Below are 55,887 nucleotides of genomic sequence, written 5' to 3' on the forward strand. Positions count from 1 at the left end.
AGCCAAGTCACGAAGCCCATCATGATGCGCCTTGCAAGCGGATTCGACGCCGCCGGGGTCTGACCCACAGGGACCGGCAACGCTGGCAGTTCACCACCCACCCATTTGCAACGCCCTGATGATGCAGAAATATTGCTGGGGATGGGCGCCAGGCGGGAGCGACGCCGGAAGAGGGGTAACAAGAAAGCCGGCCCCGAGGGGCCGGCTTCTGTGTACTGCTTGCAGCGGATTCGCTACTTCAAGCGGGTAGCCGCTTAGAAGTGGTAGCGAGCACCCACCAGCCAGAACAGGCTGTCGTCGTTCTCTTCGACATCAACACCATCGGCGGTGCTGATGGTGATGTCGCCCTGGTCTTTACGGTTCAGCTCGGCGAAGACATCGAAGTTGCTGGACACCTTGTAGTAGGCGCCGGCGGCCCAGGCGGTGCGCTTCTCTTCGTTGTCCGGATCGACACGGTAGACGTCGGCGTTGAAGGCCCACTGGCCGATGGCGTAGGAGGCACCCAGGCCCCAGACGTCATAGCCGGAATAGCGCTGTGCTTCAGCCGCAGTGGTAGCACCTTCGAGGGCGCCGTCGTTGGTGTCCTGGGTCTCGTAGCCGAGGCGGGCGGAGAAGCCGTTGCCGAAGTCGTAGGCCGCGGTGGCACCGTAGATGTTCTCGTCGGCGCCACGCAGGTCGCGGCCGTCATAACGACGCTCGGTCAGCTGGTCGTCGTCACGATCCTGGACGAAGCCGGCGGCCAGGCGCAGGCCTTCCCACTCGTACTTCACGCCGCCCTGGGCGTTCAGCTTGGAGGAGTTGCTGCCCTCGGAACCAGCCTCCTGGCCGTTGCCGGTGTAGTGCTTGGCCATGATGAAGGCCTGGAAGCCGCTCAGGTCGGGCGTGTAGTAACCCAGGGAGTCGCCGCGGGCCTGCAGGTCGCCGCCGGCGCCGCCCTTGGAGAGCTCGAAGCCGCGATCGATGTAGACATCGAAGGGCGCGGCGACGAAGGAGTTGTAGTAGCTGTCGAAGTTACCGGCCTGGAAGGTACCGAACTGGTTGCTGCGCAGGCCCAGGTAGCTGTGCCGCACTTCGGCGAAGCCGGTGGACTGGTCACGCTCGTCGCCCTTGAAGCGCCACTCGACGCCGGCGAAGGCGCTCAGGTCGGAGGTGATCTCGTGGCTGCCGGTGAGGCGCAGGCGGGAGTAGACGTCACGGAATTCAGTGCCGTCGATCTTCTCACCATCGTCATTGGTCTCGGGACCGCCGCCGGAGATACCCATGGCGATACGGGCGTACAGGTCGACCTTGGTGCCGTCCTGGTCGTAGACGGTGGCGGCCTGAGCGGCAGCGGAGACGCCCAGGGCGCCGGCGATAGCAGTCGCTAACAGTGTCTTTTTCATCGCGATAGTTCCTTTGACTAGCTTACTGTTTCGATCGTTACTGCACGATTCACTCGGTGAATGCAGCCGGCTTGCCGGGCATGCTCTTTTGCCTTTCCTGCTCGACTCCCTCCCGGGAGGAATGGCAGGTGGCGCGGCACCACCTCAGCGAAGCCTTGTTATAGTCCAATGCTCGCAAGGGGAACTCTATACCGGGATTTTCGGGAACGCAACTAGAAAAAACACTGTTTTCCTTCGAGGCAGACCCCACCCACGGAACTTTCCCTTGCGCTGGCGGTCGGCGAGCCCTCCCGGCTGGCCGGCCGCCGCTGCCGGCTGGCCGACGCGAGTCGACCGAATACAGCCCAGGCAGCGATGAGCGGGTTCATGATGCCCCGCGAATATGCGGATGGCAAGCCAGGGGAGAATCAACGCTGGGCAGTGCCGCTCAACGTCCGTTGTGCTTGGCCAGCAGGGCGGAGAGTTTCTCCTCCAGGGTGGCCGGAGCGCTGGCCGTCTCGCCCGGCCGGGGCGGCGGCGGCCCGGCCGGGGGCTTCCTGTCAGGACTCTCCCCGCCGACGGTCCGCCCCTTCTGCCGCTGCGGCTTGGCCCGGGGCTTGCGGCGGTTGGCCTGCAGCCGCTCGAGCTTCCTGCGGGCGTGGTCGGCGGCCTCGCCATCGACGCGTCCGGCGGGCCGTCCGTCGAGGTCGATGCGCTCGGCATCCTCGCGTACCGACTTGAGGTAGCGCGGCAGGTTGACGTAGCAGGCCAGCGCCCGGCGCACCAGCTTCTCGGGCCAGGGTTCACGGGCGGTGAGCTCCTCGTGGATGCCCACCTTGAGCGGCCGGGTATGCCCCTTGAAGAAGGTCGAGCCGTAGCGCTGGTACCACTCGCCGAGCAGCGCCTGGGGCGACGGCGCCTCGCCGATCGGCAGGTCGCTCTGGGGATCGGATGCCGGTTCGGCGCCCGCCGGCGGGTCGGCGACGGGCGCCGCCCGATCCGCCCCCCTGGGGCGATGGCCGATCAGCGCCGAGAGCCCCTGGGCGCGGCGCGCCGGCATCGGGAAGGCGGCACCCGGTTCGCCGGCGGCGAGCTTGTCGTGCAGATGGCGGTTGTGCTCTTCCAGCTCGCGATTCTGCTCGTCGAGCTCGCGGTTCTCTTCCACCAGCTCCAGGCGGTTCGCCTCCAGTTCGGCCACGCGGCGCTCGAGCGCCTCGCAGTGCCGCGTCACCCCGCGCCGGTCGGCCAGTGCCTCCTCGGCCCGGGCGGCCAGTTCGGCATTGTGCGCCTCGAGCTCGCTGCGGCGGCGCTCCAGCTCGGCCAGCCGGGCCTGCATGGCCGACTGCTGCACACGGGCCTCGTGCAGCGCATCCAGCAAGGTCTCGGCGCGACCCTCCAGTGCCTCCAGCAGGCGGTATGGGCGTTCCTCGATCAAACCCTGACCCTCCAGGCAAACTCGTCGTCACGCGGTGTGGTGCATTCAGCTGCAAGTCTGTGCCAGATACCGCAGCATGACAAATGTCGCCGGATGGCGACCCTCGACGCCGCCCGACCCGCCTGGCCGGGCGACTAGCCGCCAGGGCGCCGGCGGTAGTGCACGAAGCTGTAGTGCGGCTGCCCTTCGGCGGGCTCGCCGGGCACGCGCTGCACCTCTTCCCATTCGGCCATGTCCAGCTCGGGGAAGCGGGCGTCGCCCTCCACCTCGATGTCGACCTCGGTGAGATAGAGTCGCGAGGCCAGCGGCAGCGCCTGGGCATAGATCTGGGCACCGCCCATCACCATGATCTCGTCGGCCGCGTCGATGGTGGCCTGCTGGTCGGCCAGGGCCAGGGCGGAGGCGAGGTCATGGCAGACCCGCACGCCCTCGGGGTGGAAGCCGGGGTCGCGGGTCACCACGATGTTGAGCCGCCCGGGCAGGGGGCGGCCGATGGACTCGAAGGTCCTGCGCCCCATCACCAGCGGCTTGGCCTGGGTCATGCGCTTGAAGAACCGGAGGTCCTCGGGCAGGTACCAGGGCAGCTGGTTGTCCACGCCGATCACCCGGTTCCTGGCCAGGGCGGCGATCATGGCGATGGGGACCAGGGTCTCGTCGTTCATGCCATCGGCCTCGCTCATACGGCCACCTCGGCCTTGATATGGGGATGCGCCTGGTAGTCCAGGATCTCGATGTCCTCGAAGCGGAACGCGAAGAGGTCGTCCACCTCCGGGTTGAGTCGCAGCCCGGGTGGCGCCAGCGGCCTGCGCGACAGCTGCAGCTCGGCCTGCTCCAGATGGTTCAGGTAGAGGTGCGCATCGCCCAGGGTGTGGATGAAGTCGCCGGGTTCGAGCCCGCTGACCCGGGCGATCATCTGCGTCAGCAGCGCATAGCTGGCGATATTGAAGGGCACGCCGAGGAAGATGTCGGCACTGCGCTGGTAGAGCTGGCAGGAGAGCCGCCCCTCGGCCACGTGGAACTGGAACAGGCAGTGGCACGGGGGCAGGGCCATCTCGTCCACCAGCGCCGGGTTCCAGGCCGAGACGATCAGGCGCCGGGAAGCGGGATTGTCGCGCAGCTGCTCGAGCAGCCGGGCGATCTGGTCGACGTGGCCGCCCCGCGGATCGGGCCAGCTGCGCCACTGGTAGCCGTACACCGGGCCCAGATCACCGTTCGCGTCGGCCCACTCGTCCCAGATGCGCACGCCATGCTCCCTGAGGTAGGCGATGTTGGTATCGCCGCGCAGGAACCACAGGAGCTCGTGGATGATCGAGCGCAGGTGCAGCTTCTTGGTGGTCAGCAGCGGGAAGCCCCGCGCCAGGTCGAAGCGCATCTGGTGGCCGAACAGCGAGCGGGTGCCCACCCCGGTGCGGTCGGCGCGCTCCGTGCCGCGCTCCAGCACGGCACGCATCAGGTCGAGGTAGGGCTGTTCGAGAGCGGGAAGCGTCTGGTCGGTCACGGCGTCGCCTGGGCTGGGTGAATGGGCTCGCTATTCTACATGCTGGCTTCGGCGGGCTACACCCTGGCATCCACCGGCTGGCGGCGCGACCAGAGGATCAGCAGGATGCCGAAGGCGATCATCGGCAGGGTGAGCAGCATGCCCATGGTCACCCAGCCGAAGGCGATGAAGCCGATATGGGCATCGGGCAGGCGCACGAACTCCACCGCGAAGCGGAACAGGCCGTAGAGCAGCAGGAAGAGCCCGGAGACCAGGCCGCGGCGCTGCGGCCTGGCCGAGACCCACCACAGCACCGCGAACAGCACCGCCCCTTCCAGCAGGGCCTCGTAGAGCGCCGAGGGGTGGCGAGGCTCGGGGCCCATGCCGGGAAACGGCATGCCCCAGGGAAGCTCGGTGACCCGGCCGGGCAGCTCGCGATTGATGAAGTTGCCGATGCGCCCGGCCCCCAGGCCGATCGGCACCAGGGGAGCGACGAAATCGGTGAGGGTGAAGAAGGCCAGGCGCTTGCGGCGGGCGAACCACAAGGCCGCCAGCAGCACGCCGACCAGCCCGCCGTGGAAACTCATGCCGCCGTCCCAGATGCGGAAGATCCACAGGGGGTCGGCCAGCCACTGCGGCATGCCGTAGAAGAGCGCATAGCCGAGCCGCCCGCCCAGCACCACCCCGAGGGCGGCATAGAACAGCAGGTCCCCCACGTCGTCATGGGTCAGCCCGATGCGGGCCGCCCGCCGCCGCCCGAGCCACCAGGCGGCCGCGAAGCCGATCACGTACATCAGCCCGTACCAGTGGATCTGCAAGGGCCCCAGGGAGATGGCGACAGGGTCGATATCGGGATAGTCGATCATGACAGCTTCCGGGTCGTCGGGAGAGAGTGTTCGGCCCCGCCGGCGACGGCAGGGTGGTAACGCTGAGAGGCCATCGGCCCCGGGCCGAGGGCACGCTGGCCGGCGCGATGGCGGGCTGGGCCGCGGGCAGGACTCATGGCGCCTCGGGCTTGTCGAAGCTGTCCGGCAGCCAGCGCCGCACCCTGTCGACCAGCGCCTGGGGGCGGTAGGGCTTGGCCAGGTAGTCGTCCATCCCCGCCTGGCGGAAGCGTCGCCGGTCGGCCTCGCTGGCGTTGGCGGTCAGGGCCACCAGCACGCTGCGTCGGCCATCGCCGCGTTCGGCCTCCTGCCCGCGCCAGCGGCGGCTGGTCTCCACCCCGTCCATGCCGGGCATGAAGATGTCCATCAGCACCAGGTCGAAGGCTTCCCGGCCGAACCACTCGAGCGCCTCGGCCCCGGAAGTGGCGGTCTCCACGGAGAGCCCCTGCCCTTCCAGCACCTGCCGGGCCAGCATCAGGTTGACCGGCCCGTCATCGACGATGAGTACCCGCGTCGCGCGGCTCCCCGGCACCCCGCCGAGCGGGGTCGGCGACTCGCCCGCCAGGTTGGCCAGCAGCACCGAGATGTCAGCCAGCCGTTCCCGCAGTTCGAGGAGCGCCGGATGCCTGGCATCGTCGCCGGGAACCGGGGCGGCCTCCTGGTCCAGCACCTCATCCAGCGAGGCCATCAGCGGCTTCAGTTCCCGGCGCAGGTGCGTCAGGTAGCCGGACTTGAGCCGCGACTCCTCCTGGGCCCGCTGGCGCCCGACCCGCAGCTGATCGAGATGGCGCTCGCGACTCGCCAGGTCCTCGAGCAGCACCAGTGCATGCCCCAGCCTGTCCTCGAGCTGCACCCGCAACCAGCGGGCCGACGGATGGCTGGCGCCGGCGGCACGCACCACGACCCGTTCGCCATCGCTCTCGGCCTCGTCGACGGGCAGCAGCTGGCCCAGCGACAGCCCACGCAGTTCGCCCTGCCCCAGCAACTCCTCCATGGCCGCATTGGCGGCCAGCACCCGGCCATGCCTGGCCAGCAGCACCGGCCGGCTGGTGCTCCCCAGCATGCGTTCGATGCGCGGCACCCGGCCCTGCGCCTCGACCAGCGCGCCCAGGCCGGCGACCAGTCGCGCCAGGCATGCCGACGGGTCGGCTTCGGGCGCATCGGGCCGGGGCAGCGCGGGCCTCTCCGACAGGGCCGGTTGCAGCTGGTCGAGATGGCGCTCCGCGGTGCCCAGGTGGTCGTCGAATGCCGCCTCGCAGGCGGCCAGGCGCTGTCGCAGCAGGGTCAGGAAGACCAGCACGTTCATGCTGCTGCCCAGCAGCAGGACCAGCGTCAGCCAGAAGGTCGTGCTCCAGGAGGCGTGGGTAGGCATCATCCACCACAGCAGCAACGCGACGATCAGGCACAGCACCACCAGGGCCGCCTGTGCCAGCAGCACGGGCCAGAGGATGGGCCGGACCAGTCGCGACCAGAGGCGTTCCCTGCTTGAGTCGATGCGCATCGTCTTCCCTGCGGGGCGAAGATGGCCAGAGTGTACGCCGCCCGACCGCCACTGTCATGGCGCCGGCCCAACGCAAGGACCTTCCCCCCCGGGCCGCACAACGCTAAGCTGCCGCCATGTGCCTGATCGCCTTCGACCATCGCCCCGGCAGCGCCTGCCCGCTGCGCCTGGTGGCCAACCGTGACGAGTTCCACGCCCGCCCGGCCGCGCCACTGGCGGCGTGGCGCGATGCCCCGGGCATCGTCGGCGGGCGCGACCTGGAGGCCGGCGGCACCTGGCTGGCGGTGCATCACCGTGGCCGCTTCGCCGCCGTCACCAATGTCCGCGACCCGCGCCTCAAGCTGCCGGCCGGCGCCCCCAGCCGTGGCAGCCTGGTCCGCGAGGCGCTCGAGTGCGACGACCTGCCGGCATGGCTCGACCGCCTGGCTTCCGGGGAGGCCCGGCACTATGCGGGCTTCAATCTCGTGGCCGGCGACGGCGAACGGCTCTGGCACCTGCACCGTGGCCTCGACGGCATCGCCCTGAAGGTCGTGCCCCCGGGGCTGCACGGTCTCTCCAACGCCAGCCTGAACACCCCCTGGCCCAAGCTGATCGCGGCTCGCCAGGGTCTCGCCACCAGCCTGCGCCACGGGCGATGGCCCCGGGACGCCCTGAGCGTGATGGGCGACCCGCGGCCCGCCGATGACGACCAGTTGCCGGAAACCGGCGTGGGGCTCGAACTGGAGCGCCGCCTCTCCTCCCCCTTCATCCTCGGCCAGGACTACGGCACCCGGGCCATGACCTGGCTGGGCTGGCATGCCGATGGCCACATCGAGATCGGCGAGCGACGCTTCGGACCGGAGGGGGTGGCACTGGGGGAGACCCAGCTTCGCTGGGAGCTAGAAGCTAGAAGCTAACATCCCCCACCTGCAGCAGGATCAAGGGTTTGCTTCCGGCTTCCAGGCGCGAAGCGCCGCTCTTCCAGCTTATGGCTTGAAGCTCCGGGCGAAGCCCGGGTCAATCCCTCGGCGGCAGCAGGTGGGCCAGCTGCCACTCGCCCAGCCGCTCGTTGAGGTGGCGACGCACCGCGACGGGGCTGTCCAGGCGCAGGGTCTCCTCGACCAGCTGCCGGGCGGCCTTCAGCGAGACCCGGCGAATGGCGGCCCTCACCCGGGGCAGGCTGGGCGCGTTCATGGAGAGCGAGCCGAAGCCCATGCCCATCAGCAGCAGGGCGCCGGCCGGGTCACCGGCCAGTTCGCCGCACACCGAGGTCGGCATCTGCAGGGCCTCCGACTCCCTGGCCAGACGCGCCATGGCCGAGAGCACCGCGGGATGGCAGGCATCGTAGAGCTCGGCGACCCGGGGATTGTTGCGGTCCACCGCCAGCAGGTACTGGGTCAGGTCGTTGCTGCCCACCGAGAAGAAATCGACACGCTCGGCCAGGGCATCGAGCTGGTAGAGGGTCGCCGGCACCTCCAGCATCACCCCGACCCTGGGGCGGTTGACCACGACGTCCTCCTCGCCCAGTTCGATGATGGCGCGATCGAGCAGCCGCAGGGCATCGTCGACCTCGTCGACATTGGTCACCATGGGCAGCAGCACCTGGAGGTTGTCGAGCCCCTGGGAAGCGCGCAGCATGGCGCGCAGCTGCACCATCAGCACCTCGGGGTGATCGAGGGTGACGCGGATGCCCCGCCAGCCGAGAAAGGGGTTGGCCTCGTCGATGGGAAAATAGGGCAGGTCCTTGTCGCCGCCGATGTCCAGGGTGCGCATCACCACCGGCAGGGGAGCGAAGCTCTCGAGCTGGTCACGGTAGAGTCGGGTCTGCTCCTGCTCGCCGGGGAAGCGCTCGGTGATCATGAACGGCACTTCGGTGCGATAGAGCCCCACCCCGCTGATGCGGCTCTTCAGCGACGCCACGGCGTCCACCGCCAGGCCGGTGTTGACCATCAGGGGCATGTCGTGGCCGTCGGGCGTGCGGCTCGGCAGGTCCTGCTCGTGCTCGAGCACCTCGGCCAGCGCCAGCTCCTCGTCGATCAGGTTCTGGTAGTGGCTTTCCAGGTCGGCCCCGGGGCGCACGAAGAGCCGGCCGCGGTGGCCGTCGAGCACCACCGGGGCGCCACTCAGGCGCGGCAGGGGCAGGTCGACCATGCCCAGCACCGTGGGAATCCCCATGGCCCTGGCGACGATCGCCACATGCGAGGTACTGGAACCGCGCACCGAGACCAGCCCGGCCAGCCTGTCCCTCGGCACCTCGCCGAGCATCGCCACGCTGATCTCGTCACCCACCAGGATGGTGCGGTCGGGGTAGACGTCGGGGGTCTGGGGGCTCTCCTCCTGGAGGTGGGCCAGCACCCGGCGGCCCAGGTCGCGCACGTCGGCGGCCCGTTCCCTGAGATAGTCGTCGTCGACCCGTTCCAGGTACTGCACGTGGCGGCGCACCACGTCGGCCAGCGCCCCGGGGGCCCACTGCCCCTCGCGGATGCGCTTCACCACCTCCTGGGAGAGCGCCGCCTCGCCCAGCATCTGCTGGTAGACCTCGAACAGCGCCAGCTCCTGGGCCGAGATGCGGCTGGCCAGGCGTTCGCCGGCGGAGCGGATCTCCTCGCGGACCTTGCCGATGGCCTCCCGGAGCCGGGTGATCTCGTAGTCGACATCGGTGGGAATCAGGTCAGGCACGCTGTTCAGGTCGGCAGGCGGGGCGATCACCACCGCCTCGCCGATGGCCATGCCGGGCGAGGCGGCCACCCCGGTGAACATCGCCTGGCCATCGAGGCTGGGCCGGGTCAGGCTGCCGGTGGCCAGGGCGTGGGCCAGCACGCCGGCCAGCTGCGCCGCCATGGTGACCAGGAAGGCCTCGTCCTCCTCGTCGTAGCGGCGCTTCTCGGCCTGCTGCACCACCAGCACGCCGAGGGTGCGGCGCTGGTGGATGATGGGCACGCCGAGGAAGCTGGAGTAGCGCTCCTCGCCGGTGGCCTCGAAGTAGCGGAATTGCGGGTGCGCCTGGGCATCCTCCAGGTTGAGCGGCTCCTCGCGGCTCGCCACCAGGCCCACCAGCCCCTCGCCCCGGGGGAGCGCCACCTGCCCCACCGCCTGGGTACGCAGGCCGATGGTCTCCATCAGCACCAGCTGGTCGAGCTCCGCCTCGTAGAGATAGAAGGAGCAGACGTCGGTACGCATCGCCTTGCGGATGCGGCGCACCATGGTGGACAAGGCCACGTCCAGGTTGCGAGCCCCGTTGACCTCCTGGATGATGCGGCGCAAAACCTCGAGCATTGGCGTCCTGCTGTCCATTCGTTGTTCTCTCTTGCCTCGCCGGGGCGTTGACTGACCTTGTCAGACCCCGGCCCCGGCCGCGGTGTTCCTGCCGCGCCTAGCCGTGGCCGAGCGCCAGCCGCTGGGCCCGGGGGGAAAGCTCCCGCAAGGCACGCCGGTAGACTTCCCGCTTGAAGGGCACCACCTGTCCCAGGGGGTACCAGTAACTGACCCAGCGCCAGCCATCGAACTCCGGCTTGGGCGAGCCATCCATGCAGATGCGGCTCTCCTGACAGCGAATCCGCAGCAGGAACCACTTCTGCTTCTGGCCGATGCAGACCGGCCGTGAGTTGGTGCGAATCATGCGTCGCGGCAGGCGGTAGCGCAGCCAGCCCCGGGTGCAGGCAAGAATCTCGACGTCATCGGCGGTGAGGCCGATTTCCTCGTGCAACTCGCGAAAAAGTGCCTGTTGCGGTGTCTCGTTCGCCTTGATGCCTCCCTGGGGAAACTGCCACGCATTCTGCCCTACCCGACGCGCCCAAAGCAGCTGCCCCCGTTCGTTGACGATGATGATCCCAACGTTGGGGCGAAAGCCGTCTGCGTCGATCACGGGCTTCACCTTATGAATCCAGATTGAAGCCATTCTTCCACAAGGCCACGAAGCGCATCAACAAGGCATCGGTCGCACGACGTCGCGGCTCGCAGCCGGAAGCCGCTTCTGCGATAATCGCCGGCCTTCGAACCTGACCGATACCTAGCCGATAACCAATGGGAGTTGCCGTGAGCCTGGCCATCTTCGACCTGGACAATACGCTACTGTCGATCGACAGCGATCATGCCTGGGGCGAGTTCCTTCTGGAGCAGGGCGCCGTGGACCCGGTGGCCTACAAGGAAGCCAACGACCGTTTCCTGGCCGACTACGAGGCCGGCACCCTGGACATCCATGCCTTCCTCGAGGTGGCCCTGAAGCCCCTGGCGGAGAACAGCCCCGAGCAGCTCGCCGCCTGGCACCAGCAGTTCATGGCCAGCAAGATCGAGCCGCACATCCTGCCCCGGGGCGAGGAACTGGTGGCCCGCCATCGCACCCGCGGCGACACCCTGCTGATCGTCACCGCCACCAACCGCTTCATCACCGGCCCCATCGCCGAGCGCCTGGGGGTGGACGAGCTGATCGCCGTGGAGCCCGAGGTGGTCGACGGCCGCTACACCGGCCGGGTCGAGGGCATCCCCAGCTACCGCGAGGGCAAGGTCAAGCGCCTCGAGGCCTGGCTGGCCGACAAGGAGATCACCCTGGACGACGCCTGGTTCTACAGCGACTCCCACAATGACCTGGCGCTGCTGGAACTGGTGGACCACCCGGTGGCGGTGGACCCGGACCCCACCCTGCGCGAGGTGGCCGAGCGGAAAGGCTGGAAGATCATCAGCCTGCGCGACTGATCCGGCCGAAGGCCGGATCAGAGCCGTAAGCCCTAAGCCATAAGAAAACCCCGCCAGGCGTCGCCTGAGCGGGGTTTTCTCTTCCAGGCGCGAAGCGCCGTCCTTATAGCTGACAGCTGGCGCTAGCCAAGCAGGTGCTCGACGGCGGCGCGCTCTTCGCGCAGCTCGTCTTCGGTGGCCTTCATCTTCTGCTTGCTGAAGTCGTCGAGCTCGAGGCCCTGGACGATCTCGTAGGCGCCGTTCTTGCACACCACCGGGTAGGAGTAGATGATGCCCGGCTCCACGCCGTAGCTGCCGTCGGCCGGGATCGCCATGCTGACGATGCCGTCGCTGCCCAGCGCCCAGTCGCGCATGTGGTCGATCGCGGAGGAGGCCGCCGAGGCCGCGGAGGAAGCACCGCGCGCCTTGATGATGGCGGCACCGCGCTGCTGCACGTCGGGGATGAAGGTGTGCTCGTACCAGTCACGCTCGACCAGCTCGGCCGCCGGCGTGCCGGCCACCTTGCAGTGGGCGATGTCGGGATACTGAGTGGCGCTGTGGTTGCCCCAGATGATCATGCCTTCCACGTCGGTGACGTGCTTGCCGGTCTTCTGGGCCAGCTGCGTCAGGGCGCGGTTGTGGTCCAGGCGGGTCATGGCGGTGAACTGGCCCGGGTCCAGGTCCGGCGCGTTGCAGGAGGCGATCAGCGCGTTGGTGTTGGCCGGGTTGCCTACCACCAGCACCTTCACGTCGCGGCTGGCATTGTCGTTGAGCGCCTTGCCCTGGACGGAGAAGATCGCCGCGTTGGCTTCCAGCAGGTCCTTGCGCTCCATGCCCGGACCGCGCGGACGGGCGCCGACCAGCAGGGCGTAGTCGGCGTCCTTGAAGGCGACGTTGGCGTCATCGGTGGCGACGATCTCCTGCACCAGCGGGAAGGCGCAGTCGTTGAGCTCCATCACCACCCCCTTCAGGGCCTCCATCGCCGGCGTGATCTCGAGCAGTTGCAGGATGACCGGCTGGTCCTTGCCCAGCATGTCGCCGGAGGCAATGCGGAAGGCGAGCGAGTAGCTGATCTGGCCGGCAGCACCGGTAATGGCAATACGGACGGGATCTTTCATGGTGGCTCCTTGGGTTGTCAACGCGCGGGTTGTCGCCGTGAGGATGGGCCAGGGCAGGCAGGCCACCTGCCCCGGCCGGAATTCGGACCGCCAAGATGGTATGCCTGCAGTGCACAAAACTCAATTCGACGTGCGGCTAGTGGCGGCAGCCACACGCCTCGAGACACCCCTGCCGGCCCTGAGCTATCCTGAGCCGGTTGACGCCCTCGCTGCACGAACATCGTACCGAACCAGGGAAGGTCCGAATGCCTCGCCGCCACCCCCCGCTCTCCGTACTGCTGGCCATCGGCCTGGTACTGCTGTTGCTGCTATGGCTCGCCCTGGGTGACCTGGAGCGCTTTCGCGACACCGCACCACCGGGGGCCGATGCCGAGGCATCCGAGCCACCGCGGGTGGAGGTGCGTGAGCGCCGGGCGGAGGACCATGCCCCGCGGCTGCTGGTACAGGGCCAGCTCGAGGCCCACCGCGAACTGGAGCTGCGGGCCCGCCAGGCCGGGCGGGTCGCGGCGCTGCCCGTGCCCCTGGGCAGCCCGGTCGAACACGGCGAGGTGCTGCTGGAGATCGCCAGGGACGAGTTGCCCGAGCGACTCGAGCAGGCCGAGGCGGAACTCGCCCTGGCCCGGGCCGAGCTGGCCGGGGCCGATGACCTGCGCCGACGCGAGCTGATCTCCAACCCGGACTACCTGCGCCTGCAAAGCGGCGTCAGCCGGGCCGTGGCCGAGGTCGCCGCACTGCGCCGCCAGCTCGACGAGACCCGCCCCACCGCACCCTTCGACGGCGTCCTCGACCGCCTCGACGTGGAGCCCGGCGATCTGCTGCAGGTCGGCGAGAGCTGGGGGCGCCTGGTGGACGCCAGCCGCCTCATCGCCAGCGGCTGGGCCCCGCAGCGGGAGGCCCTGGGCCTGGCGCCGGGCCTGGCCGCCGAGGTGCGCCTGCTCGATGGCTCGCGGCTTGACGGGGAACTGACCCATGTGGCCAGCCGTGCCGACGAGAGCACCCGCAGCTTCCGTATCGAGGTGGCCGCGGACAACCCCGAGGGGCGCCGCCTGGCCGGCGCCAGCGCCACCCTGGTCGTCACCCTGCCCGAGCGCCAGGTCCACCGTCTCTCCCCCGCCCTGCTCGAGCTCGACGACCAGGGTCGGCTGGCCGTCAAGCACCTGGATGACGACGATCGCGTGGTGCTCGAGCGGGTCGAGCTGGTCGATGCCGACGCCCGCGAGGCCCGGGTGGCCGGCCTTCCCGAGCGGGTGCGGTTGATCACCCTGGGGGGCGGCTTCGTCGCACCCGGGGAGCGGGTCACGGCGGTAGCCGCCGAGGCCATGCCGGAAGCCCGGAGCGCCCTCGCACCGCCGGAGCCGCGCTGACATGCGCGCCCTCATCGAGGCGGCGCTGGAGCGTTCGCGCACCACCCTGCTGCTGCTGGCCGCGCTGCTGCTCGCCGGCCTGGCGGCCTGGCAGGCGGTGCCCAAGGAGGCCAATCCCGACGTCACCATTCCCCTCATCTATGTCTCCCTGTCGCTGGAGGGCGTGAGCCCCGAGGATGGCGAACGCCTGCTGGTGCGCCCCATGGAGCAGGAGCTGCGCACCATCGAGGGCCTGCGCAAGCTGACCTCGCAGTCGAGCGAGGGCCATGCCGCGGTGATGCTGGAGTTCGACGCCGGCTTCGACCCCGACCAGGCCCTCACGGATGTGCGCGAGGGAGTCGACATCGCCAGCGCCGAACTGCCCGGCGAGGCCGACGAGCCGCGTGTCATGGAGGTCAATGTGGGGCTCTTCCCGGTGCTCACCATCGGCCTCTCGGGTCCGCTGGACGAGACCCGGCGGCTGGCCGTGGCGCGCCAGCTCGAGGAGGAGATCGAGGGGATCGCCGGGGTGCTGGAGGTCGATATCGGCGGCGATCGCGAGGACCTGCTCGAGATCGTCGTCGACCCGCTGGTGCTCGACAGCTACGGCGTCGATTTCGACAGCCTGTTCAGCCTGGTCAGCCGCAACAACCGCCTGGTGGCCGCGGGCAGCCTCGACACCGGCGCCGGCCGCATGGCGCTGAAGGTGCCCGGGGTGATCGAGGATCTCGAGGACGTGATGGGCATGCCGGTGAAGGTCGATGGCGAGCGGGTGGTGACCTTCGGCGACGTGGCCTGGATCCGTCCCACCTTCAAGGACCCGGAGGGCTTCGCGCGCATCGACGACCAGCCGGCGCTGGTGCTGGAGATCTCGAAGCGCGCCGGGGCCAACATCATCGCCACCATCGAGCAGGTGCACGGCCTGCTGAAGGAGGCCGCCGGACTGATCCCCGAGGAGCTCGAGGTCACCACCATCATGGACCAGTCCGAGACCGTCGAGGAGATGCTCTCGGAGCTGCTCAACAACGTGCTCACCGCGGTGGCGCTGGTGCTGGTGGTGATCCTGGCCGCCATGGGGGTGCGCTCGGCGCTGATGGTGGGGCTGACCATCCCCGGCGCCTTCCTCACCGGCATCCTGCTGATCTGGGTGATCGGCTACACCCTGAACATCGTGGTGCTCTTCTCGTTGATCCTGGTCGCCGGGATGCTCGTCGACGGCGCCATCGTGGTCAGCGAGCTGGCCGACCGCCACCTGCGCCAGGGCCAGTCGCCCCGCGAGGCCTGGGTCAATGCCGCCGCACGCATGAGCTGGCCGGTGATCGCGTCCACCGCCACGACGCTGGCGGTGTTCATCCCCCTGCTGTTCTGGCCCGGCGTGGTGGGCGAGTTCATGAAGTACCTGCCGGCCACGGTGATCCTCTGCCTGCTCGCCTCCCTGGCCATGGCACTGGTGTTCCTGCCCACCCTGGGCGGGGTCTTCGGCGCCCGTGCCACCCGCGTCCGCAACGACCGGGAGCTGATCACCGCCGGCGGCCGCCTCTACCGCGCCCTGCTCGCCCGGCTGCTGGCCTGGCCGGGGTTGACCCTGGTGATCGCCCTGCTGCTGATGGCGCTGATCTACACCGCCTATGCCCGCTTCAATCACGGGGTCGAGTTCTTTCCCAGCGTGGAGCCCGACAACGCCCAGGTGCTGGTGCGCTCCCGGGGCGACTTCTCGGCCGAGGAGAAGGACGCCGTGGTGCGCAGGGTCGAGGCCAGGCTCGCCGGCATGAGCGAGGTCGAGGCCCTCTATGCCCGCTCCTTCACGGCGCCCGACGAGCAGCTCGGTGCCGACGTGATCGGGGTGCTGCAGTTCCAGCTGATCGACTGGCAACAGCGCCGCCCCGCCGGCACCATCCTCGCCGAGATGGCCGAGCGTACCCGCGAGCTGCCCGGGGTGATGCTGGAGTTCCGTGAACAGGAGATGGGGCCGGCGGGGGGCAAGCCCATCGTGCTGGAGCTCAGCGCCCATGATCCGGCCCTGACGGACCAGGCGGTGACCGCGCTGCGCAGGACCATGCTCGACCTGGGCGGTTTCCGTGACATCGAGGACAACCGCAGCCTGCCCGGGGTGGAGTGGCGCGTGCGGGTCGACCGCGAGGCGGCCGCCCGCTTCGGCACCGACGTGACCGCCATCGGCAGTGCCGTGCAGCTGATCACCACCGGGCTGCAGGTGGCCAGCTACCGCCCCGCCGGGGTCAATGACGAGGTGGACATCCGGGTGCGCCTGCCGGAGGACGCGCGGTCGCTGGACCAGCTCGGCCGGCTGACGCTGAACACTCGCCGGGGGCAGGTACCGATCTCCCACTTCGTGACCCTGGAGCCGGCACCCAAGGTGGGCACCCTGCACCGCATCGACGGGCGTCGCGCCATCACCCTGGAGGCCGACGTGGAAGATGGATACCGTCCCGACGAGCGCCTGCGCACCCTGCTCGATGCCATGGAACCGCTTCCCGAGGGGGTGATCGTCAATGTCGCCGGCGAGCAGGAGGACCAGCAGGAAGCGATGCAGTTCCTGGTCACCGCCTTCCTGGTGGCGATCTGCCTGATGGCCCTGATCCTGGTCACCCAGTTCAACAGCCTCTACCAGGCGGCACTGGTGCTCTCGGCGATCGTCTTCTCCACCGCCGGAGTGCTGCTGGGGCTGCTGGCCAACGCCCAGCCCTTCGGTATCGTCATGGTGGGAATGGGCATCATCGCCCTGGCGGGAATCGTGGTGAACAACAACATCGTGCTGATCGATACCTACAACCAGCTGCGCCGCGAGGGACTCGGCGCCAGCGAGGCGGCGCTGGAGGCCGGCGGGCTGCGCCTGCGGCCGGTCCTGCTCACCGCCCTCACCACGGTGCTCGGGCTAACCCCCATGGTGCTCGGGGTCAACGTCAACCTGTTCGCCCCGAGCCTGGGGATCGGCGCCCCATCGACCCAGTGGTGGACCCAGCTCTCCAGCGCCATCGCCGGCGGCCTGACCTTCGCCACCGGGCTGACGCTGCTGCTCACCCCCTGCATGCTGGTGCTGGGCGCCCGGTTTCACCGGTAGCTGGAAGCGGGAAGCGGGAAGCGGGAAGCGGGAAGCGGGAAGCGGGAAGCGGGAAGCGGGAAGCGGGAAGCGGGAAGCGGGAAGCGGGAAGGCAGCATAAGCTTGCCGCATCCCATGGCAAACACCCCCGCAGCACTGCCAAGGGGGTGTTTCTTCTTCGAGCTCATGGCTTGCAGCTCCCGGAGGAGCCGGGTCAGACGCGGGTCTGCGCCCTCGCCTCGGCCCGGGAGGTGTCCGGGGCATGGGCCGCATGCAGGCGGGCAATCAGCTGGTCTTCCAGGGCAAAGCGTTCGGTCAGCCCCTTGGCCAGGCGATCGAGCCAGGCCGGCAGGCGCGCCAGGTGCTGCTTGCAGCGCATCGGGCTCTCGTAGTCGGCGTCGAAGGCCAGCACCAGTTCGGTGGACATCTCCAGACGCTCCAGCAGCTTGTCGGCGATACCCAGCGCCTCGTGATCGTCGAAGGCCCTGGCCTCCTCCCGCAGCTGGGGATAGATCTCGAAGTGCCCGGCACTGATGTAGTCCATCAGCAGCTCGCTGAAGGCGTCGATGCGTGCCTTGCTCACCGCTTCCAGCTCCGCGTCGCAGGCTTCCTTGAGTTCGAGGAAGTTGACCAGCAGCTCACGGCGCTCGTCGAGCCAGCGGTCGATCAACTCGTGCACGCCACCCCAGCGCTCGAGCGCGGTCTTGCAATCTTCCAGCATGGGCGCCTCCCTTGCTCGATGATGCCGAAGGCGTCGTCCGCCCGGCCGTCGAATCCACAGACTCACCCCTGCCGGGCCTGCTGTCAATGCTGTTCCTCCTGGCGCCCGTCCGCCGGACCGCGCTCCCTGATCCAGAGCCCATGCAGCAGGAGGAACTCGTCCCCGCGGGACGCCATGCGCCCCCGCATCGCCACGCGCCCGGCTAATTACTTCAAGCTTGAAATTTCATACTTGAACTATATGCAGGCCGTGCCTAGGCTGCAGGACAGGCACCACAACAACAACCTCACCTGCGGATGATCACGAGCCATGAGGATAGCCTGTCTCGGTGGAGGCCCCGCGGGGCTCTACTTCGCCATCAGCATGAAACTGCATGATCCCGACCACGAGATCGTGGTGATCGAGCGCAACCGCCCCGACGACACCTTCGGCTGGGGGGTGGTGCTCTCCGACGAGACCCTGGACAACCTGGCGCGAAACGATGCCGCCAGCGCCGAGCGAATCCGCGAGCACTTCGCCTACTGGGACGACATCGCGGTGATCCACCAGGGGGTCAAGACGGTCTCCACCGGCCACGGCTTCTGCGGCATCGGCCGCCGCCAGCTGCTGCTCCTGCTGCAGGCCAGGGCCCGGGAGCTGGGCGTCGAGCTGCGCTTCGAGACCGACATCCCCGAGCCCTCCATCGACGACCTGCGCCGCGAGTTCTACCTGGTGCTGGCGGCCGACGGCCTCAACTCCCGCACCCGCCAGCGCTACGCCGAGCACTTCCGGCCCGATATCGAGGTGCGCGCCTGCAAGTTCGTCTGGCTCGGCACCCACCAGACCTTCGACGACGCCTTCACCTTCATCTTCGAGAAGACCGAGCATGGCTGGGTATGGGCCCACGCCTACCAGTTCGACGACGACACCGCGACCTTCATCGTCGAGTGCAGCGAGCCCACCTGGCGGGCCTTCGGCTTCGGCGAGATGAGCCAGCAGGAATCGATCGCCGTCTGCGAGCGGATCTTCGCCGACCACCTCGGCGGCCATGCGCTGATGACCAACGCCCACCATATCCGCGGCTCGGCCTGGATCAACTTCCCGCGGGTGCTCTGCGCACGCTGGAGTCACGACAACGTGGTGCTGATGGGCGACGCCGCCGCCACCGCCCACTTCTCCATCGGCTCGGGCACCAAGCTGGCACTCGAGAGCGCCATCGCCCTGGCCGACTACCTGCACAGCGAACCCGACATGGCCGCCGCCTTCGCCCGCTACGAGGAGGAGCGCCGTCTCGAGGTCCTGCGCCTGCAGTCGGCGGCACGCAACTCCACCGAATGGTTCGAGCAGGTGGAGCGTTATCTCGACCTCGACCCGGTGCAGTTCAACTACTCCCTGCTGACCCGTTCCCAGCGCATCAGCCACGAGAACCTTCGTCTGCGCGATCCGCAGTGGCTGGAGAGCGCCGAGCGCTGGTTCCAGGCACGGGCGGGCAACGACGGCAGTGCCCGGGCGCCCATGTTCGCGCCCTTCAGGCTGCGCGACATGACCCTGGCCAACCGCGTGGTGGTCTCTCCCATGGCGCAGTACAAGGCGGTGGAGGGTTGCCCCACAGACTGGCACTTCGTCCACTACGCCGAGCGCGCCAAGGGCGGCGCCGGCCTGGTCTACACCGAGATGACCTGCGTCAGCCCCGAGGGGCGCATCACCCCGGGGTGTCCCGGCTTCTATGCCCCGGACCAGGAGGCGGCCTGGAAGCGGCTGTGTGACTTCGTCCACGCCGAGACACCGGCGAAGCTCTGCGCCCAGGTCGGCCACGCCGGACCCAAGGGGTCGACCCAGCTCGGCTGGCAGGAGATGGACGCCCCGCTGCCCGAGGGCAACTGGCCGATCCTGGCAGCTTCCGCCGTGCCCTGGTCACCACGCAACCAGGTGCCCAAGGCGATGGACCGCCGCGACATGGATCTCGTCCGCGAGCAGTTCGTGGCGGCCGCCCGCATGGCCGACCGCGCCGGCTTCGACATGCTCGAGGTGCACGCCGCCCACGGCTACCTGCTGTCGTCCTTCATCACGCCGCTGACCAATCGCCGCGACGACGAGTACGGCGGCTCGCTGGAGAACCGCATGCGCTACCCCCTGGAGGTGATCCGCGCGGTGCGCCAGGCATGGCCCGAGCACAAGCCGCTGTCGGTGCGCATCTCGGCCACCGACTGGGTCGGCGACGAGGGCGTCACCCCCTCCGATGCCGTGGCGATCGCCCGGCTGCTCCAGGCCGCCGAGGTGGACATCGTCGACGTCTCCGCCGGGCAGACCTCGACCCGGGCGCAGCCGGTCTACGGGCGCATGTTCCAGACGCCCTTCTCGGACCGCATCCGCAACGAGACCGGCATGGCGACCATGGCGGTGGGCAACATCTACCAGGCCGACCACGTCAACTCGATCCTGATGGCCGGCCGTGCCGACCTGGTGTGCCTGGCCCGGCCGCACCTCGCCGATCCCTACTGGACCCTGCACAGTGCGGCCGGCCTCGGCGACGACCAGTGCGACTGGCCGGCCCCCTACCGGGCCGGCCGCGACCAGCTCCTGCGGCTGGCCGAGCGCGGCGAGGGATGGACATGAACCGGACACACCTCGACGGCAAGCGCGTCGTCATCACCGGCGGCGGCAGCGGCATCGGCGCCGACATGGCGCTGGCCTTCGCCGAGGCCGGCGCCGAGGTGACCATCACCGGGCGGCGCCGCGAGCCGCTGGACACCAGTGCCGGGCGGCATCCTGCGATCACGGCGAAAGTCGTCGATGTCACCGACGAGGCCGCCATGGTGGCGCTGTTCGAGGGACTCGGCGAGGTCGATATCGTGATCGCCAATGCCGGCGCCGCCGAGAGCGCCCCCCTCTCGCGCACCGGGCTCGACCAGTGGCAACGCCTGCTCGACGTCAATCTCACCGGGGTCTTCCTCACCCTGCGCGAGGGTCTCGGGCGGCTCACCGATGGCGGCCGGCTGATCGCCGTGGCCTCCACCGCCGGCCTCAAGGGCTACCCCTATGTGGCCCCCTATTGCGCCGCCAAGCACGGCGTGGTGGGGCTGGTGCGGGCCCTGGCGAAGGAGACCGCCGCTCGCGACATCACCGTCAATGCCCTCTGCCCCGGCTTCACCGATACCCCGCTGCTCGAGGCCAGCGTCGCGACCATCGTCGCCCGCACGAGCCAGTCCGCGGAGCAGGCGCGGGGACATTTCCGGTCGACCAACCCCACCGGCCGCCTGATCCGCCCCGCCGAGGTGACGGCCACGGCGCTGTGGCTCTGCGGCCCGGACAGTGGCGCCATCACCGGCCAGGCGATATCGATCTCGGGAGGCGAGACATGACGGCGCCCACGTCAAGCCAGGCAGCCCTGAGCAAGGAGCGTCTGCGCCTCTGGCTGCGCCTGCTGCGGGTGACCCGCCAGGTCGAGTCGGAACTGCGCGAACGGCTGCGCCTGGAGTTCGACTCCACCCTGCCGCGCTTCGATGTCCTGGCCGCGCTGTTCCGCGAGCGGGAGGGGCTGAAGATGAACGAGCTGTCGCGGCGCCTGCGGGTCTCCAACGGCAATGTCACCGGCATCGTCGAGCGGCTGGTGGATGACGGCCTGGTGACGCGTATCGCCATCGAGGGGGACCGTCGCGCCACCCTGGTCCGCCTGACCGAGGCCGGTCGCCGCGCCTTCGCCGAGATGGCCGTGGCCCACGAGGGCTGGGTCAACGCCCTGCTCGACGGCGTCACCGAAGCGGATGCCCACCACATCGGCGAGCTGCTGCACCGCTTGCCGGCCGACACGGGAGAGACGAGATGAACCTGGCCGACCTGACGCCACGACACTTCCTCTGGCGCATGGAGGGCGACGTCGCGGTCATCCGCCTGAATCGCCCCGAGCGCAAGAACCCCCTGACCTTCGACAGCTACGCCGAGCTGCGCGACACCTTCCGCGACCTGGCCTATGCCGAGGACGTCAAGGCGGTGGTGTTCGCCCCCAACGGCGACAACTTCTGCTCCGGCGGCGACGTGCACGAGATCATCGCGCCGCTGGTGGACAGCGACATGAAGCAGCTGCTGGCCTTCACGCGCCTGACCGGCGACCTGGTCAAGGCGATGCTGAACTGCTCCAAGCCGATCATCGCCGCGGTGGACGGCGTCTGCGTCGGCGCCGGCGCCATCATCGCCATGGCCTCGGACATCCGCTTCGCCACGCCCCGGGCCAGTACCGCCTTCCTCTTCACGCGGGTGGGCCTGGCCGGCTGCGACATGGGCGCCTGCGCCATCCTGCCGCGCATCATCGGCCAGGGGCGCGCCGCCGACCTGCTCTACAGCGGCCGCAGCATGAGCGCCGAGGAGGGCCAGCAATGGGGCTTCTACAACCGGCTGGTCGAGCCCGAGGCGCTCGAGGCCGAGGCCCTGGCCTACGCCACCCGTCTCGCCCGGGGGCCCACCTTCGCCCACGGCATCACCAAGACCCAGCTCAACCAGGAGTGGTCGATGAGCCTGGAGCAGGCCATCGAGGCCGAGGCCCAGGCCCAGGCGATCTGCATGCAGACCGGCGACTTCGAGCGCGCCTATCGCGCCTTCGCCGCCAGACAGAAACCGGTCTTCGAGGGGGACTGATGAGCGATTCGAGCTTTCTCCACTGGCCCTTCTTCGAGGCACGCCACCGGGAGCTCGCCGAACGGCTGGAGGCCTGGTGCCGGACCGAGCTGCCCCGCGACCACGACGACGTGGATGCCAGCTGCACCGGCCTGGTGCGCGACCTGGGCCGGGCCGGCCTTCTCGAGCTCACCGGCGGCGACGCCATCGACGTGCGCAGCCTGTGCCTCGCCCGCGAGACCCTGGCGCGCCACGACGGACTGGCCGACTTCGCCTTCGCCATGCAGGGCCTGGGCACCGGTGCCATCAGCCTCCATGGCAGCGCCGAGCAGGCCCGGTGGCTGGAGCGGACCCGCCGCGGCGAGGCGATAGCGGCCTTCGCCCTGACCGAGCCGAACTCCGGCTCCGACGTGGCCCGTATCGACACCCGGGCCGAGCGCATCGGCGACGAGTACCGCCTGAACGGCGAGAAGACCTGGATCTCCAACGGCGGCGTCGCCGACCTCTACACGGTGTTCGCCCGCACCGGCGAGGGACCCGGCGCCAAGGGGTTGTCGGCCTTCCTCGTGCCGGCCGACACCCCGGGGCTCGAGATCCGCGAGCGGCTCGAGACCCTCTCGCCCCACCCCCTGGCGCGACTCGGCTTCGACGACCTTCGCCTGCCGGCCAGTGCCCTGATCGGCGAGCCGGGCCAGGGCTTTCGTATCGCCATGTCGGTGCTGGATGTCTTCCGTGCCACGGTGGGCGCCGCCGCCCTGGGGTTCGCCCGCCGGGCCCTCGACGAGTCGCTGGCGCGGGCGCGCAGCCGCGAGCTGTTCGGCGGCCGGCTGGCCGACCTGCAGATGGTCCAGGGACACCTGGCCGACATGGCGCTGGACGTGGATGCCGCCGCGCTGCTGGTCTACCGCGCCGCCTGGACCAAGGACCAGGGGGCCGAGCGGGTCACCCGGGAGTCGGCCATGGCCAAGCTGTTCGCCACCGATCGTGCCCAGGCGGTCATCGACAAGGCCGTCCAGCTCCACGGCGGCGACGGGGTGCGCAGGGGCCATATCGTCGAGAGCCTCTATCGCGAGATCCGCGCCCTGCGCATCTACGAGGGGGCCTCGGACGTGCAGAAGCTGGTGATCGCCCGCAGCGCACTCGCCACCGACGACCGAGGCCAGGCCCCGGGACAACCGACCCGGGACACCCGCAGCACCTGACAGCGTATCCCCTGTCGACGCCTCCGGGCGCCGAACACAACAACAACATGCTGTACGGAGAATGGTCATGAAAAGCCCGTCGGCCCATGCCGATACCTTCGCCCGGGACAACCTGCCGCCTCCCGGGCAGCAGCCCGACTTCCTGCTGGATGGCTTCGACTACCCCGAGCGGCTCAACGCCGCCGTGGAACTCTGCGAGCGTCAGATCGAACGGGGCCACGGCGAGCGGATCGCGCTGGTCGGCAACGGCCGCAGCCGCACCTACCTCGAGCTCGCCGAGTGGACCAACCGCCTCGCCCACGCCCTGGTCGAGGAACTCGGCGTGCGCCCGGGCCAGCGGGTGCTGATCCGCTCGGCCAACAACCCGGCCATGGTGGCCTGCTGGCTGGCCGCGACCAAGGTCGGTGCCGTGGTGGTCAATACCATGCCGATGCTGCGCGCCGGGGAGCTCGCCAGGATCGTCGACAAGGCCGAGGTCTCGCTCGCCCTGTGCGACAGCCGGCTGCTCGAGGAGCTCGAGACCTGCGCGGCGGACAGCGCCTTCCTCGAACGGGTAGTGGCCTTCGACGGCGCCGCCGGCCACGACGCCGAACTCGACCGCCTGGCGCTGGGCAAGCCCGGCACCTTCGACGCCGTGGCGACCGCCGCCGACGACGTGGCACTGCTCGGCTTCACCTCCGGCACCACCGGCAAGCCCAAGGCCACCATGCACTACCATCGCGACCTGCTGATCATCGCCGACGGCTATGCGCGCGAAGTGCTGCAGGTCACCCCGGAGGACGTCTTCGTCGGCTCGCCACCGCTGGCCTTCACCTTCGGCCTCGGCGGCCTGGCGATCTTCCCGCTGCGCTTCGGCGCCACCGCGGTGCTGCTCGAGCACGCCACCCCGCCCAACATGATGGAGATCATCCGCGAGCACCGTGCCACCGTGGTGTTCACCGCGCCCACCGCCTATCGCGCCATGCTCGCCGACCGGAAGGATGGCCAGGCGCTGCGGAGCCTGAGGGTGGCGGTCTCGGCCGGCGAGACCCTGCCGCCGCCGATCTACCACGACTGGATCGAGCGCACCGGCACGCCGATCCTCGACGGCATCGGCGCCACCGAGATGCTGCACATCTTCATCTCCAACCGGCTCGACGACCACCGCCCCGGCTGCACCGGCCGTCCCGTCGGCGGCTACCAGGCCCGCGTCGTCGACGAGGAGATGCGGGAAGTGCCCAGGGGGGAAGTCGGCCGCCTGGCGGTGCGCGGCCCCACCGGCTGCCGCTACCTCGCCGATGATCGCCAGCGCGGCTATGTGCGTGACGGCTGGAACCTCACCGGCGATGCCTTCATCCAGGACGACGAGGGCTACTTCCACTTCGCCGCCCGCAGCGACGACATGATCATCTCGGCCGGCTACAACATCGCCGGCCCCGAGGTGGAGGCGGCCCTGCTGGCCCACGAGGCGGTCCAGGAGTGCGCCGTGATCGGCGCTCCGGACGGTGAGCGTGGACAGATCGTCGAGGCTTTCGTGGTACTTTGCCCCGGTAACGAGCCCGGCGAGGCGTGCGTGAAGCGGCTGCAGGACCACGTCAAGCAGCGTATCGCGCCCTACAAGTATCCACGTTCGATACGCTTCGTGGAGACGCTGCCGAAGACGGCCACCGGCAAGGTCCAGCGCTTCCGGCTGCGCCAGGAGCACTACCCGGACACGGCCTGGCCCGGCTCGACGCGACCTGGCCCGCCCCGGCCATGACGATGAACCCGCGCCTCCGACGAGGCGCCCCGTACAACAAGACGACAAGCGCAGAAGGATACTCTCATGAAGAAACTCGCTAGCTTCGGCCTCGGTCTGCTGATGACATCCGCCATGGCGGCGGCCCAGGCCGAGGAGGTGAAGATCGGCATGATCACCACCCTCTCCGGCGGCGGCTCCCACCTGGGCGTGGATGTCCGTGACGGCTTCATGCTCGCCATCGAACAGTCCGGGCGCAGTGACATCGAGGTGCTGATCCAGGACGACGGCAATCGCCCCGACCTGGCCCGCAGCCTGTCCAACGAGTTCATGCAACGCGACAACGTCGACATCCTGACCGGCATCATCTGGTCCAACCTGGCCATGGCGGTCGTGCCGGCGGCGGTTCGCCAGGGTGTCTTCTACATCTCTCCCAATGCCGGCCCCTCGGACCTGGCGGGGCGCATGTGCCACGAGAACTACTTCAACGTCGCCTGGCAGAACAACAACCTGCACGAGGCCATGGGCGCCTATGTCAAGGGCGAGGGCTTCGCGAAGCCCATCCTGCTGGCCCCCAACTACCCTGCCGGCACCGACGCCCTGGCCGGCTTCAAGCACCGCTACGAGAACGAGGTGGTCGACGAGATCTATACCCAGATGGGCCAGACCGACTACGCCGCCGAGATCGCCCAGATCCGGGCCAGCGATGCCGACAGCCTGTTCTTCTTCCTCCCCGGCGGCATGGGCATCTCGTTCATGAAGCAGTGGGAAAGCTCCGGGGTCGACCTGCCGATCTTCGGCGCCGCCTTCTCCTTCGACGAGATCATCATCCAGGCGGTGGGCAGTGCGGCGATCGGGGCCATGAACACCTCCCAGTGGGCCTATGACCTCGACAACGAGACCAACCACGCCTTCGTCGACAGCTTCCGCGAGACCTATGAGCGGACCCCGACGCTCTACGCCTCCCAGGGGTTCGATACCGCCAACCTGATCCTCAGCGCCCTGGAGAAGGCGCATCCCGACGACCAGGACGCCTTCCGCGAGGCGCTGCGCGAGGCCGACTTCGCCTCGGTGCGCGGCAAGTTCCGCTTCGGCAGCAATCACCACCCGATCCAGGACATCCATGTCCGCGAGGTGGTCGAGGGCGACGATGGCCAGCCCACCAACCGCCTGGTCGGCCTGGCCATCGAGGATATCCAGGACGTCTTCGCCGCCGAGTGCCAGATGTAAGCGTGACGACGCCGGGTCCCCCGTGACCCGGCGAACCCCACCCTCTGCCAAGGATGCCCGACGTGTCCGCTACCCTGCTTATCGAGCAACTCATCAACGGTCTGCAGCTCGGTACCATGCTGTTCCTGATGGCCAGTGGCCTGACCCTGGTGTTCGGCGTGATGGGTCTGATCAACCTGGCCCACGGCTCCTTCTACATGGTCGGCGCCTATGCCACGGCCCTGGTCACCGCTGCCACCGGCTCCTTCTTCATCGGGCTGGTCGTCGGCATCGCCGTGGCCGCGGCGGTCGGCGCACTGGTCGAGCTGATCGTCATTCGTCGCCTCTATCACCGCCCGCACCTGGACCAGGTGCTGGCCACCTTCGCCCTGATCCTGGTGTTCTCCGAGGGCACCCGCTGGCTGTTCGGCTCCTCGCCGCTCTGGCTCAGCCCACCCGAGCTGCTGTCGGGCTCGGTGGCACTGCCCGGGGGCTCCCGCTATCCGGTCTACCGGCTGGTGATCATCGGCGTGGGCATCCTGATCGCGCTGGGCCTCTATCTGCTGATCACCCGCACCCGCCTGGGCATGCGCATTCGTGCCGGGGAGAGCGACCGCGAGATGATCGGCGCCCTGGGCGTCAACATCGCCCGGCTCTACACCCTGGTCTTCGCCCTCGGCGCGGCCCTGGCGGGCCTGGCCGGGGCCATGGTCGGGGCCCTGCAATCGGTACAGGTGGGCATGGGAGAGCCGGTACTGATCCTGGCCTTCGTGGTGATAGTCATCGGCGGCATCGGCTCGATCAAGGGGGCCCTCTACGGCGCCCTCCTGGTCGGTGTCGTCGACACCCTGGGGCGCATCTTCCTGCCGGCCTTCTTCCGCCATTTCATGAGCCCCTCCGAAGCCGCCGGCGTGGGAGCCGCGCTGGCGGCCATGCTGATCTACATCCTCATGGCCGTGATTCTCGCGTTCAAGCCCAAGGGACTCTTTGCCGCCCATGACTAAGCCAACGACGCCCACCATCGCCCGACCCGGCCTGCCGAAACCCTCGGCGCGCTGGCTCGACCGCAAGGGCCTGGTCCAGATCGGCCTGCTCGCCCTGCTGCTGCTGGCTCCCCTGGCCGCCTACCTGCTGGGCCACATCTACTACGTCAACCTGGCCTCGCGCATCACCCTGGTCGCCATGGCCGCCGTGGGGCTCAACCTGGCCATCGGCTACGGCGGCATGATCAGCTTCGGCCACGCCGCCTACTTCGGCCTGGGGGGCTACGTGGCCGGCATCAGCGCCTACCACGCCTTCGATGTCAGCCCCTTCATGACCTGGCCGGTGGCCATTCCCGGCAGCGACAGCATGCTGGTGATCTGGCTGGCGGCCATCCTGCTGTGTGGCCTGCTGGCGCTGGCCATCGGCGCGATCTCGCTGCGCACCACGGGCGTCTACTTCATCATGATCACCCTCGCCTTCGCCCAGATGGTGTACTACTTCGCCAACTCCTGGCCCTCCTATGGCGGCGAGGACGGCCTGCCGATCTACCTGCGCAACGGCCTGCCCCTGGTCGACAGCAACGATCCGCTGACCTTCTTCCTGGTCTGCTTCACCGGCCTGGTGCTGGCCATGGCGATCACCTCACGGCTGATGAAGTCGCGCTTCGGCGCCGCCCTGACCATGGCTCGGCTCAACGACACCCGCCTGGCCACCGCCGGCATCTCGGCCTACCCCATCCGCCTGGTCGCCTTCGTCATCTCGGCGATGATCACCGGCCTGGCCGGTGCGCTCTACGCCGACCTCAACGGCTTCGTCAGCCCCACCATGCTCAGCTGGCACCTGTCGGGCGAGTTGATGGTGATCGTGATCCTGGGCGGCGTGGGCCGCCTCTACGGGCCCCTTGCCGGTGCCCTCCTGTTCGTGATGATGGAGACCCTGCTGGGCGGGCTGACCGAGTACTGGAAGCTGTTCCTGGGGCTGGTACTGCTGTTCGTGGTGCTGTTCGCCAAGCACGGGGTCATGGGATGGCTGGCAGGGAGGGAGCCCCATGAGTGAGATCGTGCTGTCACTGAACCATCTGCACAAGCGCTTCGGCGCCCTGCAGGCCACCCGCGATGTCTCCCTCGACCTGCACGGCGGCGAGATCCATGCCCTGATCGGCCCCAACGGCGCCGGCAAGTCGACCCTGATCAGCCAGATCGCCGGCAACCTCTCCCCCGACGCGGGCAGCGTGCACCTGGCCGGCCGCGAGATCACCACCCTCAGCGTCGCCCAGCGGGCCCGCCTGGGGCTCGGCCGCAGCTTCCAGGTCTCCTCGCTGGCCGAACCGCTGTCGGTGATCCGCAACGTGATGATCGGGGTCCAGGCGCTGCAGGGGCACAGCTTCCGTTTCTGGAAGCCGGTGGGCCGCGACGAGAGCCTGCTGGCTCCGGCCCGGGAGGCGCTGGAGAGGATGCAGCTGAACCAGCGTGCCGACACGCCGGTCGCCGAGCTCTCCCATGGCGAACGCCGCCAGGTCGAGGTGGCCTGCGCCCTGGCGCTGAAGCCCCGGGCCCTGCTGCTCGACGAGCCCATGGCGGGCCTGGGGCCGGAGGGCACGGCGCGCCTGACCGAACTGCTGGAGGCCCTCAAGCTCGAGGTGCCGATCCTGCTGATCGAACATGACATGGAGGCAGTGTTCCGGCTCGCCGACCGCATCTCGGTGCTGGTCTCGGGCAGCGTCATCGCCCACGGCGACAGCGCCACCATCCGTCAGGACCCGCGGGTTCGCGAAGCCTACCTGGGAGATTGAGATGCTCGAGATCACCGCCATCGAAACCTTCTACGGGCCTTCCCAGGCGCTGTTCGGCGTGGACCTCAGCGTGCAGGCCGGCGAGATGGTGGCCCTGATGGGCCGCAACGGCATGGGCAAGACCACCACCATCCGCTCCATCTTCGGCCTCACTCCGGCACGCAGCGGCAGCATCACCTTCGAGTCGCGGGAACTGCGCCGCCTGCCGGCCTATCGCATCGCCCAGGCCGGGCTCGGCCTGGTACCCGAGGGACGGCGCTGCTTCCCCAACCTCTCGGTGCGGGAGAACCTGGTGGTCACTCGCCAACCCGGCGACTGGAGCCTGGCACGGGTCGAGCAGCTCTTTCCCCGGCTGGCCGAACGTCGCAGCCAGATGGCGAACACCCTCTCGGGCGGCGAGCAGCAGATGCTGGCCATCGGCCGGGCGCTGATGACCAACCCGCGCCTGCTGGTGCTCGACGAGGCCACGGAGGGCCTGGCCCCGGTGATCCGTCGGGAGATCTGGTCCGCCATCCGCCTGCTCAAGGAGCAGGGCCAGTCGATTCTCATCGTCGACAAGTCGCTCTCCGAGCTGCTGCCGGTGGCCGACCGCTGCACCATCCTGGAGAAGGGGCGCACCGTCTGGTCGGGCCGGCCGGAGGCGCTGGACGACGACGTTCGCGACCGTTACCTCGGCGTATGACAGGGGGTTCCATGCCGTTCACCACCCAGCGCAAGGTGCGCTTCCAGCACTGCGATCCGGCAGGCATCGTCTTCTACCCCCGTTACTTCGAGATGATCAACTCGGTGGTGGAGGACTGGTTCGAGGAAGTGGTCGGCCACGACTTCAACCGCTTGCATGTGACCTCGGGCACCGGGGTACCCACCGCCTCCATCGAGACGCAATTCCACGCCCCCAGCCGGCTGGGAGACTGGCTGGAGTTCCGCCTGACGCCCCTGGCCACGGGGCGTACCAGCCTGAAGCTGCAGGTCACCGCCTGCTGCGGCGACCAGCGACGCCTGACCAGCGTCTCCACCCTGGTATTCGTCGACCTGGCCAGCGGAAGCCCCCTTCCCTGGCCCGACCCCATGCGCCGGCACTTCGCCATGGACTGCCAACAAGGACTACACGATGCGTGACGCCACCCCACACCAACTGCTCCACCCCTCCCGCTGGAAGGCCGCCGTGGGCTATGCCAACGGCATCGCCGCTTCCGGCCGGACGATATTCGTCGGCGGCCAGATCGGCTGGAACGGCGACCAGGAATTCGAGAGCGACGACTTCGTGGCCCAGGTCCACCAGGCCCTGGACAATATCGTGACGGTGCTCAGGGAAGCCGGAGCGGGTCCCGAGCACGTGGTACGCCTGACCTGGTACGTCACCGACAAGCAGGAGTACCTGGCCCGGCTGAAGGAGATGGGGGCCGCCTATCGTGAAGTGATGGGCAAGCACTTCCCGGCCATGACCATGGTCCAGGTGGCCGACCTGATCGAGGACCGCGCCAAGGTCGAGATCGAGGCCACCGCGGTGCTGCCCTGCTGAATCCGGCGCGGGCAGCGGTTCGCCCCGGCACTGCCGGGGCGAGTCCGTGTCGGCGCCTATCGGTGCCAGGCGCCGATCAGCTCGGCGAAGCGCCCCCCCGCCCGGTAGTGCTCCAGGATGGAGAAGTGGTCGTCGCCGGCCAGCAGGTCATGGTCGACCTCGACGCCCTGGCCATGCAGGTGCTCGGCCTGGGCGAGCATCTGCCGTTCGAACTCGCCTGACTCCTCGGCCCCGGCCACCAGGTGCACCTTCGCCGGCACCCGGCACGGCAGGAACAGCGGGCTGTAGTCGGCGACGTCACGACCGGTGAGCTGCAGCTTGGGCTGCAGCCAGGACCAGGGGAAGGGGCGCAGGTCATAGAGGCCGCTGACGGCCAGGGCACCGCGGATCGGGTCATGGGGCAGTCCATAGACCCCCTCCCAGTCGGTGGCCAGCAACATGGCACAGAGGTGACCGCCCGCCGAGTGTCCCGAGATGCTCAGTCGTGCGGGATCGACGCCCAGTGACTCGCCATGGCGATGCATCCAGGCCAGGGCCGCCCGGCTCTGGCGTACCACCTCACCGAAGGCGACGGCGGGGCAGAGGGCATAGTTGACCACCGCCACCGTGATGCCCGCCTCGACCAGGCCGTCGACGACGAAGCCGAACTCCTTGTGACCCAGCGAGCGCCAGTAACCGCCGTGGAAGAACAGGTGGACCGGGGGACGCTCCCCCTCGGCGTGGTAGACATCCATGCGCTCGGCCAGCGAGGGACCGAAGGCGATGTCCTCGCTGACGCGGTGGCGCAGACGGGCACGCTGGCTCCGCCTGCGCCAGTCGTCCACCAGCACCGCCGGATCGCGCCCCTGCATGGGGTCGTACTGGCGATCGATCTCTTCCTGGGTGGCGAAGTCGCGGTAGAGCATGGTGTCGTCCTTCCTGTTGTGCCGGTCGCGGCAGCGCCGGGGCCATGTCGATCAGGCCAGGGGGCGCTCCCGACAGGCGGTGAGCAGCATGCCCAGCGGGGCGAGCGCCAGCACCACGAAGCCGATCAGGGTCCAGCCGGGCAGCGAGATGCCGAGCAGCAGGAAGTCGATCTCGGCACACTCGCCGGACCCCGAGAGCACCATGGCAACCACGTCGCGCAGCGGCAGGATGTCCATCATGTAGTCGAGCCCGGGACCGCAGGTCGGCACCTCATCGGGCGGCAGCGACTGCAGCCAGAGATGGCGCCAGGCCACGCCGATGCCGCCGATCACCGCCGACAGCGACAGCCCGCCGTAGATCGCCGCCCCCGCACGCCCGCCAGGGTTGTGGAGCGCGGCGACGGCGAACACCGACGCCGCACCCAGCACGGCGACGCGCTGGAAGATGCACAGCGGGCAGGGCTCGAGCCCGGCGATATGCTCGAGCCCCAGGGCCACGGCCATCATCAGCGCGCAGAAGGCCAGTCCGGCGAGGCTCCACTGGCGTACGGAGAGTCGCTGCAGGGCGTGGGTCACGAGGCTGCCTCGCTGCTCAGCCGGGACTCCCGGGCACGGGTGAAGTAGTGAGCGAGGAAGTCGTCGAAGCCCTCGCTGTCGGCAGCCTCGATATCGCGCTGCTGCTGGTGGGAGGTCTCGACCAGCTGATCGAACAGCACCTGACGGGCGGGGTCCATGGGTTCTTGGCGCAGCCGCTCGGCCTGCTCGCGGGCGATCGCCAGCATGGCATCGCTGAGCTCTTCTCCGCTCGCCTGCAGACGGGCGAGCAGCTCCCCGGAGGGAGTGAGCGAGGGATCCTCGAGCCGCGGCGCCAGGGCGGCCACGGCCTCCCGGTGGGGCGCCCCCTTCTCCAGCAGGTCGAGCAGCTCGGCGACCCCGGCCATCTCGGCCAGGATCTCCCCTCCCCAGTCGGCGATGCTGCGCTGGCGGCCGTCGTGGGTCAGGCGCAGCTCGGGGTCACGGCCGCGCTCCACCACCAGGCGACGGTTGTCGTCGAGCCGGTCGCACTCCTCGTCGGGAATCCAGGGGCTCTCCGAGAGCAGGCACCACATCAGGAAGGCATCGAGGAAGTGGATCTGCTCCTCGTCGATGCCCAGGGTCAGCATGGGGTTGAGGTCGAGGCAGCGCACCTCGATGTACTCCACGCCGCGGGCCTCCAGCGCCTGGCTGGGGGTCTCGTCGTGGCGTGCCACCCGCTTGGGGCGGATGTCGCTGTAGTACTCGTTCTCGATCTGCAGGATGTTGGCATTGAGCTGGCGCCACTCGCCGTCCTCATGAACGCCCATTGCCTGGTAGGCCGGCCAGGGGGTGGAGATGGCATGACGCAGCGTGTTGACGTAGTTGGAGAGCGAGTTGAAGCAGATCTTCAGCTGGGCCTGCACCTTGTTCTGGTAGCCCAGGTCGGACATGCGCAGGCTGGTGGCGTGGCGCGAGACCAGCGTCTCGTCGCCGTGGGCCTCGAACCTGGCGGGCACCTCGCCACCGGCCAGGAAGCTGCGATCCAGTGCCGGCGAGGCACCGAACAGGTAGAGCAGCAGCCAGCTGTGGCGGCGGAAGTTGCGGATCAGCCCGAAGTAGCGCGCCGAGCGGTAGTCGTTCATCGGCGTGTCGTCGGCGCCGTCGAGTTCCCGCAGGCACAGCCAGAGGTCGTCGGGCAACGAGACGTTGTAGTGGATGCCGGCGATGGACTGCATGATGCGCCCGTAACGCACGTCGAGTCCCTTGCGGTAGACGTGTTTCATGGTGCCGACGTTGGAGTCGCCGTAGTCGGCGATGGTCACGCTGTCGTTGCCGTCGAGGCGGGCCGGCATGCTGGCCGGCCAGATCAGCTCGTCCCCCAGGTGGCGGTAGCTGAAGCGGTGCAGGTCGGCGAGGAACGCCATGGCATCGGCCGGCCGACTGTAGACCGGGGTGATGTACTCCAGCAGCGCCTCGGAGTAGTCGGTCGTGATGTGCGGATGGGTCAGCTTGGACCCCAGCGCGGCCGGGTGGGGCGTGGAGGCGATGCGCCCCTGCGGGTCGACGCGCAACCCCTCCTTCTCGATGCCGCGGCGCAGGCGACCGATCAGCCCCCGGCGGGCGGGTTCCTTGAGTCGCTCGATGAGGGTGGCGAGTGAGTCGGACAAGAGAGAACACCCCATGTCGTGGAAGCCGGCCGGAGCGACGCGCTTCACGGTTCGCAATCGTGGCGAGCGCGCGGCAGGCTGTCGCGCGCCCATGAAAGATCAGATTATGGCGCCGACTGGCGACGATTCAAGGTTAGCCTGCTTCGGTTTCTCAGCGGCCCTTCTTCGCCTTGAGCAGGGCGGCCCCCAGGGCACCCATCTGACCACCCGACTGGGTGCCGGGCTCCGCCGGCCGGCCGCCCCGGCGCGACGCCTTGTCCTTGCCGCGACGGCGGTCGTCGCCACTCCCCTGCCGGGGCCTGCCCCCCTCCTCGCCCGGCTGGTCGTCCAGGCGCATGGAGAGGCCGATGCGGGCCCGCTCGAGGTCGACGCTCATCACCTTGACCCTGACGATGTCGCCGGCCTTGACCACCGTGCGGGGGTCCTCGACGAACCGGTCGGAGAGCGCGGAGATGTGCACCAGGCCGTCCTGGTGGACGCCGATGTCGACGAAGGCGCCGAAGTGGGTGACGTTGGTGACGCTGCCCTCGAGGATCATGCCGGGCTCCAGGTCCTTGAGGGTCTCGACCCCCTCGCGGAACTCGGCCGCCTTGAACTCGGGGCGCGGGTCGCGGCCCGGCTTGTCGAGCTCGGCGAGGATGTCGGTCACCGTGGGCACACCGAAGCGCTCGTCGGCGAACTCGGCGGGCCTGAGCGACTTCAGCGTGGCGCTGTCGCCGATCAGGCTGCCGAGATCCCGGCCGCTCTTCTCGGCGATGCGCTCCACCAGCGGGTAGGCCTCGGGGTGCACCGCGCTGGCGTCCAGGGGGTTGTCGCCGTTCATGATGCGCAGGAAGCCCGCGCACTGCTCGAAGGTCCTGGGCCCGAGGCGGCTGACGTCGAGCAGCGCCTTGCGGCTGGTGAAGGCGCCTTCGGCGTTGCGCCGGGCGACGATCGACTCGGCCAGGGCCGGCGAGAGCCCCGCCACCCGGGAGAGCAGTGCGCTCGACGCGGTGTTGAGGTCGACCCCCACGGCGTTCACGCAGTCCTCGATCACCGCCTCGAGGCTTCTCGACAGCTGCACCTGGGAGACGTCGTGCTGGTACTGGCCCACGCCGATGGACTTGGGCTCGATCTTGACCAGCTCGGCCAGCGGGTCCTGCAGGCGCCGGGCGATGGAGACCGCCCCGCGAATGGTGACGTCGAGGTCCGGCAGCTCCCGGGAGGCGTACTCCGAGGCGGAGTAGACCGAGGCGCCGGCCTCGCTGACCATCACCTTGGCCAGCGCGCGCTTGCCGGCCCCGGTCCTTGTAGAAAAGGCCTTGACCAGGTCCCCGGCCAGGCGGTCGGTCTCGCGGCTGGCGGTGCCGTTGCCCACGGCGATCAGCGCCACGTCGTGCTTCTCGACCAGCTTTGCCAGCTCGGCAAGCGACGCCTCCCAGGCGTTGCGGGGGGCATGGGGATAGATCGTGGCGTGCTCGAGGAACTGACCGGTGGCGTCCACCACCGCCACCTTGCAGCCGGTGCGCAGGCCCGGGTCGATGGCCAGTGTGGCCTTCTGCCCCGCCGGGGCGGCGAGCAGCAGGTCCTTGAGGTTGGCGGCGAAGACCTCGATGGCCGCCTGCTCGGCACGCTCGCGCAACCGACCCAGCAGCTCGGTCTCCAGGTGGGTGTAGAGCTTGACCCGCCAGGTCCAGCGCACCACGTCGCGCAGCCATTTATCCGCGGCGCGGCCCTCGTCGCCGCTCCCGTTGAAAATATCGAAGTGGCGGGCGATGGCCACCTGGGCGGGGTGGATCGGGGCCTCGTCCTCGCCGGGCAGCCGGAGGGCCAGGGTCAGCACGCCCTCGTTGCGGCCACGGAACATGGCCAGGGCACGATGGGACGGCGTCTTCGACAGCGTCTCGTCGTGCTCGAAGTAGTCGGAGAACTTGGCGCCCTCGGCCTCCTTGCCGGGAATCACCCGGGCGCTGAGCTCGCCCTCCTGCCACAGCCGCTCGCGCAGGCTGCCCACCAGCTCGGGGTCCTCGGCGAAGCGTTCCATCAGGATCTGACGGGCGCCGTCGAGGGCCGCCTTGGCATCTTCTATGGCGGGGATGTCACCCTCGGCGGCGCGAAGGTACCTGGCCGCCTCGGCCTCGGGGTCCCGGGTGGGGTCGGCCAGCAGGGCCTCGGCCAGCGGCTCGAGGCCCGCCTCGCGGGCGATCTGCGCCTTGGTGCGGCGCTTCTTCTTGTAGGGCAGGTAGAGGTCCTCCAGGCGCTGCTTGGTGTCGGCGGCCTGGATCTGCCCCTTGAGCTCGGCGGTGAGCTTGCCCTGCTCGTCGATGGCGGCGAGCACCGCCACGCGGCGCTCCTCCAGCTCGCGCAGGTAGCCGAGGCGCTCGTGGAGGTTGCGCAGCTGGGTGTCGTCGAGCCCGCCGGTCACTTCCTTGCGATAGCGGGCGATGAAGGGCACGGTGGCCCCGCCGTCGAGCAGCTCCACCGTGGCCGAGACCTGCTGCGGGCGAACGGAAAGCTCCTCGGCGAGGCGCGTGATGATGCGTTGGGTGGCGTCCATGTGAACCTTCGCTGATGCTCGAGAATCGATCGCGACAAGGTACCACAATCGTCACGGTGCCGCCGCCGCCCTCAGCGCCGCCCCCCGGTAACGTCCCAGAAGGGGCGGCGCGCCTCGCGCAGGGCCTCCCGCCGGGTCAGGCCGATATCCCGCAGCAGGTCGTCGCTGAGCTCCCCCAGTTGGTGCCGCTCATGGCGAAGCCGGTTCCAGCGGGCCAGTCGGCGGTAGCCGGCGCGTACCCCGCCGGTGAGCCGTGCCGGAATCCCGCCGGCATCGGTGGCAGCTGTCTCGGTTTCGCAGCAGGTGGACAGGGTCATGACGGTCTCCTCTCACTGGTGGGTGTGGAGGAAGTGTCGAACGGGGGATAGAATCAATCCAATGGATAATCGTGATACTCAACATCAACTGGCGTGATGGATACTGACATGCTCCGGACCATCGACCATGAACTCCTGCGCACCTTCGTCGCGATCGTCGACCACGGCGGGTTCACCCGCGCCGCCCGGGCGGTCAATCGCACCCAGTCCACCGTCAGCATGCAGATCAAGCGGCTCGAGGAGGACGTGATCCAGCGCCCCCTGTTCGAGCGCCAGGGGCATCGAATGCACCTGACCAGCGAGGGCACCACCCTGCTCGGCTACGCACGCCGCATCCTCGACCTGCACGGCGAGGCGCTCAACGTGCTGCGTCAGCCGGACATGGTGGGGCGCGTGAGGCTCGGCGTACCCGATGACTACGTGATGCGCTTCCTGCCGGGCATCCTGAAGTCCTTCTCCCGTACCTGGCCGCTGGTCGACGTGGAGGTGCAGTGCGCGCCCTCCTCCGAGCTGTTGGGTCGCCAGTCGGGCAGCCTCGACCTGAGCATCGTGACCCGCGAGGTGGGCCAGGAGATCGGCGAGATCCTGCGCCAGGATGAGACGGTCTGGGTCGTCGCCGAGAACCACGCCACCCACCAGCAGTCCCCGTTGCCGCTGGCACTGTTCGAGGCGCCCTGCTTCTGTCGCCGCCACGCCAGCGATGCCCTGACGCGTGCCGGACGCCCGTTTCGCATCGCCTACTCCAGTCCCAGCCTGGCCACCCTGCAGGCGGTCGTCGGTGCCGGCCTCGCCGTCTCGGCATGGATGAAGAGCCTGGTCACACCGGGCATGCGTATCCTCGGCGAGGCCGAGGGCTTTCCCCCGCTGCCCGATGCCTCGATCGTGCTGCTGCGCGCACCGGAGGCGGCATCACCGGCGGTGGAGGGCCTGGCACAGCATATCGTCGAGGGCTTCGGGCACTAGGCTATGTCTGAAAAGTCGATGAGCGATGGTCAGACAAGGCAAAAATCGGCGAAAAGGCGGAGTTTACGGGGTGTAAATGAGTACTTTGAGCTGATTTTTAACGCCGTATGACCGAGCGTAGGCACTTTTCGGGCAAAGCCTAGGCGGGGACGAAGGTGAGCGCCAGGCCGTTATTGCACCAGCGCAGGCCGGTGGGTTCCGGGCCGTCGCTGAAGACATGCCCCTGGTGACCGCCACAGCGGGCGCAGTGGTATTCGGTACGCGGCCAGATCAGGCTGAAATCGAGACGGCTCAGCAGGTGCCCTTCGACATGCTCGAAGAAGCTCGGCCAGCCGGTGCCGGAGTCGTACTTCATGGCGCTCGTGAAGAGCAGCAGGTCGCAGCCGGCACAGCGGTACTCGCCGTCGCGCCACTCCTTGTCGAGCGGGCTCGACCACGGCTCCTCGGTACCGTGCTCACGCAGGATCCAGTACTGCTCGTCGGTCAGGCGCTCGCGCCACTCGTCGCTGGTGAGCTCCAGGCGCTCGAGTCCCGGCGCCGGCTCCAGGTCCAGCCGCGGGAAGCCCCAGGCGACTCCCGGCACCAGGCCGACGGCACCCGTGGCACCGAGCAACCCGAGAAAATGGCGTCGTTTCATGATCACACTCCATCGATGGCTTGCCTGACGGGGGATACGGCCCACGCATCGAAGTGGATGCACGACGAAACGGGGGAAGGGCCTCGGCCCTTCCCCCGTTGAGACTGCCGGGCATCCCGGCAGTTCACGCCCGTGCCTCGCCTCAGGTCAGGCGGGGCCCCGCCTCGACGATGGCCGCGTTGACGCCGTCGAATTTCTTGAAGTTTTCGACGAACTTGGCCGCCAGCTCGTTCAGCTGGCGATCGTAGGCGGCACGGTCCTCCCAGGTCTCGCGCGGGTCGAGCAGGCTGGAGTCGACGCCCGGCACGGCCACCGGCACGGAGAGGTTGAGCCCGTCGATATGCCGAGTCTCGACATCACGCAGCACGCCGGACTGGATGGCACTGATGATGGCCCGGGTGGTGGGGATCGAGAAGCGCGAGCCGCCCTCGCCGTAGGCGCCACCGGTCCAGCCGGTATTGACCAGGTAGACCTGGGCGTCCTTCTCGGCCACGCGCTTGATCAGCAGGTCCGCGTACTCGCGGGCCGGGCGCGGGAAGAAGGGGGCACCGAAACAGGTGGAGAAGGTCGCCTCGAGGCCGGCGGAGGAGCCCATCTCGGTGGAGCCCACCTTGGCGGTGTAACCGGAGAGGAAGTGGTAGGCCGCGGCCTCCTTGGAGAGCACCGAGACCGGCGGCAGCACGCCGGACATGTCGCAGGTCAGGAAGACGATGGCGCTGGGCTCGCCGGCGCGGTTCTCGGGGACGCGCTTGTCGACATGCTCCAGCGGGTAGGCGGCACGCGAGTTCTGGGTCAGGCTGTCGTCGGCGTAGTCGGGTTCACGGCGGTCGTCGAGGACCACGTTCTCCAGCACGGTACCGAACCTGATGGCGTTCCAGATGATCGGCTCGTTCTTCTCGGAGAGGTCGATGCACTTGGCATAGCAGCCGCCCTCGATGTTGAAGACGGTGCCCTCGCCCCAGCCATGCTCGTCGTCGCCGATCAGGAAACGTGCCGGGTCGGCGGAGAGGGTGGTCTTGCCGGTGCCGGAGAGGCCGAAGAACAGGGTGGTCTCGCCATCCTCGCCGACGTTTGCGCTGCAGTGCATGGGCAGCACGTCGGAGGCCGGCAGCAGGAAGTTCTGCACGGAGAACATCGCCTTCTTCATCTCGCCGGCGTAGCGCATGCCGGCGATCAGCACCTTCCTCTGGGCGAAGTCGAGGATCACGCAGCCGTCGGAGTTGGTGCCGTCGCGGGCCGGGTCACACTCGAAGAAGGGCGCGTTGAGGATGGTCCACTCCTCCTTGGCGGAGGGGTTGAACGCCTCGGGGCGCACGAACATGGTGCGGCCGAAGAGATTGTGCCAGGCGGTCTCGGTCGTCACGCGCACCGGCAGGTAGTGGACCGGGTCGCTGCCCACGTGCAGCTCGGAAACGAAGTGCTCGCCGCCATTCAGGTACGCCTCGACGCGCGCCCAGAGGGCAGCGAACTTCTCGGCGTCGAACGGGCGGTTGACGCTGCCCCAGTCGATCTGGGCACTGGTGGACGGCTCGTCGACGATGAAGCGGTCCTTCGGCGAGCGGCCGGTACGCATGCCGGTGTTCACCACCAGCGCGCCGTTGGCAGCCAGTTTGCCCTCGCCCCGTGCCACGGCGCGCTCGATCAGCTCGGCGCTGCAGAGGTTGACGTGGGAAGTGGCGGCTTGCTGGGGAGCGGCTTGAGTCGTGGTCATGTCGTTTCCTGGGCCTTGCGGCCGATTCTCTCTCGTGTGCCGGGCGCCGGTGATGACGCAACGGGTGCCTGCCATCGATCGCCGCGTGCGGGTTTCCCGTCTTGTGATGAGGCGATCGAGCCGAAAAAACGGCGCCATTATGGCAAAAACCGCCCCCGCGGGGAACGCCGTTTTTGGGCGAAATTCATGTAGTTTTTCTACAACATGGCGCGAGTTCACTACATGACGCCTTGTGCGCCGCAACAATTGCGACCGAGACGCCAGGCGGGACGGAGCAGGGCCTCAGTGGAGCACGGGGGGCGGCTCGTCGGCGCCGGCCAGCAGCGCCTCGATGTCCTGCTCGGTGAAGACGTAGCGGGAGTGGCAGAAGTGGCACTGGGTGTCGATGGTGCCGTGCTCGGCCAGCACCTCGCGCAGCTCGGCCTCCCCCAGGGTCAGCAGCGAGCCGGCGATGCGCTCCCGGGAACAGGTGCAGCCGAAGCGCAGCGCCTTGGGCTCGAAGACCCGCACGGTCTCCTCGTGGTAGAGGCGGCGCAGTACCTCGAGCGGCTCCAGGCCCAGCAGTTCCTCGGCCTTCACGGTATCGGCCAGGTGCACGGTGCGCGCCCAGGCATCGCTGTCCTGGTTGTGCGACTCGTCGGGAATCCGCTGCAGCAGCAGGCCGCCGGCGCGCTGGCCATCGGCGGCCAGCCACAGGCGCGTCGGCAGCTGCTCCGACTGGGTGAAGTAGGCCTCCAGGCAACCCGCCAGGCTGTCATGGTCGAGGGCCACCACGCCCTGGTAGCGGTGCCCCTCCCTCGGGTCGAGGGTGATCATGATCTGCCCCTGCCCCAGCAGCTCGCGAAAGCCCGTCTCCGCGCCGGGCATCGGCGCCTCCTCGGCCAGCCGGGCGATGGCGCGCAGCTCGCCTCCGGGGTTGGATTCGGCCATCAGCAGGGAGAGCGCGCCCTGGCCGCGCACCTCGATGCTCAGGGTGCCGTCGAGCTTGACGGTGTCGGTGAGCAGCGCCACGGCGGCAAGCAGCTCGCCGAGCAGGCGATTGACCGCCGCCGGGTACTCGTGGCGGTCGAGCACCTCGGCATAGGCCTGCTCGAGGGTGACGAGCTCGCCGCGCACGTTGGTGTCGTCGAAGAGGAAACGCTGGATCTGGTCGGTCATGGGGCTCTCTGTCTAGTCGTCGTCCTGCTGGCGCTGGAAGCGCTGGATCTCGCGGCGCTGCTTCTTGTCGGGACGCTTGAGCGGGTGCTGCATGGCCTGGTTGGTCAGGCGGCGTGCCTCGGCCTCGCGCTCGCGACGCGCGACGCTCTCCGGGGTCTCGCGGTAGAGTTCGCGGGCCTCGGGGGCGCCGCGGCGCTGGTCGGAGAGCGCCACCACCTCGACCTCCATCAGGTCCCAGCCCTGGGGCACGCGGATCCGTGCGCCCACTTCCACGGCCTTGCTGGTCTTGGCCCGGGCGCCGTTGTAGTGGACCTTGCCGCCCTCGATGGCCTTCTTGGCGAGCGCCCGGGTCTTGAAGAAGCGTGCCGCCCACAGCCACTTGTCGAGCCGTACGCTAGCCATCGTCGCCTCCCCCTCCCGGCCCCCGCGGGCGAGCCTCGGGCGGCAGCTCCCGGGGCAGGATGGCGGCGAAGCGGTCCAGGGCGATGAACTCCTCCAGCTCCTTCTCGGGTCGGGTGCTGTCGGGCTGCTTGATGCCCAGCAGGTGGCGGATACCGAACTCCCGGGCGCTCTCCAGCACCGAGGGGTTGTCATCGATGAACAGGGTGCGCTGCGGATCGAAGGGCTCGATCTCCTGCAGGGCGAACCAGAACGCCTGCTCCTCCTTGGGCACCCCCAGGTCCGCCGAGGAGACGATACCGTCGAGATAGCCCTCGAGCCCGGTCAGCGGCAACTTGAGTTCCAGGCTCTCGCGGTCCGCATTGGTGGCCAGTATCACCCGGGGGTGGGCCTGCCTGAGCCACTCGAGGAAGTCCAGGGCGTCGCTGCGCAGGCCGATCAGGTGCTGGATCTCGCGCTTGAGCGCGATGATGTCGACGCCCAGCTCCCGGCTCCAGTAGGCCAGGCTGTACCAGTTCAGGGTGCCCTTCTCGTGAAGGATCCGCGAGCGCACCTCCTCCTGGGTGGCCTCGTCCAGGCGATGCAGTTCCACGTAGCGCCGCGGCAGGTGCTCCAGCCAGAAGTGGCTGTCGAAGTGCAGGTCCAGCAGGGTGCCGTCCATGTCCAGCAGGACGGTATCGATGGCGTGCCAGTCGATCATCGCGGCTCCCGAGGGCGTCGGTGGTGGCGGAAGGCATGATATTGTACCCAATCGATGCCGACGGCGCATTCCACCCACTCGACGCTCCAGGCAATCGCAGTTACCCAAAGCGAGAGGCGCCGGGGACAGGTCGAAGAGGGGGTCCGATTCCATGGATGGAATCGGTAGCGCCCAGGGAGGGGTTCACAGCGCCCCCTCGCAGACCTGTCACCGGAACAGCCTCGAGCGTTACCGCCATCTGCGATAGCCCTGCTCGACGACCCGAAGAACTGGAGAGCCCATGTCAGAGTCCCCTGGCCCGAATACCCCCCGATCCGGCAAGCCCTGGCCCGAGAAGCCCAGCGTGCTGTCGCGCCGTTCGGTGGCCCGCAGTCGCCTGTTCCACGTCGAATCGCTGGACCTGCGCTTCGCCAACGGCGAGGAGCGCACCTTCGAGCGCCTCACCGGCAGCGACCAGGGGGCGGTGATGATCGTCGCCATGCCCGACCCGGAGCACGTGCTGCTGATCCGTGAGTATGCCGCCGGCTTCGAGGACTATGTGCTGACCCTGCCCAAGGGGCTGGTCGACCCGGGGGAGGACATCGTCAGTGCCGCCAACCGCGAGCTGATGGAGGAGTGCGGCTTCGGCGCCCATCGCATCGAGCCGCTGGTGGAACTGTCGCTGGCCCCCAACTACATGCGCCACCGCATGCAGGTGCTGCTGGCCACCGACCTCTACCCCAGGCGACTCCCCGGCGACGAGCCCGAGCCGCTGATCGTCGAGACCCATGCCATCGATGAGTTGCCGGCGCTGCTGGCCCGGGATGACTTCCACGAGGCCCGGGCCATCGCTGCCCTCTTCATCGCCCGCGAGCGGCTGCGCAACGAGGCCGAGTCCCCGACGCTCTGGTAGCCTCGCCCCGCGGGCTCCCGGTCCCACCGGGGCTCAGTGGGCGTGGAGTCGCTTCCTGGGGCCATTGCCCTCCTTCAGCTTCATCCAGCGCCCCTGCCGGTAGCTGTCGAGCCCGGTCTCCAGCAGCAGCATCACCTCCAGGGCCTCGTCGACGCTCACCGGCGGCGGCGCGCCCTCGAGCAGGGCCCCGGCGATGCCGGCGTAGTAGGCGGGATAGTCGCCGGCGATCCCCGGATGCTCCCGTGACTCGAGCGTCGCCCCATCGCCCTCGCCCTTCAGTGTCAGGCGTCCGGGAACCGGGTCCTCGCCCCACCCCGGCGCCGGCGCACGCCCCGCCTTGAGCCAGGCTTCCTGGGGGTCGAGCCCGTACTTCACGTAACTCCCCTGGGTACCGTAGGCCGCAAAACGCGGCGTCGGCTCGGCCACCAGGGAGCCGGCCTGCAGGGTCACCCGCAGGCCGTCGTACTCCAGCAGGCAGAGGAAGTCGTCGTCGACCTCGGCCCCCTCGCGCGACGAGGCGAGTTCCAGCAGGATCGCCCTGGGCATGCCGAACAGCGCCCGCGCCTGGTCGATCAGGTGGGGCCCCAGGTCATACCAGATGCCGCCCCCCGGCCGGTGGCGTTCCCGCCAGCGGTCGGTGACCGTGGGCCGGAAGCGGTCGAAGCGCGACTCCAGGGCCACCACCCGACCCAGGGTCCCGGTCTCGAGCAGCGCCTTCAGGGTCAGGAAGTCGCTGTCCCAGCGGCGGTTGTGGAAGACGCTGACGAGCCGCTCGGCGTCCTCGGCCTGGGCCTTGAGCAGGCGCGCCTCGGAGAGCGAGACCGTGAAGGGCTTGTCGATGACCAGGTGCTTGCCGGCATTGAGCGCCGCCTTGGCCAGCGGGAAATGGGTGTCGTTCGGTGTGGCGATCACCACCAGGTCGATGTCCGCCCGGGCGAACAGGGCCGGCGGCTTCGCCAACACCTCGACGCCGGGACGGTCGGCATGGACCCGGTCGGCATCGCGACTGACCACCGCCGCGAGCTCGAGCCCCGGGGTCGCCTCGATCAGCGGGGCGTGGAAGGTCCTGCCGGCCATGCCGTAACCGACCAGCCCGACACTGAGAGTCTGCATCTTCATGGCATCGGCGTCCTTGCAGGTTGACGGGAGGCGAGACGAAAGCCCCGACACTTGGCCGGGGCGGGATCATGGCTCAGTCGAGCTTGGTGAGGTCGCGTACCGCACCCTTGTCGGCGGAGGTGGCGAGCAGCGCGTAGGCCTTGAGCGCCGCCGAGACCTTGCGGTCGCGCTGGATGCTGGGCTTCCAGGCCGCGCTGCCCTTGGCCTCCTCGGCCTCGCGGCGCGCGGCCAGCTCGGCGTCGCTGAGCTTGACGTTGATGGCGCGATTGGGGATGTCGATCTGGATGATGTCGCCGCTCTCGATCAGGCCGATGGCGCCACCCGCCGCGGCCTCCGGCGAGACATGGCCGATGGAGAGGCCCGAGCTGCCGCCGGAGAAGCGGCCGTCGGTCATCAGCGCACACACCTTGCCGAGCCCCTTGGACTTGAGATACGAGGTCGGGTAGAGCATCTCCTGCATGCCGGGGCCGCCGCGGGGACCCTCGTAGCGCACCACCACCACCTCGCCGGGCGTCACCAGCCCGCCCAGCACGTGCTCCACCGCCTGGTCCTGGGACTCCACCACATGGGCCGGCCCCTCGAACACCAGGATGGACTCGTCGACCCCGGCGGTCTTCACCACGCAACCGTCCTGGGCGATGTTGCCGAACAGCACCGCCAGACCGCCCTCCCGGGAGAAGGCGTGCTCCAGGTCGCGGATGCAGCCGGTGGCGCGGTCGCCGTCGAGGCTCGGCCAGCGGGCGCTCTGGGAGAAGGCGGTCTGGGTCGGGATGCCGCCGGGGCCGGCCTTGAAGAACTCCACCACCTCGGGGGAGGGGCTGCGCATGATGTCCCACTCCTCCAGGGCGTCCTTGAGGGTATCGCCGTAGACGGTGGGCACGCGGGTATCCAGCACCCCGGCGCGGTCGAGCTCGCCGAGGATCGCCATGATGCCGCCGGCGCGGTGGCAGTCCTCGATATGGTACTGCTGGGTGTTGGGCGCCAGCTTGCAGAGTTGCGGCACCTCACGCGACAGCCGGTCGATGTCGGCCATGGTGAAGTCGACCTCGGCCTCCTGGGCGGCGGCCAGCAGGTGCAGGATGGTGTTGGTGGAGCCGCCCATGGCGATGTCCAGGGTCATGGCGTTCTTGAATGCCGCCCTGGAGCCGATCGCGCGGGGCAGCAGGTGCGCCTCGTCATTCTCGTAGTAACGCTTGGCCAGCTCGACGATGCGGCTCCCCGCCTCCTCGAACAGCCGGCGGCGGTCGGCGTGGGTGGCCAGCACCGTGCCGTTGCCCGGCAGCGCCAGGCCCAGCGCCTCCATCAGGCAGTTCATCGAGTTGGCGGTGAACATCCCCGAGCAGCTGCCGCAGGTGGGGCAGGCGCTGCGCTCGATCTCCTCGATCTCCTCGTCGCTGTACTGGTCGTCGGCGGCGTAGATCATGGCGTCGATCAGGTCGATGCCGTGGTCGAGCAGCCTGGTCTTGCCGGCCTCCATGGGCCCGCCGGAGACGAAGATCACCGGGATGTTGAGGCGCATCGCGGCGTTGAGCATCCCGGGGGTGATCTTGTCGCAGTTGGAGATGCACACCAGGGCGTCGGCGCAGTGGGCGTTGACCATGTACTCGACGCTGTCGGCGATCAGGTCGCGGCTCGGCAGCGAGTAGAGCATGCCGTCGTGGCCCATGGCGATGCCGTCGTCCACGGCGATGGTGTTGAACTCCTTGGCCACCCCGCCGGCCTTCTCGATCTCGCGGGCCACCAGCTGCCCCATGTCCTTCAGGTGCACATGGCCCGGCACGAACTGGGTGAAGGAGTTGGCCACGGCGATGATCGGCTTGTGGAAGTCGTCATCCTTCATGCCGGTGGCACGCCACAGGGCGCGGGCGCCGGCCATGTTGCGGCCGGCGGTGGTGGTGCGGGAACGATACTCGGGCATGGTGTCCTCTTCTCATTACGGCCGCCCTGTCGGATGAACGGCTCCGGTGTCCAGTCAAGCCCATGATTCTGGCACGGCCGGCGCGGCCTTGCCAGACGCTGAGCGCCGCACTCGACGAGCCTTCCACAGCGGGGCACGCGGCTTTCCCGGAGACAGGTCTCCGCGGAGGCGCTGTAAACCCATCCCTGGGCGCTACCGATGCCATCCCTGGCATAGGACCTCCGCTACGACCTGTCCCCGGCGCCGCTCACCCCGGGGGCCACCTAGCTGCTTGGCGCTAGGCGCTTGAGCTGGGCGCTGCTCGAAGGGCCTAACCGAACACCACCCGCGCCACGTCCTCGTAACGGGCGGCGAAGTGCACCGTCATGCCCTCCTTGAGGAAGTCGGGCAGCTCGTCGAAGTCGCGCCGGTTGGCCTCGGGCAGGATCACCTCGAAGATCTCGCTGCGCCGCGCGGCGATGATCTTCTCGCGGATCCCCCCCACCGGCAGCACCTGTCCGGTCAGGGTCAACTCGCCGGTCATCGCCAGCGGGCGGTCGATGGCCTGGTGCCTGGCCAGCGAGAGCAGTGCCGTGGTCATGGTCACCCCGGCCGAGGGACCGTCCTTGGGGGTGGCGCCCTCCGGCACGTGCAGGTGCACGAAGGCGGAGTCGAAGAAGTCGGCATCGGCACCGAAGTCATGCAGGTGACCGAGCACATAGCTGTAGGCGATGTTGGCCGACTCCTGCATCACCTCGCCCAGCTTGCCGGTGAGCTTGAAGCCCCGGTCCAGGGCGTGCACCTTGCCGGCCTCGATGGGCAGGGTCGCCCCGCCCATGGCGGTCCAGGCCAGACCCGTGACCACGCCCTCGCCCTTGAGCACCTGCTCCTTGCGGAACAGCGGGGCACCGAGGAACGTCTCGAGGTTGTTGACCGAGACCCGCACCGACTGCTGGTCGTTCTCGAGCAGCTTGACCGCCGCCTTGCGCACGATGCGGTGCAACTGCTTCTCGAGCTGGCGCACTCCGGCCTCGCGGGCGTAGCCCTCGATCACCTGCTTGAGCGCCGCCTCGGTGAGGTTGATGCGCTTCTTGGGGATCCTGTCGCGCTTGAGCAGCTTGGGCCAGAGGTGGTGCCTGGCGATGGCCAGCTTCTCCTCGGCGATGTAGCCGGAGAGGCGGATCTGCTCCATGCGGTCGAGCAGTGCCGGGGGAATCGAGTCCAGGGTGTTGGCGGTGCACACGAAGAGCACCCGGGAGAGGTCCAGGCGCACGTCGAGGTAGTGGTCGAGGAAGTCGACGTTCTGCTCCGGGTCGAGCACCTCGAGCAGCGCCGAGGCCGGGTCGCCCTGGAAGGACTGGCCCAGCTTGTCGATCTCGTCGAGCATGATCACCGGATTCTCGACCTCGACCTCCTTGAGCGCCTGCACCAGCTTGCCGGGCATGGCACCGATGTAGGTGCGCCGGTGGCCCTTGATCTCGGCCTCGTCGCGCATGCCGCCCACCGAGAAGCGATAGAACTCGCGGCCCAGGGCCTCGGCGATGGAGCGGCCGACGGAGGTCTTGCCCACCCCCGGGGGGCCCACCAGCAGCAGGATCGAGCCCCCCACGTCGCCCTTGAAGGTGCCCTCGGCGAGGAACTCGATGATCCGCTCCTTGACGTCCTTGAGGCCGTCATGGTCCCGGTCGAGGATCGCCCGGGCGTGCGGCAGGTCCAGGTTGTCGCTGCTGTGCACCCCCCAGGGCATCGAGGTCAGCCAGTCGAGGTAGTTGCGGGTGGTGCCGTACTCCGGGGAGCCGGTCTCCAGCACCGAGAGCTTGTCGAGCTCCTCCTCGATGCGGGTCAGCACCCTGGGGGGGACCACCAGGCCCTCGAGACGGTCGCGGAAGGTGTCGACGTCGTTCTCGCGATCATCCTTGGAGATGCCCAGCTCGCGCTGGATCACCTTGAGCTGCTCGCGCAGGAAGAACTCGCGCTGGCGCTCCTGCATCTGGGCGTTGACCTGCTCGCTGATCTCGCTCTGCAGCTGGGCGACATCGATCTCCTTGCGCAGCAGCGGCAGCACCTTCTGCATCCGCGCCACCACCGGCAGGGTGGCCAGCACGTCCTGCAGCGCCTGCCCCTTGGCCGAGGTGATGGCGGCGGCGAAGTCGGTCAGCGGCCCCGGCTCATGCGGGCTGAAGCGGTTGAGGTAGTGCTTGAGCTCCTCGCCGTAGAGCGGGTTGATCGGCAGCAGCTCCTTGATGCCGTTGATCAGCGCCATGGCATAGGCACGCGCCTCGTCGTCCCCGGCATCGACCGGCTCCCGTGGATAGCTCACCTCCACCAGGTAGGGGGGCTCCCTGGAGAGCCAGCGCTGGATACGGAAACGCTGCAGCCCCTGGGCGATGAACTGGATCTGCTGCTCCTCGTCCTGGAGCTTGTGCACCTTGACCGCCGTGCCGATCTCGGGGAAGTCGTCGTGGGCCAGCCCCTCCACGGCCGCCTCGCCGACGAAGGCGAGACCCACGGTATGGTGCGGCGTCTTGCCGACCCGGCGCATGGTCTCCTCCCAGCGCTCGCGGTTGATCACCAGCGGCTGCACCTGGGCGGGGAAGAAGGGGCGATTGTGGATCGGCAGCAGGTAGATGCGCTCGGGCAGCGTCTCCCGGGCGGGCACCATGGCGTGGCCGCTGCCCTCCTCGGCATCGAAGGGAGCCTCGTCGGCGTCATCCTGCGTCTCGTGAATCCAGTCCCGGGATGCCGGGTCCCCGGGGTGCTCCTGATCGTCGCTCATGGCGTATCGTCCTGATCGGCTGTGACTGAGGAAGCTGAATGCACTGTGGAATGCGGGCGAAGCGCCCCGAGTTCAAGTCGGCGGGCGTGAGCACTCAACGCCACAGCGGTGGCATGGGCCGGCCGTTGACCCGCACCTCGCCGCGTACCACATCGATCTCCAGGTTTCGGGTGTCCAGCGGCAGGCCCAGCCACAGGGCCACGACCGTGGGCACCTCGTACCAGGTGAAGTCGCCGTCCAGGCGCGCGAGCCAACGCCCCCGCTGCTCCTCGTCCTCCAGCGCGAGCAGGCTCAGCTCGTCGAGGCGGCGGGCATCGAAGAACAGCGCCCCGTCGCCCCGCGCGGCGAGCCTCAGCATGGGACTGTCCAGGTCCACCGTGGTCACATCGAGGCGAGGCGAGTCCTGCAGCATCGCGATCAGCCGGGGCTCGAGCCTGGCCAGCAGCTCGCGCCCTTCCCGGGCCGCATCGCCCCGGGCGGCCTCGGCCCGCAGCTCGGCGAGCACGTCACGCAGGGCATCGGCATTGATCCGCGAGAGCTCCATCTTCACCTGCCCGGTGAGCAGCCGCTGGTCGGCGGTCAGCACCTCGGTCACCGTCAGTTCACCATCGATCCGCAGTTCCCGGTCGTCAAGCTGCATCAGGCTCTGGTAGACCAGGCCGTGCGCCTCCAGCTCGAGGCTCGGCTGCCGCCAGTCCAGTCGCTCGATGCGCAGCAGGTCGTGCTGGGTGAAGTGGTGGGCACCGGCGGTGTAGGCGTAGCGGCTCTCGAGCATGACCGGCCCCGCCTCGAGGGTGGCATGCCCATCGCCGAGCTCCAGCCCCTCGAGGCGGGCCTGCAGGCGCCAGTCGCCGTACTGGCCGTCGAAGGCGATGCGACCACCGGCGAAATCGAGCTCGCGTTCGCCCTGTCGGGCGAGGAAGGGGGCCAGCTGGATGCTGCCGTCCATGGTGCCGCCGAGGGTATGATAGCTGGCATGCCAGCGAGGAGGGGTGGAGGGCAGTGCGTCACCGAACAGCCGCTCCCGGTAGGGGCCAAGATACGGCACCGCCTTGCCTTCGACACGAGTGCTGAGCAGCCCGTGACGCGCCTGGTAACCCAGCTCGAGCTGCCAGGCATCGCCGAGCAGCGGCGCCAGCTGGATGGTGCCACTGGAGGTCAGCCAGCCCTGCTCGACATCGGTGCGCTCCACCACCAGCTCGCCCCTCGCCTCGAGGTCGTCGAGGGCTCGGGCGAGCTCACGCTCGAACAGCACGCCGGCGACGAACTGGGCCACGGCCCAGATCACCGCCACCCCCACTACCACCGGGACGATCAGTCGTTCCTTGCGCATCGCGGCCTCCCTTCCCCTGGATGCCAGCACCGGCAGCCGCTGCCGAGACTCAGACTCTCGAAAGGCACCAAGCCATGCCACCGCCACTGCGCCCCCTGACGCAGTGGCACGGCGCCATGTTATCGATGCGTGACCTCAGTGTAACCATAACCATAGGTGCATGGTGCTCCAGGCGTAGATGCCGGCCAGCACGTCGTCGATCATGATCCCGAAGCCACCGGCCACCCGACGGTCCGCCCAGCGGATCGGCCAGGGCTTGAAGACGTCGAAGATGCGGAAGACGATGAACCCCCACAGCGCCGCCTCCCAGGAGAAGGGTACCGCGGCCATGGTGATCCAGTAGCCGATGAACTCGTCCCAGACGATGCCGGAGTGGTCGTGGATCCCCATGTCACGGGAGGTCTTGTCGCACAGCCAGATGCCGGCCACGAAGGCCACCACCACCAGGGCCAGGTACCAGGCCAGGGGCAGCTCGGAGAGCAGCCAGTAGAAGGGAATGGCCGCCAGGGTGCCGAAGGTGCCCGGGGCCCAGGGCACGGCCCCGCTGCCGAGGCCGAAGGCGAGGAAGTGGGTCGGGCGGTGCCAGACGCTGGCCGGCACACGGTTCATGGCGCTCTCCCCTTGCCGGGGCGAGCCCGGAAATGCTGCCAGCCGCCCTCGGCGCCCTCCTCCACCCCGGCGATACCCCGCGAGCCGGTGATCCGGCCGATCACGGTGAGCGGCAGGTCGAGGGCCGCCAGACGCCGGCGCGCCAGGTCGAGGCATTCGGCGGGGAGCGTCAGCAGCAGCTCGTAGTCATCGCCACCCCCCAGGGCCGCCCGCCGAGCCGGCTCGTCGCCCAGCGCCTCGACCAGCCCCTCGGCCAGCGGCAGGGCGTCCGGATCGAGCTCGGCACCCACGCCCGAGCACTCGAGCACGTGGCCGAGGTCGGCCAGCAGGCCGTCGGAGATGTCGATGGCGGCACTGGCGAGCCCCAGCAGGGCCTCGCCGGCGACCAGGCGGGGCCAGGGCCTCAGGTAGCGGGCCAGCAGCGGATGGGCGGGGTCGCGCTCACCGCGCTGCCACAGCGCCAGCCCGCCGGCACCCCCTCCCAGCGCACCGGTCACCGCGATGAGGTCGCCATCCCGGGCCCCGCCACGGGTCAGGGCCATCCCGGGATCGACCTCGCCCATCACGGTCACGCCGATGGTGGTCGCGCCACGGGTCACGTCGCCGCCCACCAGGGCGGTGCCGGTGACATCGCACAGCTCGCGGAAGCCACGGGAAAAGGCCGCCAGCCAGGCGTCATCGGCCTCGGCGAGGGTCAGTGCCATCAGGCACCAGCGCGACCTGGCCCCCATGGCGGCCAGGTCGCTGAGGCTGACTGCCAGCGCCCGGTGGCCGACCGCCTCGGCCGGTGCATCCTCGGGAAAGTGGACGCCGGCCACCGAGGTGTCCACGCTGACCGCCAGACGACGCCCCGGGGTGGGGGCGAGCAGGGTGCAGTCGTCGCCCACTCCCAGGGTCACCCCGGCCTCCGGGCCAGGGATGTCGGGCGTGAAGTAGCGGGCGATCAGTTCGAATTCGCTGTGCATCCGGCGGCAACCTTCAGCGGCGACGGGCGGCAACCTCGGCGCCACGCAGTCGTCCGGCAAGCTTGTCGAGGATACCGTTGACGTACTTGTGGCCATCGGTGGCGCCGAAGGACTTGGCCAGCTCGACACCCTCGTTGATCACCACCCGGTAGGGCACCTCGAGGCGCCGGGAGAGCTCGTAGGTTCCCAGGCGCAGGATGGCCAGCTCGATGGGGTCGAGATCCTCGAGGCGACGATCCAGCAACGGGGAGATCGAGGCGTCCAGCTCGGCCTTGAAGCGCACCACGTTGTGCAGCAGTTCGTGGAAGAGTGCCAGGTCGGCGATCTCCATGACCCTGAGCCAGTTCTCGTGGTCCTCGAGGTCGTCATCGGCCACCTGGCTGCGGAACTCCGCCTCCACCGCGGCGATCGACTTGCCGGTCATCTGCCACTGGTAGAGTCCCTGCACCGCCAGCTCGCGGGCGGCGCGGCGTGCCTGCTGGGCCGCCGAGGGCGCGCGCGGGTGCTCGCCACTCATGCCTCACCCCCCTCGTCGTCACCGAAGCAACGCAGCAGCGAGACCATCTCCATGGCGGCCATGGCCGCCTCGGCACCCTTGTTGCCGGCCTTGGTGCCGGAGCGCTCGATGGCCTGCTCGATGGAATTGACGGTGAGCACGCCATTGGCGATGGGCGTCTCGAACTCCAGCTGAAGGTTGCCGAGTGCCGCATTGCAGCCACCGGCCACGTACTCGAAGTGCGGGGTACCGCCGCGGATCACCGCGCCCAGGGCGATCACCGCATCGGGGCGGGCTACCTTGAGCACCCTCTTGACCGCCAGCGGCAGCTCCCAGGCGCCGGGGACATGGACGATATCGATGTTCTCGCCGTCGACCCCGTGGCGCACCAGGCTGTCCACCGCGCCCTCGACCAGGCTGTCGACCACGTGATGGTTGAAACGGCCCACCACGATCACGTAGCGGCCATCGACGTCGACGAAGCTGCCTTCGACTTGGGAAATCGGTTGCATGGTTCCAGGTTCCTCGTGAATCCCGTCCTGCTGAATCCGCAGGGGCACGGCCGGTGCCGTGCCGTTGATGTTCGTTGTCGACCGGTGTCAGGCGCCGGGGGTGATATCCTCCGGCCCCAGCCGCTCGACCACTTCCAGGTCGAAGCCGGAGAGCGCCGAGAACTTCCACGGAGAGCTGAGCAGGCGCATGCGGCCCACGCCCAGGTGACGCAGGATCTGCGAGCCGGTCCCGATGGTCAGGTAGTTGCCGGCACCGTCGGAGTCGCTGGTACGCGGCGAACGACGCCGCTCCAGGAACACCTCGAGATAGTCGAGCAAGTCCTGCCGCGGGCGGCCGTCGTCGAGCAGCACGAAGACCCCGTGCTCGGCGCGGGCCACCTCCTCGAGGGCGCTGTGGGTCGTCCAGTGGCCCGCCTCGCCCTTCTGCAGGCCGAGCAGGTCACGCATCACATCGGCCAGGTGCACGCGCACCGTGGTCAGGGTCTCGGGGGTCGGACGCCCCTTGACCAGGGCCAGGTGGTGGGCGCCCTGGATGCTGTCGCGAAAGACGTGCAGGCTCAGCTCGCCGAAGGCGGTCTGCACCGGGGTCGCCTCCACCGGCTCCACGGTCTGCTCGTTGTGGATACGGTAGTGGATCAGGTCGGCGATGGTGCCCATCTTCAGGCCATGCTCGGCGGCGAAGCGCTCGAGTTCCGGGCGGCGCGCCATGCTGCCGTCGTCGTTCATGACTTCGCAGATCACGCCGCTGGGGTCGAGACCGGCCAGCGCAGACAGGTCGCAGGCCGCCTCGGTGTGGCCGGCGCGCCGCAGCACGCCACCGGGCTCGGCCATCAGCGGGAAGATGTGGCCGGGCTGGACGATGTCCTCGGGCCTGGCGTCACGGGCCACCGCGGCCTGCACGGTGCGCGCACGGTCGGCGGCCGAGATGCCGGTGGTGACGCCCTCGGCGGCCTCGACGGAGAGGGTGAACTTGGTACCGAAGCCCGAAGCGTTGTCCCGCACCATCAGCGGCAGCTGCAGCCGTTCGCAACGGCTGCGGGTCATCGGCAGGCAGATCAAGCCCCGGGCGTGGCGCGCCATGAAGTTGATGTGCTCGGCCTCGACCTTCTCGGCCGCCATGATGATGTCGCCTTCGTTCTCGCGATCCTCGTCGTCCATGAGGATCACCATCTTGCCCTGGCGGATGTCCTCGATCAGCTCCTCGATGGGAGCCAGGCCGCCGGCAGTTGAGTTCGCCATGAAATCTCCAGAAATTCAGCGTGGCGGTTGTCGCCCTGCGCCGATAGCTGCGTCGTCCGCAGGCGTCGCTGCCGCCTCGAAACGGCGTCAGAGTACCGTGGCGCGGCGTCGGGCGCCAGTAAAGAGCCCGTGGCGCGGCGTCGGGCGCCAGGAATGCGCACTCGGGGCTGTTCCGGCGACAGGCCTGCGAGGAGGCGCTGTGAACCCATCCATGGGCGCTACCGACGCCGTCCATGGCGTAGGACCTCCTCTTCGGCCTGTCCCCGGCGCCCCTCACCGCGCGGCCAAGGTGCGGCGCTCGGGCCGGGCGGTGATGCGCCAGTCGCGGCCCACCGCGCGGATGTCGAGGATCTCCACGCCGCGCTGGTGGGCCATGGTCTCGATGCCGGCGAGCTGGAACAGCGGCCGGGCCTCGCCGCCCAGCAGGGTCGGCGCCACGAAGAGCTGCATCTCGTCCACCAGGCCCGCGTCGAGCATGGCCCCGGCCAGCGTCGCCCCGGTCTCCAGCAGCACCTCGTTGGCCTGCTCCACGTCGGCCAGGTGGCGCAGCAGGGCATGGAGGTCGACGCGGCCGGCGGCGTCGGCCGGCAGGAGGATCACCTCGGCACCGGCATCCTCGAGTCGCTCGCGCCGCCCGGCCTCGTGCCCCTCGACGGTGGCCACCAGGGTGCGGCCGGGTTCGGTGAGGCAGGCGGCGGCCTCGGGCAGGCGCAGCCGGGAATCCACCACCACGCGCAGCGGCTGGTGGCCGGCCAGCCGCTCGACGCCGTCGAGTTCGGCCTGCTCCGGGCGCACCGTGAGCCGCGAGTTGTCGAAGATGATCGACTCCACCCCGGTGAGCACGGCGCTGGAGCGGGCCCGCAGCCGCTGCACCTCGCGACGCGCCTGGGGACCGGTGATCCACTGGGACTCGCCGGAGCGCATGGCGGTGCGCCCGTCCAGGCTCATGGCCATCTTCAGCCGCACGAAGGGGCGACCGTGGTCCATGCGCATCGTGAAACCGGGATTGAGCCGCCGGGCCTGGTCCTCGAGCAGCCCGACCTCTACCGCGATGCCGGCCTCGCGGAGCATGGCGATACCGCGCCCCGCCACGGCGGGGTTGGGATCGGCCATGGCCACCACCACCCGCTTCACGCCGGCCGCGATCAGCGCCACGGCACAGGGACCGGTGCGGCCCTGGTGGGAGCAGGGCTCGAGGGTGACGTAGGCCGTCGCCCCACGGGCCGCCTCGCCGGCCTGGCGCAGGGCATGGATCTCGGCATGGGGCTCGCCGGCACGCTCGTGGAAGCCCTCCCCGACCAGCCGGCGGTGCTTGACCAGCACGCAGCCGACGCGCGGGTTGGGATCGGTGGTGTAGAGCCCGCGGCGGGCCAGCACCAGGGCCCGGGCCATCCAGGCTTCGGGGGTCTGCTCGGCCATGGAAATCCTTCCTGGGATGGAGGGAGGTCAGTCCCGGGAGTCGTCCGGCCGGAAACTCGGCTCCTGGGACAGGCGGTCGATCTCGGCGCGGAACTCGTCGATGTCCTGGAAGCGGCGATAGACGGAGGCGAAGCGGATGTAGGCCACCTGATCGAGACGCTTGAGGGCGTGCATCACCTCCTCGCCGACGTCCCGGGCGTGGATCTCGCGATCGCCCCGGGCACGCAGGGTCTGGCGGATGCGCTCCACCGCCGCCTCGATGGCCTCGGCGCTGACCGGGCGCTTCTCCAGGGCACGCAGCATGCCGGCACGCAGCTTGGCCACGTCGAAGGCTTCCCGCGAACCGTCGTTCTTGACCACCCGCGGCATCACCAGCTCGGCGGTCTCGTAGGTGGTGAAGCGCTCGCCGCAGGCCACGCACTGGCGACGCCGGCGCACCTGATCGCCCTCGGCCACCAGCCGCGAGTCGGTCACCTTGGTATCATGGGTTCCGCAGAAGGGACAGTGCATCGATGGATTCCGGGCCGGGGGAAAAGGGCGTTGCCGTATTGTAACGG

50 protein-coding genes are annotated in these 55,887 nt (G+C 69.1%); 19 read left to right on the forward strand and 31 right to left on the reverse strand.

Annotation, left to right across the window (positions count from 1 at the left end):
• Positions 1-254: 254 nt before the first annotated feature.
• The 6 genes from ACOMD9_RS11185 to ACOMD9_RS11210 all read right to left on the reverse strand — a co-directional run bounded on the left by ACOMD9_RS11185 (position 255) and on the right by ACOMD9_RS11210 (position 6,658).
• On the reverse strand, positions 255-1,382 hold the full coding sequence (locus ACOMD9_RS11185) for a porin (RefSeq protein WP_421414784.1): 1,128 nt from the start codon (positions 1,380-1,382) through the stop codon (positions 255-257).
• A gap of 427 nt (positions 1,383-1,809) precedes the next feature.
• Positions 1,810-2,796 (reverse strand): ProQ/FINO family protein, encoded by a 987-nt coding sequence (locus ACOMD9_RS11190; protein ID WP_421414787.1) that lies wholly within the window; start codon positions 2,794-2,796, stop codon positions 1,810-1,812.
• Positions 2,797-2,930: 134 nt separating this feature from the next.
• The gene (locus tag ACOMD9_RS11195) at positions 2,931-3,458 is read right to left on the reverse strand and encodes a dihydrofolate reductase (RefSeq protein ID WP_421415041.1); all 528 of its coding nucleotides are present in this window, start codon (positions 3,456-3,458) and stop codon (positions 2,931-2,933) included.
• Between the two features lie 14 nt (positions 3,459-3,472).
• Positions 3,473-4,246, reverse strand: a complete 774-nt coding sequence (locus ACOMD9_RS11200) for a thymidylate synthase (protein ID WP_421415043.1) — start codon at positions 4,244-4,246, stop codon at positions 3,473-3,475.
• A gap of 104 nt (positions 4,247-4,350) precedes the next feature.
• On the reverse strand, positions 4,351-5,139 hold the full coding sequence (lgt, locus tag ACOMD9_RS11205; RefSeq protein WP_421414788.1) for a prolipoprotein diacylglyceryl transferase: 789 nt from the start codon (positions 5,137-5,139) through the stop codon (positions 4,351-4,353).
• A 133-nt stretch (positions 5,140-5,272) separates the two neighbouring features.
• Positions 5,273-6,658 (reverse strand): response regulator, encoded by a 1,386-nt coding sequence (locus ACOMD9_RS11210; protein ID WP_421414790.1) that lies wholly within the window; start codon positions 6,656-6,658, stop codon positions 5,273-5,275.
• A 116-nt stretch (positions 6,659-6,774) separates the two neighbouring features.
• Here ACOMD9_RS11210 and ACOMD9_RS11215 point away from each other — a divergent pair, with 116 nt between their 5' ends.
• Positions 6,775-7,554, forward strand: coding sequence for an NRDE family protein (locus ACOMD9_RS11215; RefSeq protein WP_421414792.1), 780 nt, complete (start codon positions 6,775-6,777; stop codon positions 7,552-7,554).
• 100 nt (positions 7,555-7,654) lie between these two features.
• On the opposite strand, the gene ptsP is transcribed toward ACOMD9_RS11215, so the two are convergent.
• Entirely contained in the window at positions 7,655-9,913 is a 2,259-nt protein-coding gene (ptsP, locus tag ACOMD9_RS11220; protein WP_421414794.1) for a phosphoenolpyruvate--protein phosphotransferase, read from the reverse strand.
• A 97-nt stretch (positions 9,914-10,010) separates the two neighbouring features.
• Positions 10,011-10,502, reverse strand: a complete 492-nt coding sequence (locus ACOMD9_RS11225; protein ID WP_421414796.1) for an RNA pyrophosphohydrolase — start codon at positions 10,500-10,502, stop codon at positions 10,011-10,013.
• Between the two features lie 170 nt (positions 10,503-10,672).
• Here ACOMD9_RS11225 and ACOMD9_RS11230 point away from each other — a divergent pair, with 170 nt between their 5' ends.
• On the forward strand, positions 10,673-11,329 hold the full coding sequence (locus tag ACOMD9_RS11230) for a histidinol-phosphatase (RefSeq protein ID WP_421414798.1): 657 nt from the start codon (positions 10,673-10,675) through the stop codon (positions 11,327-11,329).
• 122 nt (positions 11,330-11,451) lie between these two features.
• On the opposite strand, the gene ACOMD9_RS11235 is transcribed toward ACOMD9_RS11230, so the two are convergent.
• Positions 11,452-12,426, reverse strand: coding sequence for a malate dehydrogenase (locus tag ACOMD9_RS11235; RefSeq protein ID WP_421414800.1), 975 nt, complete (start codon positions 12,424-12,426; stop codon positions 11,452-11,454).
• 245 nt (positions 12,427-12,671) lie between these two features.
• On the opposite strand from ACOMD9_RS11235, the gene ACOMD9_RS11240 reads away from it, so the two are divergent.
• Positions 12,672-13,790: an efflux RND transporter periplasmic adaptor subunit gene (locus ACOMD9_RS11240; protein ID WP_421414803.1), complete on the forward strand. Its 1,119-nt coding sequence runs from the start codon at positions 12,672-12,674 to the stop codon at positions 13,788-13,790.
• A 1-nt stretch (position 13,791) separates the two neighbouring features.
• The gene (locus tag ACOMD9_RS11245; RefSeq protein ID WP_421414805.1) at positions 13,792-16,848 is read left to right on the forward strand and encodes an efflux RND transporter permease subunit; all 3,057 of its coding nucleotides are present in this window, start codon (positions 13,792-13,794) and stop codon (positions 16,846-16,848) included.
• Between the two features lie 193 nt (positions 16,849-17,041).
• On the opposite strand, the gene rsd is transcribed toward ACOMD9_RS11245, so the two are convergent.
• Entirely contained in the window at positions 17,042-17,548 is a 507-nt protein-coding gene (gene rsd, locus ACOMD9_RS11250; protein ID WP_421414807.1) for a sigma D regulator, read from the reverse strand.
• Between the two features lie 309 nt (positions 17,549-17,857).
• Here rsd and ACOMD9_RS11255 point away from each other — a divergent pair, with 309 nt between their 5' ends.
• The 13 genes from ACOMD9_RS11255 (at position 17,858) to ACOMD9_RS11315 (ending at position 30,564) form a co-directional block, all read left to right on the forward strand.
• Positions 17,858-20,143 (forward strand): bifunctional salicylyl-CoA 5-hydroxylase/oxidoreductase, encoded by a 2,286-nt coding sequence (locus tag ACOMD9_RS11255; protein ID WP_421414810.1) that lies wholly within the window; start codon positions 17,858-17,860, stop codon positions 20,141-20,143.
• Positions 20,140-20,889 (forward strand): SDR family NAD(P)-dependent oxidoreductase, encoded by a 750-nt coding sequence (locus ACOMD9_RS11260; RefSeq protein WP_421414812.1) that lies wholly within the window; start codon positions 20,140-20,142, stop codon positions 20,887-20,889. The genes ACOMD9_RS11255 and ACOMD9_RS11260 overlap by 4 nt, the downstream gene beginning before the upstream one ends.
• Positions 20,886-21,353, forward strand: a complete 468-nt coding sequence (locus ACOMD9_RS11265; RefSeq protein ID WP_421414815.1) for a MarR family winged helix-turn-helix transcriptional regulator — start codon at positions 20,886-20,888, stop codon at positions 21,351-21,353. Before ACOMD9_RS11260 ends, ACOMD9_RS11265 begins: the two co-directional genes overlap by 4 nt.
• Positions 21,350-22,159 (forward strand): enoyl-CoA hydratase family protein, encoded by an 810-nt coding sequence (locus ACOMD9_RS11270; protein ID WP_421414817.1) that lies wholly within the window; start codon positions 21,350-21,352, stop codon positions 22,157-22,159. The genes ACOMD9_RS11265 and ACOMD9_RS11270 overlap by 4 nt, the downstream gene beginning before the upstream one ends.
• Positions 22,159-23,340, forward strand: coding sequence for an acyl-CoA dehydrogenase family protein (locus tag ACOMD9_RS11275; protein ID WP_421414819.1), 1,182 nt, complete (start codon positions 22,159-22,161; stop codon positions 23,338-23,340). The genes ACOMD9_RS11270 and ACOMD9_RS11275 overlap by 1 nt, the downstream gene beginning before the upstream one ends.
• A gap of 67 nt (positions 23,341-23,407) precedes the next feature.
• A complete protein-coding gene (locus ACOMD9_RS11280; protein WP_421414821.1) occupies positions 23,408-25,078 on the forward strand; it encodes a benzoate-CoA ligase family protein in 1,671 nt (556 codons plus the stop codon).
• Between the two features lie 66 nt (positions 25,079-25,144).
• Complete coding sequence (locus tag ACOMD9_RS11285; RefSeq protein ID WP_421414823.1) at positions 25,145-26,287, forward strand: ABC transporter substrate-binding protein; 1,143 nt, start codon at positions 25,145-25,147, stop codon at positions 26,285-26,287.
• A gap of 62 nt (positions 26,288-26,349) precedes the next feature.
• Positions 26,350-27,270, forward strand: a complete 921-nt coding sequence (locus ACOMD9_RS11290; protein ID WP_421414826.1) for a branched-chain amino acid ABC transporter permease — start codon at positions 26,350-26,352, stop codon at positions 27,268-27,270.
• A complete protein-coding gene (locus tag ACOMD9_RS11295) occupies positions 27,263-28,306 on the forward strand; it encodes a branched-chain amino acid ABC transporter permease (RefSeq protein WP_421414828.1) in 1,044 nt (347 codons plus the stop codon). The genes ACOMD9_RS11290 and ACOMD9_RS11295 overlap by 8 nt, the downstream gene beginning before the upstream one ends.
• Entirely contained in the window at positions 28,299-29,042 is a 744-nt protein-coding gene (locus tag ACOMD9_RS11300; protein WP_421414830.1) for an ABC transporter ATP-binding protein, read from the forward strand. The genes ACOMD9_RS11295 and ACOMD9_RS11300 overlap by 8 nt, the downstream gene beginning before the upstream one ends.
• A 1-nt stretch (position 29,043) precedes the next feature.
• Positions 29,044-29,724, forward strand: coding sequence for an ABC transporter ATP-binding protein (locus ACOMD9_RS11305; protein WP_421414831.1), 681 nt, complete (start codon positions 29,044-29,046; stop codon positions 29,722-29,724).
• An 11-nt stretch (positions 29,725-29,735) separates the two neighbouring features.
• Positions 29,736-30,161, forward strand: a complete 426-nt coding sequence (locus ACOMD9_RS11310; protein WP_421414832.1) for an acyl-CoA thioesterase — start codon at positions 29,736-29,738, stop codon at positions 30,159-30,161.
• Positions 30,154-30,564 (forward strand): RidA family protein, encoded by a 411-nt coding sequence (locus ACOMD9_RS11315; RefSeq protein WP_421414834.1) that lies wholly within the window; start codon positions 30,154-30,156, stop codon positions 30,562-30,564. The genes ACOMD9_RS11310 and ACOMD9_RS11315 overlap by 8 nt, the downstream gene beginning before the upstream one ends.
• Positions 30,565-30,620: 56 nt before the next feature.
• Here the strand turns inward: ACOMD9_RS11315 and ACOMD9_RS11320 are convergent, their stop codons facing one another.
• From ACOMD9_RS11320 to ACOMD9_RS11340, 5 genes are all read right to left on the reverse strand, one after another.
• Positions 30,621-31,469 (reverse strand): alpha/beta hydrolase, encoded by an 849-nt coding sequence (locus tag ACOMD9_RS11320; protein ID WP_421414837.1) that lies wholly within the window; start codon positions 31,467-31,469, stop codon positions 30,621-30,623.
• 51 nt (positions 31,470-31,520) lie between these two features.
• Positions 31,521-32,045, reverse strand: a complete 525-nt coding sequence (locus tag ACOMD9_RS11325) for a disulfide bond formation protein B (protein ID WP_421414840.1) — start codon at positions 32,043-32,045, stop codon at positions 31,521-31,523.
• Positions 32,042-33,667 (reverse strand): glutamate--cysteine ligase, encoded by a 1,626-nt coding sequence (gshA, locus tag ACOMD9_RS11330; protein ID WP_421415045.1) that lies wholly within the window; start codon positions 33,665-33,667, stop codon positions 32,042-32,044. The genes ACOMD9_RS11325 and gshA overlap by 4 nt, the downstream gene beginning before the upstream one ends.
• Positions 33,668-33,803: 136 nt before the next feature.
• Entirely contained in the window at positions 33,804-36,188 is a 2,385-nt protein-coding gene (locus ACOMD9_RS11335) for a Tex family protein (RefSeq protein WP_421414842.1), read from the reverse strand.
• 71 nt (positions 36,189-36,259) lie between these two features.
• Positions 36,260-36,505 carry a DUF1127 domain-containing protein gene (locus ACOMD9_RS11340; RefSeq protein ID WP_421414844.1) on the reverse strand — a complete coding sequence of 82 codons (246 nt, stop codon included), beginning with the start codon at positions 36,503-36,505 and terminating at the stop codon, positions 36,260-36,262.
• 108 nt (positions 36,506-36,613) lie between these two features.
• Between ACOMD9_RS11340 and ACOMD9_RS11345 the strand changes: the two genes are divergently transcribed.
• Entirely contained in the window at positions 36,614-37,468 is an 855-nt protein-coding gene (locus ACOMD9_RS11345; protein WP_421414846.1) for a LysR substrate-binding domain-containing protein, read from the forward strand.
• A 139-nt stretch (positions 37,469-37,607) separates the two neighbouring features.
• Here ACOMD9_RS11345 and msrB read toward each other — a convergent pair whose 3' ends face one another.
• The 5 genes from msrB to yrfG form a co-directional block, all read right to left on the reverse strand.
• Positions 37,608-38,105, reverse strand: coding sequence for a peptide-methionine (R)-S-oxide reductase MsrB (gene msrB, locus ACOMD9_RS11350; RefSeq protein ID WP_421414847.1), 498 nt, complete (start codon positions 38,103-38,105; stop codon positions 37,608-37,610).
• A gap of 142 nt (positions 38,106-38,247) precedes the next feature.
• A complete protein-coding gene (locus ACOMD9_RS11355) occupies positions 38,248-39,816 on the reverse strand; it encodes a phosphoenolpyruvate carboxykinase (RefSeq protein WP_421414849.1) in 1,569 nt (522 codons plus the stop codon).
• 282 nt (positions 39,817-40,098) lie between these two features.
• Entirely contained in the window at positions 40,099-40,974 is an 876-nt protein-coding gene (gene hslO, locus ACOMD9_RS11360; RefSeq protein ID WP_421414851.1) for an Hsp33 family molecular chaperone HslO, read from the reverse strand.
• A 12-nt stretch (positions 40,975-40,986) separates the two neighbouring features.
• Positions 40,987-41,376, reverse strand: coding sequence for a ribosome-associated heat shock protein Hsp15 (gene hslR / locus ACOMD9_RS11365; protein WP_421414853.1), 390 nt, complete (start codon positions 41,374-41,376; stop codon positions 40,987-40,989).
• Positions 41,369-42,073: a GMP/IMP nucleotidase gene (gene yrfG, locus ACOMD9_RS11370; protein ID WP_421414854.1), complete on the reverse strand. Its 705-nt coding sequence runs from the start codon at positions 42,071-42,073 to the stop codon at positions 41,369-41,371. Before yrfG ends, hslR begins: the two co-directional genes overlap by 8 nt.
• A gap of 280 nt (positions 42,074-42,353) precedes the next feature.
• Between yrfG and nudE the strand changes: the two genes are divergently transcribed.
• Positions 42,354-42,965 carry an ADP compounds hydrolase NudE gene (gene nudE, locus ACOMD9_RS11375; RefSeq protein WP_421414856.1) on the forward strand — a complete coding sequence of 204 codons (612 nt, stop codon included), beginning with the start codon at positions 42,354-42,356 and terminating at the stop codon, positions 42,963-42,965.
• Positions 42,966-42,998: 33 nt separating this feature from the next.
• Here nudE and ACOMD9_RS11380 read toward each other — a convergent pair whose 3' ends face one another.
• The 11 genes from ACOMD9_RS11380 to nrdR all read right to left on the reverse strand — a co-directional run bounded on the left by ACOMD9_RS11380 (position 42,999) and on the right by nrdR (position 55,840).
• Complete coding sequence (locus ACOMD9_RS11380; protein WP_421414857.1) at positions 42,999-44,084, reverse strand: oxidoreductase; 1,086 nt, start codon at positions 44,082-44,084, stop codon at positions 42,999-43,001.
• Positions 44,085-44,157: 73 nt separating this feature from the next.
• Positions 44,158-46,002: a dihydroxy-acid dehydratase gene (gene ilvD / locus ACOMD9_RS11385; RefSeq protein ID WP_421414859.1), complete on the reverse strand. Its 1,845-nt coding sequence runs from the start codon at positions 46,000-46,002 to the stop codon at positions 44,158-44,160.
• A gap of 310 nt (positions 46,003-46,312) precedes the next feature.
• The gene (lon, locus tag ACOMD9_RS11390) at positions 46,313-48,757 is read right to left on the reverse strand and encodes an endopeptidase La (RefSeq protein WP_421414862.1); all 2,445 of its coding nucleotides are present in this window, start codon (positions 48,755-48,757) and stop codon (positions 46,313-46,315) included.
• A gap of 94 nt (positions 48,758-48,851) precedes the next feature.
• Positions 48,852-50,090: a DUF945 family protein gene (locus ACOMD9_RS11395; RefSeq protein WP_421414865.1), complete on the reverse strand. Its 1,239-nt coding sequence runs from the start codon at positions 50,088-50,090 to the stop codon at positions 48,852-48,854.
• A 135-nt stretch (positions 50,091-50,225) separates the two neighbouring features.
• Positions 50,226-50,699 (reverse strand): phosphatidylglycerophosphatase A family protein, encoded by a 474-nt coding sequence (locus ACOMD9_RS11400; protein WP_421414866.1) that lies wholly within the window; start codon positions 50,697-50,699, stop codon positions 50,226-50,228.
• On the reverse strand, positions 50,696-51,664 hold the full coding sequence (gene thiL, locus ACOMD9_RS11405) for a thiamine-phosphate kinase (protein WP_421414868.1): 969 nt from the start codon (positions 51,662-51,664) through the stop codon (positions 50,696-50,698). The genes ACOMD9_RS11400 and thiL overlap by 4 nt, the downstream gene beginning before the upstream one ends.
• Positions 51,665-51,677: 13 nt before the next feature.
• Positions 51,678-52,181 carry a transcription antitermination factor NusB gene (nusB, locus tag ACOMD9_RS11410; protein ID WP_421414871.1) on the reverse strand — a complete coding sequence of 168 codons (504 nt, stop codon included), beginning with the start codon at positions 52,179-52,181 and terminating at the stop codon, positions 51,678-51,680.
• Positions 52,178-52,672, reverse strand: a complete 495-nt coding sequence (gene ribH, locus ACOMD9_RS11415; RefSeq protein WP_421414872.1) for a 6,7-dimethyl-8-ribityllumazine synthase — start codon at positions 52,670-52,672, stop codon at positions 52,178-52,180. The genes nusB and ribH overlap by 4 nt, the downstream gene beginning before the upstream one ends.
• Positions 52,673-52,759: 87 nt before the next feature.
• Positions 52,760-53,911, reverse strand: a complete 1,152-nt coding sequence (gene ribBA / locus ACOMD9_RS11420) for a bifunctional 3,4-dihydroxy-2-butanone-4-phosphate synthase/GTP cyclohydrolase II (protein ID WP_421414875.1) — start codon at positions 53,909-53,911, stop codon at positions 52,760-52,762.
• Between the two features lie 273 nt (positions 53,912-54,184).
• A complete protein-coding gene (gene ribD, locus ACOMD9_RS11425) occupies positions 54,185-55,330 on the reverse strand; it encodes a bifunctional diaminohydroxyphosphoribosylaminopyrimidine deaminase/5-amino-6-(5-phosphoribosylamino)uracil reductase RibD (protein ID WP_421414877.1) in 1,146 nt (381 codons plus the stop codon).
• Positions 55,331-55,357: 27 nt separating this feature from the next.
• The gene (gene nrdR / locus ACOMD9_RS11430) at positions 55,358-55,840 is read right to left on the reverse strand and encodes a transcriptional regulator NrdR (RefSeq protein ID WP_421414879.1); all 483 of its coding nucleotides are present in this window, start codon (positions 55,838-55,840) and stop codon (positions 55,358-55,360) included.
• Positions 55,841-55,887 lie beyond the last annotated feature (47 nt).

It is taken from the genome of Halomonas terrestris (assembly GCF_049166755.1).
GTDB lineage: Bacteria > Pseudomonadota > Gammaproteobacteria > Pseudomonadales > Halomonadaceae > Halomonas.

Excerpts from the sequence above, each read along its gene's own strand:
- ilvD (WP_421414859.1), bottom strand. The coding sequence starts at position 46,002 with ATGCCCGAGTATCGTTCCCGCACCACCACCGCCGGCCGCAACATGGCC.
- ribBA (WP_421414875.1), bottom strand. The coding sequence starts at position 53,911 with ATGGCGAACTCAACTGCCGGCGGCCTGGCTCCCATCGAGGAGCTGATC.
- ACOMD9_RS11200 (WP_421415043.1), bottom strand. The coding sequence starts at position 4,246 with ATGCGTGCCGTGCTGGAGCGCGGCACGGAGCGCGCCGACCGCACCGGG.
- ACOMD9_RS11320 (WP_421414837.1), bottom strand. The coding sequence starts at position 31,469 with ATGCTCTACCGCGACTTCGCCACCCAGGAAGAGATCGATCGCCAGTAC.
- ACOMD9_RS11185 (WP_421414784.1), bottom strand. The coding sequence starts at position 1,382 with ATGAAAAAGACACTGTTAGCGACTGCTATCGCCGGCGCCCTGGGCGTC.
- ACOMD9_RS11275 (WP_421414819.1), top strand. The coding sequence starts at position 22,159 with ATGAGCGATTCGAGCTTTCTCCACTGGCCCTTCTTCGAGGCACGCCAC.
- ACOMD9_RS11265 (WP_421414815.1), top strand. The coding sequence starts at position 20,886 with ATGACGGCGCCCACGTCAAGCCAGGCAGCCCTGAGCAAGGAGCGTCTG.
- ACOMD9_RS11235 (WP_421414800.1), bottom strand. The coding sequence starts at position 12,426 with ATGAAAGATCCCGTCCGTATTGCCATTACCGGTGCTGCCGGCCAGATC.
- thiL (WP_421414868.1), bottom strand. The coding sequence starts at position 51,664 with ATGCACAGCGAATTCGAACTGATCGCCCGCTACTTCACGCCCGACATC.
- yrfG (WP_421414854.1), bottom strand. The coding sequence starts at position 42,073 with ATGATCGACTGGCACGCCATCGATACCGTCCTGCTGGACATGGACGGC.
- nudE (WP_421414856.1), top strand. The coding sequence starts at position 42,354 with ATGTCAGAGTCCCCTGGCCCGAATACCCCCCGATCCGGCAAGCCCTGG.
- rsd (WP_421414807.1), bottom strand. The coding sequence starts at position 17,548 with ATGCTGGAAGATTGCAAGACCGCGCTCGAGCGCTGGGGTGGCGTGCAC.
- msrB (WP_421414847.1), bottom strand. The coding sequence starts at position 38,105 with ATGAAACGACGCCATTTTCTCGGGTTGCTCGGTGCCACGGGTGCCGTC.
- ACOMD9_RS11270 (WP_421414817.1), top strand. The coding sequence starts at position 21,350 with ATGAACCTGGCCGACCTGACGCCACGACACTTCCTCTGGCGCATGGAG.
- ACOMD9_RS11400 (WP_421414866.1), bottom strand. The coding sequence starts at position 50,699 with ATGAACCGTGTGCCGGCCAGCGTCTGGCACCGCCCGACCCACTTCCTC.
- ACOMD9_RS11310 (WP_421414832.1), top strand. The coding sequence starts at position 29,736 with ATGCCGTTCACCACCCAGCGCAAGGTGCGCTTCCAGCACTGCGATCCG.
- hslR (WP_421414853.1), bottom strand. The coding sequence starts at position 41,376 with ATGGCTAGCGTACGGCTCGACAAGTGGCTGTGGGCGGCACGCTTCTTC.
- ACOMD9_RS11355 (WP_421414849.1), bottom strand. The coding sequence starts at position 39,816 with ATGACCACGACTCAAGCCGCTCCCCAGCAAGCCGCCACTTCCCACGTC.
- ribH (WP_421414872.1), bottom strand. The coding sequence starts at position 52,672 with ATGCAACCGATTTCCCAAGTCGAAGGCAGCTTCGTCGACGTCGATGGC.
- ACOMD9_RS11380 (WP_421414857.1), bottom strand. The coding sequence starts at position 44,084 with ATGAAGATGCAGACTCTCAGTGTCGGGCTGGTCGGTTACGGCATGGCC.
- ACOMD9_RS11295 (WP_421414828.1), top strand. The coding sequence starts at position 27,263 with ATGACTAAGCCAACGACGCCCACCATCGCCCGACCCGGCCTGCCGAAA.
- ACOMD9_RS11245 (WP_421414805.1), top strand. The coding sequence starts at position 13,792 with ATGCGCGCCCTCATCGAGGCGGCGCTGGAGCGTTCGCGCACCACCCTG.
- ACOMD9_RS11305 (WP_421414831.1), top strand. The coding sequence starts at position 29,044 with ATGCTCGAGATCACCGCCATCGAAACCTTCTACGGGCCTTCCCAGGCG.
- ACOMD9_RS11255 (WP_421414810.1), top strand. The coding sequence starts at position 17,858 with ATGAGGATAGCCTGTCTCGGTGGAGGCCCCGCGGGGCTCTACTTCGCC.
- ACOMD9_RS11195 (WP_421415041.1), bottom strand. The coding sequence starts at position 3,458 with ATGAACGACGAGACCCTGGTCCCCATCGCCATGATCGCCGCCCTGGCC.
- ribD (WP_421414877.1), bottom strand. The coding sequence starts at position 55,330 with ATGGCCGAGCAGACCCCCGAAGCCTGGATGGCCCGGGCCCTGGTGCTG.
- ACOMD9_RS11210 (WP_421414790.1), bottom strand. The coding sequence starts at position 6,658 with ATGCGCATCGACTCAAGCAGGGAACGCCTCTGGTCGCGACTGGTCCGG.
- ACOMD9_RS11340 (WP_421414844.1), bottom strand. The coding sequence starts at position 36,505 with ATGACCCTGTCCACCTGCTGCGAAACCGAGACAGCTGCCACCGATGCC.
- gshA (WP_421415045.1), bottom strand. The coding sequence starts at position 33,667 with ATGGGGTGTTCTCTCTTGTCCGACTCACTCGCCACCCTCATCGAGCGA.
- ACOMD9_RS11395 (WP_421414865.1), bottom strand. The coding sequence starts at position 50,090 with ATGCGCAAGGAACGACTGATCGTCCCGGTGGTAGTGGGGGTGGCGGTG.
- ACOMD9_RS11345 (WP_421414846.1), top strand. The coding sequence starts at position 36,614 with ATGCTCCGGACCATCGACCATGAACTCCTGCGCACCTTCGTCGCGATC.
- hslO (WP_421414851.1), bottom strand. The coding sequence starts at position 40,974 with ATGACCGACCAGATCCAGCGTTTCCTCTTCGACGACACCAACGTGCGC.
- ACOMD9_RS11260 (WP_421414812.1), top strand. The coding sequence starts at position 20,140 with ATGAACCGGACACACCTCGACGGCAAGCGCGTCGTCATCACCGGCGGC.
- lon (WP_421414862.1), bottom strand. The coding sequence starts at position 48,757 with ATGAGCGACGATCAGGAGCACCCCGGGGACCCGGCATCCCGGGACTGG.
- ACOMD9_RS11240 (WP_421414803.1), top strand. The coding sequence starts at position 12,672 with ATGCCTCGCCGCCACCCCCCGCTCTCCGTACTGCTGGCCATCGGCCTG.
- ACOMD9_RS11215 (WP_421414792.1), top strand. The coding sequence starts at position 6,775 with ATGTGCCTGATCGCCTTCGACCATCGCCCCGGCAGCGCCTGCCCGCTG.
- ACOMD9_RS11300 (WP_421414830.1), top strand. The coding sequence starts at position 28,299 with ATGAGTGAGATCGTGCTGTCACTGAACCATCTGCACAAGCGCTTCGGC.
- nrdR (WP_421414879.1), bottom strand. The coding sequence starts at position 55,840 with ATGCACTGTCCCTTCTGCGGAACCCATGATACCAAGGTGACCGACTCG.
- ACOMD9_RS11315 (WP_421414834.1), top strand. The coding sequence starts at position 30,154 with ATGCGTGACGCCACCCCACACCAACTGCTCCACCCCTCCCGCTGGAAG.
- ACOMD9_RS11335 (WP_421414842.1), bottom strand. The coding sequence starts at position 36,188 with ATGGACGCCACCCAACGCATCATCACGCGCCTCGCCGAGGAGCTTTCC.
- ptsP (WP_421414794.1), bottom strand. The coding sequence starts at position 9,913 with ATGCTCGAGGTTTTGCGCCGCATCATCCAGGAGGTCAACGGGGCTCGC.
- ACOMD9_RS11280 (WP_421414821.1), top strand. The coding sequence starts at position 23,408 with ATGAAAAGCCCGTCGGCCCATGCCGATACCTTCGCCCGGGACAACCTG.
- lgt (WP_421414788.1), bottom strand. The coding sequence starts at position 5,139 with ATGATCGACTATCCCGATATCGACCCTGTCGCCATCTCCCTGGGGCCC.
- nusB (WP_421414871.1), bottom strand. The coding sequence starts at position 52,181 with ATGAGTGGCGAGCACCCGCGCGCGCCCTCGGCGGCCCAGCAGGCACGC.
- ACOMD9_RS11285 (WP_421414823.1), top strand. The coding sequence starts at position 25,145 with ATGAAGAAACTCGCTAGCTTCGGCCTCGGTCTGCTGATGACATCCGCC.